The following is a 57,671-nucleotide window of genomic DNA, read 5'->3' on the forward strand; positions in this document are numbered from 1 at the left end:
GGAGGCTTCAAACCGCCTCATGCTGCGTTAGCTGATTGTGTCCTGAACGCGAAAGGGAGTTGGTCGTAGGACAGCTTCTGGAAGCGATGCTGTGCGAGAGATGAAGGAAGGCCCTTCGAAGCCGCCTTGCGGAAGGAGGCTTCAAACCCCCTCATGCCGCGTTAGCCGAAGACTGTCGTGGTGAGCGATGAGGAAAAGGCGTCCAAGAGGCGTCAGGTGGGGATCGGGAAGACGAGCGCAAGCGAATCGTTGCCGAAGCGTCGTTAAGCAGACAGATGACATCGAAACCGGGGTCTTTAGCTAACTCCGGGATGAGCATGGCGGCTATCCGCTTACTGGCCAGGTGGTGTCCGGCGTGTAGACGACGTGAGCCCGATCTGCCGCTCTCGCATGGAACAGGAGAAGGCGCGCCCCGATACTGACCTGCCCCTCAGGGGAGGCGAGAGGAAGTGTCCCAAGTGGCGGACACCACAAGGGATCGAGTACCGATGCGGGGAGCGCTGGCGGACCCGTTCGTAGTAGTGATGAAGCTCCTGTAATGGGAGTGGAGCGAAGGGGCCGGGCCATTCGTGACGTGGTTTATCTAGACAACCGGGAATCCCGGGAGGACCTACATGGACGCGTTGAAGTCATCAGGCAAGCCGTTTGATATCTCGAAGCGGGAAGTCTGGGAGGCATACGAAGGAGTGAAAGCAAACAGAGGCGCACCCGGCGTGGACAGTCGCTCCATTGAGGACTTCGAGAAGGATCTGAAGGGCAACCTTTATAGGATCTGGAACAGGATGTCGTCAGGGACGTACTTCCCTCCTCCGGTGCGTGCGGTGGAGATTCCCAAATCGTCTCCCGGAGGCGGCGTGAGGATCTTGGGCGTGCCCACGGTGGCCGACAGAATCGCCCAGACCGTCGTGGCCAGGCATCTGATGGAACGGGTCGATCCCGTATTCCATGAAGATTCCTACGGCTACCGGCCCGGTCGGTCGGCCCTGGACGCGGTGGAACGCTGCCGTCAACGCTGCTGGAAGAGGGACTGGGTTATCGATCTCGATGTCCAGAAGTTCTTCGACAGCGTCCGGTGGGACCTCATCGTCAAAGCCGTGGAGGCACACTCCGAAGCCCGTTGGGTGATTCTGTATGTGAAGCGATGGCTCCAAGCGCCGCTTCAACTACCCAACGGCACCTTGCAGGTGCGAGACCAAGGAACCCCACAGGGCTCAGCGGTCTCACCCGTGCTGGCGAACTTGTTCATGCACTACGCGTTCGACATGTGGCTCGCCCGTAAGTGGCCGGGCATCACGTTTGAGCGCTACGCCGACGACGCGGTTGTGCACTGCGTGTCGGAGCGTCAGGCCCGCGACGTGCTGGCCTCGCTGATGGACAGGATGGAGGAGGTCGGGCTGCAACTGCATCCTGACAAGACCCAGATTGTGTACTGCCGAGACGGCAAGCGCCGACGGCCCTTCGGGCAGACGGAGTTCACCTTCCTCGGGTACACATTTCGCGCACGCGAAAGCCGAAACAAGCACGGGCGACGGTCCACGTCGTTCGAGCCGGCGGTCAGCAAGGCAGCTCTGAAGAGGATGAGTGCTGAAGTCCGCAGCTGGCGGCTTCACACCCGGTCCGACCTCTCCTTCGTAGAGCTCGCGCGGCGGATCAATCCGACCGTGCGGGGCTGGATGCAGTATTTTGGCCGGTTCTACCGGTCGGCGCTGACTCCCCTCCTGATGCGCATCAATGCCTACTTGGTGCGGTGGATCCGCCAGAAATACAAGAAGCTCTCGGCGCTGCGGAAGGCGCTCCAGAAGATGTGGGAGATCGCCGACAGGTACCCCCGCATGTTCGCCCAATGGAGGTGGACCACAGTGGCGTCGGTGGCCTGGTGATCAGAGTGGCAAGAGCCGTGTAACGGGAGACTGTTACGCACGGATTCTGTGAGAGCCGGGGGATGAGATTCCCCCGGCTACTCGGCAGACTGTCGTGGTGAGCGATGAGGAAAAGGCGCCCAGGAGGCGTCAGGTGGGGACCGGGAAGACGAACGCAAGTGAATCGCTGCTGACGTGTCGAAATCATGAATCTGACATCAAAACCGGGGTGTCACAATGACTCCGGGATGAGCCTGGCGGGTGCCCGCCTATTGGCCAGGCGGTGTCCGGCATGCAGGCGACGTGAGCCCGGTCTGCGGCTTCCGCATGGAACAGGAGAAGGCCCGCCCCGATATCGCCCGCCTCTGTGGCGGCGAGAGGGAGCGCTCCGAGCAGCTGTATCTGCAAGGAGCTGAGTACCGATGCGGGGCAGGCCGGCGGACCGGCCCGTAGTAGTGCTGAAGCCCTCGTAACGAGGGTGGAGTGAAGGGGCCGGGCCGTTCGTGACCGTGTTGATCACATCAACCAGACCGCTGGTCTGGGAGGAGTGGGATGAGCTGGTTGAAGTCACCGACCAAGTCGTTTGAGATTTCCAAGTGGGAGGTCAAGGAAGCCTGGGAGGCTGTCAGAGCCAACAAAGGCGCGCCAGGAGTGGATGGGCAGTCGATCGACGACTTCGAGAAGGACCTAAGGGACAACCTTTACAAGGTCTGGAACCGCATGTCGTCGGGTTCGTACTTCCCGCCTCCGGTGCGCGCGGTGGAGATTCCCAAGCCGCACGGTGGCGGTGTGAGAGTGCTTGGCATTCCCGCAGTCGCTGACCGGGTGGCGCAGACCGTGGTGGCGCGGCATCTGATGCGTCGGGTGGAGCCTGTATTCCACCCGGACTCATTCGGATACCGGCCGGGGCGGTCGGCCTTGGACGCAGTTGGCCGGTGCCGGGAGCGTTGTTGGAAGCGGAATTGGGTCGTCGAGATCGACATCTCTCAGTTCTTCGACAGCGTGCCCTGGGACCTGCTGGTCAAGGCAGTGGAAGCGCACACCGACGCCGATTGGGTGAAGTTGTACGTGCAGCGGTGGCTCGCCGCCCCGCTTGCCATGCCCGACGGCACGCTGCTCAACAGGGAGCGGGGAACCCCACAAGGGGCCCCGGTGTCTCCAGTGCTGGCGAACCTGTTCCTGCATTATGCGTTCGACACGTGGATGGACCGGGAGTTCCCGACCGTCTGGTTCGAACGGTACGCGGATGACGCAGTGCTTCACTGCGCCACCGAGCGCCAAGCCCACCAGGTGCTGGCAGCGCTCACGGACAGGATGGCCGAGGTCGGGCTGCGCCTGCATCTGGCCAAGACCCGGATCGTGTACTGCAAGGACGAGGACAGGTCGGGGACGTATCCCCACACGTCGTTCACGTTCCTTGGCTACACATTCCGCGCCAGGACCAACCGGAACCGACGCGGGAAGCTGTTCCTGTCGTTCGAACCGGCGGTCAGCAGGGAAGCTCTGAAGAAGATGGGGCGTGAAGTGCGGTCATGGCGACTGCACTTGCGTACCGGTTCGACCTTCCAGGAGCTCGCACGGTGGGTCAACCCCGTCGTTGCGGGCTGGATCACCTACTACGGTCGCTTCAGATCGTGGGAGTTGAACCCGTTCCTGTCGCGCATCAACGCCTACCTGGTGCGTTGGATCCGCCACAAGTACAAGCGACTGGCCGCCAAGCGCAAAGCCACCGTGAAGATGCAGGAGATCGCCCAGCGATACCCCGGCATGTTTGCGCATTGGCGCTGCACCACGGCGGCCGTATGGGTCGGCTGATCAGGACGGCAAGAGCCGTGTAACGGGAGACTGTTACGCACGGTTCTGTGAGGGCCGAGGGGTGCGATTCCCCTCGGCTACTCGGCGGAACTGCGCTCCTACGAGCAGGTCATCAAGCTCGAACAGGACCGCCTCGTCTACCAAGCGCGCCTGCAGGCCCGCTACGGCCGCGGCTGGCGCCGCAAGGCCCCCGTCGAGTCGCTGATGCCGCTGCGCCTGGCCAAGTTCGGCGTGCCGCTGGCCGACACCGGCCCCGCAGGCCTCGCCGCCGCCGGCATCGAGCCGACACTGCTGCCCACGGCCCCGCCGGTCACCCCCGTGGTGAGCGCGACCCCCCAGCCCCAGCCCCAGCCCCAGCCCGAGCCGGCGCCCGCGCCGGAGCCGGAGTTCGTCCAGGAGCAGCCGGCCGAGGCCGTGCCCCTGGAGAATCCCTGGTTCGCCGCCCAGCAGTTGGACCAGGAGGCGTACGAGGGCACGTACGACCCGCAGTACGTCGAGGGTCTGGAGCCGACCCCGGTGATGGTCCCGGCGGGGCGGTTGGCCGATGCCTACGAGGCGTTCCTTGCCGAGTTCCGCCTCGAGCCGTCCGCCACGCAGTGGGCCGTGTGGCTGCGCGACGTCCTCGGTATCGCCACGGGTTCGGGCGAGCCGCTCTCCGAGCAGCAGGTGCAGCCCCTGCTCCAAGCCCTCCGTCAACGCTACACACTGCACGCCTCGCGGCGGGCAGCCTCCCGCCCACCACAGCCGAGCGGCCACTCAGGGGACAGCCTCGCCAGCGCCTGGCGTAGCAACAACCAGCAACACGCCTCCAACCCCGATGCGGCCGACGTCACGGCGGATGTGGACGAGCGGGACCTCACCGGTGAGGGGAGCGAGCCCATCAGGGAGGGAGACACCGTGGACGTCGTCGGGCGCTCCCCGGAGGGCCAGGGGGAACACAGGGAGGCGCCTGCCGGGGATGCTGCCGATGCCGGTGAGGAGGAAGCCGACGAGTCGCTGTCGCAGAGGGAGGGTGCGCGGGCGGTGCCCGTCGGTGCTGCCGCCCAGGGCGCGAGGCAGCAGCGTGGCCCCCGGGTTAATGCCCCTCTCGAGCTGCGTTCACCCCCAGGTGGGAACGGGACTGGTGTCCTGAGTGCCTCTGACCGGTACTACCTTGCGTGGAGGGAGTACCAGGAGGAAAACGGTGATGAGCCCACCGATGAGGAGTTGTCGGCCTACCTCGCGACGAAGGGGCTGTTGGGCCGTGGGGGCAAGCGCATCAGCCCGGCCAACGTGCGCCGCCACTTCGTACGGTGGCGCATCTACCAGGTGTGGGCCGAACACCGGCTACACGCCGGCACTCCCGCGCCCGTGGAGGTGGCGCGGGTGTGCGGGGAGCGGGGGATCACCGCCCAGTACAACAAGCCGGTCACCCCCGCGCTGGTCGCCGGGGAATGCGAGGACTTCGAGCGCCGCTGGCAGACACTCACCCACCAACCCACCCCAGGCATGCCATAAACCGCATCCCTGACGGAGGAGGAGCCATGCGCGCCCTGCGCGTTGACCCGGACACTACTGTCACCGAGCTCTTGCTGCCGCGGAAGGACGCGTTCTGCGTGATCGGTGAGCAGGTCGGTTCCCCCGATTGTGTCGACCAGGGCGTGTACCACCGCCGGGCGGTGCTGCACATCCATGGCAGCGGCCGCAGGTTGGGCCTCCCGCAGAACCTGGCTGCCTGGGCGTTGGCGAGTGCCTGGCGGGGCGTCGCCGTGTATCCGCTGGCCGGGACCATCGTCGTCACGGGCCGCACAGCCGACGGGGATGTGACGGCACTCGACGACGACCTGGCGGAACACGTTCAGACTGTGGCGCTCACCGTGCGGGAGACGCTGGCGCAGTGGCGTCGGCGGCCTCCGATCTCCGACGAGGCAGCCATCGGTGAACTGCTCGCCTACGCGGCCCGTGACGTGGCCTCCAGCCGGTAGCGATGACCTGCGCGGCGAGTCGGCTGGGAGGTCCGCGGCGACGTGGCATTCCAGGACCACAACCGCACGCTGAACCCGCCCTGTTGAGATCCCTCAGGCCCAAGGTGGCCGGTAGGCTCCTGGCCGCTCCGAGGGCACGGGAACGCCGGAACCTACCCCCAGATCTTTGCGCATCACCGCCTGCATCTGCGTGATCTCGTCCCACATGTGCAGCAGGAACGCACGCAGCTCCTCACCCGCGTGATCGTCGGTTGCCGACGCCTCGCCGAGCCGTCCGAACCGCTTGTAAGCGTCGGCCAGAGCGATCCGTACGCGGTTGGCGGCGTCCAGCACAGTGTCGGGGACCAGCATCTGGGCCTGCGCGAAGTCGTTCTGGAACGAGAGCCGGGCCTCCTCCGTCTCCGGGGACGGCCCTGCTTGGTGGGGGAATCGGTTCAGATCTTCCATCAGTCGTATCCGCCACAGGCGGGCGCTGGTGTTGAGGGCGATGTAGGTTGCCCGCCGACGCTCCAGGTCGGCTGCCGTCGCTTCGTGGCGCCGCAGGTCTTGGTCGGCCAGCCGTCGCAACTCGGACTCCTGCGAACGCGATCGCGCACCCACCCACGCCGTGGCCAAGGGCGCGAGCAGCGTACCCAACACCCCTATCCCGGCCACCAACACCGCAACAGTTCCCGCCCCCATAGCCCCTCCCCATCGTCGGCCCCTCCACCACGGAGTTCCCGGACGAGCCCTGACTCATCCCCGGCGACAGGAAAGTAGCCGTCGCCCGTTCATCGGACGGTCCCCACCGGACTCCAGGATCAGTGGCCGGCGGCGACCGGAGCGTCGAGCTCGCGTGCGAGATGCGCGGCGGCCGACGCTCGGCAGCTCAAGCCGCGTCGGTGCAGCGCAGGAAGGGCGGGGTCGGGCATGAGCCAGCAGTCTGGTGAGCCACCAACTGGTTCACCCGTCACCCCGACAGCTTGACCAGCGAAGAGGCCCCTCGCCTCTGGAAGTGGAGCCTCATCAGTAAGGTTTCCGCGCGCAGAGGTACGAGGAACTCCTCCGCAACGGCCCGGACCACTTCCCCGTGAGCCGTGCCGACTACGGTCACGGCCTTCTACTCCTGATCATGGGGGGGCAGGGCCGCAGCGCTGATCAGGGCGGTCACACGCCCACATCAGGAACCGCCGTCGCTCGTACTCGGTGGCCAACGATCAGGGTTCGCTGCCACGGGAGAGGGTCCGTGAGCGCGGGGCGGGGCGCCGTGATGCGATCTATACTCGAACGTATGTCCGACAGCGTGTCTCCGAGGCTCGCTGCTCTGCTCTTCCTGGAGCGTGTGCAGCTGGATGACCTGGCCCGGACGCGGCGCTGGATTGAGCGTGAGCGGCAGCGCGCCGCCGAGGAAGCGGCCCGCCGTCCGCTTCCGCCTCCACCGGACTGGGTGATCGCCTATGTATGGCGCGGCGCAGGCAAGGCCCGGCTGCCGGAAGGTGTCCATGTCGGCGGGTGTTCGATGGCGCCTGGCCAGCCCGCGGCCGTCAGCCGCGAGCAGGCCCTCGCCGCTCTCGCCGAAGGCGCCCCGGCCTGTGACTTCTGCCGGCCCGACACGGCCCTTGGTGTGCTGGAATGAGCGGCCCGGAGCATTCTGGAGGCATGGACCAAGCTCCGATAGTCGTCCACCGGCCGCGCGGTAGTGGTGGCCGGCGCGTGACCGTGCGCGGGCAGATCATCGGACTTGCCCACTCCGACCGGGACTTGGTGGAGTTCCTGCGGCAGTCGGGCCTGGATGAGACGAGTGCCGAGGACATGGTCGCGGGGAACTCCGAGCTGATCGAATGGCGGGGCGGCCGGGCGCACCATTATGAGGCGGCGTGACGAGAGCGCCTCTCCGGTCTGAAGGTCGGGGCGGGCGGTGCGCGCTGTCTGATCACGGGGCGGAGTGCGGCTGACGTGGGTGGTGCGGCGGACATGGCCGGGGGTGGCGGATCGTGACGTGCAGCCATCCGTTTCCCTGGGGGAGCGGATGGCTGCACTGTTGCGGATGGGGATGTCGCGGCGTCTGTTCGTCGCGGGTGGTGTGTGGGCGATGCGGTGGCGAGCGTGCTGCGGACGAACATCACTGTGTACGTGCCGACGGCCATGTCTGCTGCCCTCAGGCGGCAGCACAGGAAACCTTGATACCCCGGTTGGCGTGTGCGGCGATTATCCTGGCGGCGGCGATCGTGGCGAGCTGCCCGTAGATCCCGCCCAAGGTGATCCACGCCGAGGGTACGAGTCCCCAGCCGTGACCTGTCGCCTTGAGTTTCGTGCCGTCCGCCCCCTTCTGGAATGGGCGCAGTCCCCCAGCCGGCCGGTTAACTTGCGGCTGTGGCTGCCGCGTTGACGGGACGCTACCCTGCGTTGACGGCTGGAAATGGCGGAGGGGCGATTGCCTGTTCTGTGGCGAGAGCGTTCCCAGCCAGGGGCGGTGACGTCATGATCGAAATCTGCGGGATCGGGAAGGAATGGGAACTGGCCCGTGCTGAGACCGGACATCCTGCGCCCGCTGCCTCGTGCGTATCCAGAATGGTCAAGAACTTGCAAACCGCCCTAAGAATCCCAGCTCACGAAGCGTGGTCCCCGCGCAGGCGGGGGTGAACCGAAAGGGTAGGGCACCGCCGGGCGGGGTGTCAGGTGGTCCCCGCGCAGGCGGGGGTGAACCGCCGCCCCGGTTCGCGGCGGTCCCGCACACCGCGTGGTCCCCGCGCAGGCGGGGGTGAACCGACGTTCGGGGAGGGTGTCGGCAAGACCGGCAAGTGGTCCCCGCGCAGGCGGGGGTGAACCGACGCTGGACTCTAGGGGAGCACCGGGATGAGCGTGGTCCCCGCGCAGGCGGGGGTGAACCGATCCGATCGCCTATACCCACCTGACGGGCAAAGTGGTCCCCGCGCAGGCGGGGGTGAACCGTCGTCCGTAGCGGTCAAGACCTTCCCTCGCTCGTGTCCCCGCGCAGGCGGGGGTGAACCGCGCTTTTCTCCCTGGATCGAGGGGCGGTCCAGGTGGTCCCCGCGCAGGCGGGGGTGAACCGGCCTACGACTACATGAGGTCGATCTTGGTCACGTGGTCCCCGCGCAGGCGGGGGTGAACCGGCTGAGGCAAAGCGGCAGCGCGCCGTGGCCATGTGGTCCCCGCGCAGGCGGGGTGAACCGGCCCGAGGAGGCGGCTGGCCCGTACACGAGCAGTGGTCCCAGCGCAGGCGGGGGTGAACCGGCGATCGGGTAGACGCCGAGGTTGCGCCCGTTCCGCTCCCCGCGCAGGCGGGGGTGAACCGATCCACGACAGCTCCATCTGAGTCGTGGCAAACCGCTCCCCGCGCAGGCGGGGGTGAACCGGGCTTGTCGTACGCGGACGGCGGCATCCGCGACCGCTCCCCGCGCAGGTCGGGGGTGAACCGGTGGTGACGTCGATGCCCATCGGATCGGTGGGCCGCTTCCCGCGCAGGCGGGGGTGAACCGAACCGGATCGACCCCCGGGTCTACACGGCTCACCGCTCCCCGCGCAGGCGGGGGTGAAGGGGGAAGCGTACTGGTTGGTGGCGGGTGCATGGGCGTGAGGTGCTTGGGCTTGAACGGTCGGAGTATGCGCGTCAGTTGGTTTTTTCCATGTCTTGCAGCCGTTGGTGCGGAAGGCTTTGTCGGTGGCTGCGATGGTGACGGTCTCGGCTCCTTTGGATGCGTCGGCGCTGATCACGTCTTTGCCCTCGCCGCTGGTCTTGTTCAGTCGGGCCCAGGTGTAGTAGGTGATGGGGTCGCCCTGGGGGCCCTCGCTGTGGTAGGTGCCGGGCCGGATGTCCCGCCCGATGAGGGAAATGCCGTCACCCGGGATCTGCCCGGCCTTCGCGTGGCCTGCGTCCTCGGAGCGTGGCGGAGCTGCCGTCGGCGGCAGCGCGGCGGTCTCGGTGCGCGTGGCTGTCACCGTGGGGGAGGCGCCCCCGTCGGAGGAGGAGTGCCCCACCGAGCCGGCCAACGCTCCGATCAGCAGCCCCACCGCGGCCGCTGCTGTATGCGTCAGCCACGGCCGGATCCGCCTGCTCCTCGGCTGCCCGTCCTCGCCGTCGGGCCGCTGTATCGGTCCATGCGGAGGCCCTCCAGGCACTCGCCACTCCATCCCCACAGACTGAACCCGCCACCCCGCCCGCGCACGCCAACCCGCCGCAGCGCCACTACTGCTGGGTTCCTGTGAGGCAGGAAACAGCCATCCGGCGCAGCGAGGAGACGCGGGTGCGGTGACCAACATCCCGTCACAGGCTGGTGTTGAGACTGTCGAGGGGAGCAGGTATCGGTTCGGAGCCGAAAGCCTCTGCCAGGGGCAGCGCCGACACTGGCGTGAAGTCGGGGGACGGCGGGGTGCAGCATGGCTGGTGCCTGCGCGGTGAGAAGGACTTCCAGGCCACGCCCTGCATCGCGTCCGGCGGAGCTCCCGCGCCGGCTGGCCGCACGGTGTCTTCGGTACCCGCTCGGCAACGCTCCCCGGCACGGGTAGCCGTATGGACTCTTTGGCAGGTGATCCTGGCCCCCGCTGGGCCGTTCAACCGCGGGTCTTCGCCGTCGACCCTGAGGCCGGCGGGGGCTCTTCGGCGGCACGGCGGCCCCCGGCTGCGGCAGTACCGGAGCCGGGAGATGTGCATCTTGTATTTCGTTACCGTGGTGTGCACCGGGGGCGTCGTCTACAGCGAGGTCTGGTCCTCACCGTTGAAGCGTTGGTCGCGGCAGCCATCTCGCATCGATCCCGTGATCTTTTGCGCACTCTCCTGCAATACCGCCCCACTGTGAGGCACGTGCGAGCAGCTTGGTCGGGCTTGGCCCGTACGGCCGGTGGGGAGGTGTCGAGTGCTGGCGGTGCTGAGCGCCGTTGGAGCGGAGGCTGTTGGCGATGTTCTGACGTCAGCGGTGATGGGTGAGATGGTGGGAGCCGTGGAGTGAGGGGGGAGATGTTCGATCCGGGACTTGCTGGCCAAGAAACGGCAAAGCGGTCTTGATGTAGCAGCTCAGGAAGCCTGATCCCCGCGCAGGCGGGGGTGAACCGTCCGCACGGCAGTTGGCGCGGCCAGCGGGAAGCTGATCCCCGCGCAGGCGGGGGTGAACCGGAGGGGCGGATGCCCTGCGAAGACTGCTCGCCCTGATCCCCGCGCAGGCGGGGGTGAACCAAGCCCACCATGTCCGCATCAGTCAAGAGGAGCGTCTGATCCCCGCGCAGGCGGGGGTGAACCGGGCTACGTGGATCTGATGTACCGCTCGGGCCGCTGATCCCCGCGCAGGCGGGGGTGAACCGCCCAGGAAATCCACGGAATCGGTGACCAGGACCTGATCCCCGCGCAGGCGGGGTGAACCGAACGTGGCAGAGCAGGCGTTGTGGACGCGGTGCTGATCCCGGGCGCCTGGGCTGTGCTGTTGAGCTCACATTCGCCGGCACCCTCGCGCCCCTTTTGCCTCTCTACAGGTATCCGCCGTTGGTGAGCGGTCGGCTGGGCTCGCGAGACTTCCTGTCTAAAATGCTGGAGCCTCGGTGCAGTTCGTCAGTGAGTGAGGAGATTCCAGTGGTCCCTAGTGGCATGCGTCAAGAACTTGCAAAGGGTCTTCAGCGTCGCAGGTCAGGAAGCCCGCTCCCCGCGCAGGCGGGGGTGAACCAGTCGGGCAGTACCTTTCGGCGTGCCAGCAGGCCCTGCTCCCCGCGCAGGCGGGGGTGAACCGCAGTACTCGCGACGCAGGGCGTAGAGCTCGGCCTGCTCCCCGCGCAGGCGGGGGTGAACCGGCGCCCTCTGGCTCAACGGCTGCCTGTGCGCCCTGCTCCCCGTGCAGGCGGGGGTGAACCGCGTCAGCCGACCTCGCCGCGCTCCTCGAACTACTGCTCCCCGCGCAGGCGGGGGTGAACCGTTCCATCACCCCGACTCCCACCGCCTGTGCGCCTGCTCCCCGCGCAGGCGGGGGTGAACCGGCGCAGGACTCGCTGGTCACCAGCGGCCGGCCCTGCTCCCCGCGCAGGCGGGGGTGAACCGCGCCAGGAACGACGCGACGATTTCACTGCGACCTGCTCCCCGCGCAGGCGGGGGTGAACCGCACTTCACGTGGTTCCGTGAAGCCGTGCAGGCCCGCTCCCCGCGCAGGCGGGGGTGAACCGCCGGTCTGGCGAACCTGGGTCTTGAGCTGGGTCCGCTCCCCGCGCAGGCGGGGGTGAACCGGACTCCACGTGGCGGCACGACGGCTGCCCGATGTGGTCCCCGCGCAGGCGGGGGTGAACCGCTCAGGACGTGGCTCGCCTCTGCGAGATCGCCCCGCTCCCCGCGCAGGTGGGGGTGAGCCAGATCGGGCCAGGCGCGGGCGCTTTGGCGGTGTTGTGGTAGCGGCAGGCGGTAGTGGTTCGGGGCGGGATTGCGGTGAGCGGCTGTGTGGGGGGAAGTGGCTGGTGTTCTCGTCAACGTCCCTGGGGGCGGGGCGTGTTGTCGGTGGGGGGTCTGGCCTGGTGTGTTGTGGCGTTGTCTGTGGCGTGTGGTGGAGTACTGCCCTGCTGCTGGGCTCGGGGTGGGGGAGTGATGGTCGATACATGCTTATGGGGAAAGTCTGATGGGCTGCCCATGCCGTATCCGTTGGCGGGGCATCTGGTGGACACGGCGGTGGTGTGCGGGACGGTGTGGGACTCGGTGCTCTCGGCCGCCCAGCAGCGTCGCGTCGCCGAGGCGCTGAAGCTCGGGCCGCAGCAGGCCCGTGGCGTGGTGATGTTCTGGGCGGGTCTGCACGATCTGGGGAAGATCACGCCGGGTTTCCAGCGGCTCGCGGCTCGGACCAGGCCGGCTGCCTGCGGCTTCCTCGACGAGGCGGCGTATGCGGACGGGCGTGCTGTCCGGGGGCGGTTCAGGGGTTGTGCGGCATGAGTACGCCACTCACCGCGCCCTGCCGCAGCTGCTGGCACGGCTGGGATATCCGCAGTCGGGCGGGCGGCTCGCGCGGCTGCTGCTCGCGCAGGTGCCGCAGTTGCTGGGCGGGCATCACGGCCGTTACCCGCAGGGGATTGAGCTGCGTGATCTGCAGGACCCGCTGAGCGTGACACGGGAGCTGGGGGCCGGTGCCTGGGCTGAGCAGCGGTGGGAGCATGTGGCGGCGCTGCACGAGGTGCTGGGTGGGCCTGCGGTACCGGCCTGCGGGGCGCTGCCGGTGGAGGTGGCTGTGGTCATCGCCGGCATGGTGATCGTCTCGGACTGGATCGCCAGCCAGGAGCACGTCATCCTCCGGCAGTAAATACGCCTTGCTGGCCAAGCGGATGTGGGTTCCCGTGCGTCACTGGCTGGCCATGCGCGGGCTCTGATGCGTGGAGTACCGGACTTGTAGGAGGAAGCGGGTCTGGGGTGGGCGGCCCTGCGGAGCGGCACTTTCGCTGAGTTGTTCCCTGAGATCGCGCGTCCGTACGGCTTGCAGAAGAGCGTGGAGGCGGGGCTGTCCGGGGCGATTGATGGTCGGGGATCTTGGTGGTGACGGCGCCGACGGGGGAGGGGAAGACCGAGACGGCGTTCTACCGCGTCGTTACTCTGGTCCGCGCGCAGGCGGGGGTGAACCGGGCGCGGACCAGGAAACGGGCGTCCTGCACCGGTGGTCCCCGCGCAGGCGGGGGTGAACCGACGGAAGCCGCGCTGGTGCAGTGCATCGCCCTGTGGTCCCTGCGCAGGCGGGGGTGAACCGCATACGTACACGCGCCGCCTGTCTGAGGATGTCCGCTCCCCGCGCAGGCGGGGGTGAACCGGCCACGCTCACCGACTACAGGCGACAGCTGAAGTGGTCCCCGCGCAGGCGGGGGTGAACCTAGGCGTTGGGTCGACTTCGGGTGTGCGGAGAGTGGCCAGCCTGCGGGGCATCGCCGTTATGCAAAGGGGTGACGGACCCCTGGGGTCCGTCACCGTTGGCTCACAAGAGCCAGCTGACGAGTTCGTTGATCAGGACACGGAGTACCGCGCTGACCACGACGCGGGAGACCTCGAGGAGGACCTCGCGTCGCTGGACGAACTTCTGCGGGAACCTGGACACTGTTTCTCCATAGCGCCTACAGGGCCGAGGTTGCGCCACATCCCTCGAGAGGGTCGTGCGTTCATCTCGGTGTGCCGTCGGCGGGAGAGCCAATGGGATTCCGCGCACCTCCCAGGGAGACGTGCAGCAGTAAGTACTCTACGCGCAGGACCAGTTCGAGTGCCTGCGGTTGACTGAATTCCCCTCCGTCGGTCCTCGCGGGGCGCGGCAGGGCGAGGCGATGTTGCAGGCAAGGGTCGCTCTGTTGCGTTCTGCTGAGGCACACCTGCACTGAACCTGTGACAAGGAGCACTATGCCCCTGGATGCCCGCCTGTGGGGCAAACATGCCGGACTGGGCCAGAACGCTCGCGGTGCAGATCACACGCATCCTTTGATCTGTCACCTGCTGGACACGGCGGCCGTCGCCGAGCTGGTCTGGGATGAACTACTGACCGCGCACCAGCGGAGCATGGTGGTGGAGTCGCTGCAGGTTTCGCCTGGGCAGGCGCGTGCGCTCGCGGCATTCTGGGCGGGGCTGCATGACATTGGGAAGATCAGTGTGCCGTTCCAACTGCACTCGAATGGACCGAAACACGCGGACAAGAGGCTGCAAGCCCAGGAGCTGAGGGGTGAGCCGGGGTACGGGTTCGGTGCTGGTGCCGCGCAGGACAGGCAGTCGCACGAAGCGGCGGCGCACTGGTGGCTGGTGGGGGCCTTCAGGGAGAGCGGCTATCCGGACTCGAGGCGGCGTCCGCAGTCCCGGCTCAGCCATGCGGTGGCCCAGCTCCTCGGTGGGCACGGTGGCCGTTTCCACCCGGTGGTCTACGACAAGGACTCGAGGTGCCCCGTTGCGCGTCACCCCGGTATGGGCGCGGGCAGTTGGGAGGAGCAGCGCCGGCTCCACTTCAAGGAGGTACGCAGAGTGGTCGGGGCGACCTGGGTTCCGCAGGGGCGGATGACGCCGGAGGCGGCTGTTGTCCTGACGGGGTTGGTGACCTTGTCGGACTGGCTGGCCAGTATCGAAGAGGAGATCCTGACCCGGCTCAGGGACGAGGGATGGGCTGGAACTCCCGAAGACCTGGACGCCTACTGGCAGATCGCCCGCACGGCGGCTCGCCGTCTGGTGCAGCAGGCGGACCTGCTCGGGACGGGTTTCGCCCGGCCGTCAGAGTCTGCACAGGGCGTGGGGGAGACGGGTCTTGGGGTGAGCATGGCTCGCCAGTTGCCTGATCTGGTAGCCGAACATGGGCCGGGCTTGGTGGTCGTGACTGCTTCGCCGTCAGAGGACCGTACCGAAGCGGTCCTTCGCGCAGCGGCCGTCCTTGGGCATGCAGCGAATGCGCGGGGCCTCTTCTACGCCGTGCCGACCGGTTCAGCGGCCGACAGTCACATGGCGCAGGTGCACGCGTTCGCCGGGCAGGCGCTGACCGGGCCCTGGCGGTCGCTGCTGCTACACAGCTCTTCGCGATTGAAGCCGGCGGAAGCCGCGGAGCAGTGGGCGCACGCCAACGCAGCCGGGGGAGTCAGCGCGGAGCCTGGTGAGGAGTGGGCCCTGACAGCGAACAGCTGGCTCAACTCCCATCACCGCGCGCTCTTGGCTGCGCTCGGCACGGGGACGGTGGACGAGCTTCTGCAGGCTGTCATGCCGGTGAAGTTCAACGTCATGAGGCTCTTTGCCCTTTCCGGCAAGGTCGTCGTGGTGGATGAAGCCCATGCCCGTGGCGCCTGGGGGCAGAAGCTGATGCTCCGGTTCCTGGAGTGGGCTGCTGCGTTGCGGATACCGGTTGTCCTGGCCGCGACGGCTGCGGACACGTCCGTGGATGCGATGCTGGCGGCCTACCGCCGGGGCGCAGGTGGTGGTCAGGAGCCGGTGACCCAGCCTCGCCGCTCGCCGGGGTGGTCGTTCGTGGATGCCCGGTCGGGAGGCGGGCACTTGCCTCAGCAGCCTGCCGGCAGCACGCGCGGCCGCACGCTCGGCATCACAGTCGTTGACGGTTCGCCGTATGCCGAGATCCGGGCGGCTCTTGCACCGGTGGTCACAGAAGGCAGCGGACGGGCCGTCGTCTACCGGTCGACGCCGGCGGAAGCCATCCGCACGTTCCATCAGCTCACACAGGATCTGCCCGGCCTTGATGTGACCCTGATCCATGAACAGATGCGCAACAAGGACCGATGGAAGCGGCTTGCAGCCTGCCGGAACGCCTTCGCCCCCAACGGTAGAGTCTCCAGGCCCTCCGTGCTGGTGACAACGCCGATGCTGGAACATGTCCGGGGTCTGCACTTTGACCTCGTCATCTCTGGACTGGCACCGCTCGCGGCCTTGCTGGCCCGCGCGGCGCAGAGCGTGAGTGATCGGCCAAGGCTGGTGGTGCTCCGAGCGGACAACGTGTCCGCACGGGACGAGGCCGCGCTGGTGCGGCGCACTGACCTGATCCTGGGGGCCGGCAGGACCATTTCGCTGCCTGGAGAACTGCCCTTGCTGCTGGATGAGGTGTACGCCGACGAGCTCGTCGACGGGTTGGGGGAGTCCGCGGCGCGTGAGCTCCAGCAGCTCGACAACCGGCGCGCGGTGCGGGAACGCAGAGCCAGGGGTACTGCGGGTTGGCTGGCGGTGCCTGGACCGCGGGAGCTCGACGGTGACCTCGGTCTGCTCAGCCGCTGCCACCCCGGTTTGGAGCCCGAGCTGCTCTCGTCTGTGCTCGGTGAGGAGGTGGTGCATGTGGTCTGCCTCTTCCCCGGGCCCGACAAGCAGGGGCAGACGGTGTACCTGTTGGAGGACGGCGTCCTGGAGCAGAAACTTGAGCAACGCCGCCCTAAGAGGAGACCGAATCCAGGCCAGCTCGTCCCCTATCTGATACCGGTGCCGAAGCGACTTGTCGAGGGTGTGGAGGGCGATGCCAACGCCGCCTGGCGCGACATGGCCGCCCTCCAGAATGTTCTCCGACTGAACCTGAGGCGGGAAGACGGTGCATGGGTGTACGTCAGCCCGACCCACCGTTTCTGCATAAGTGAACTTGGCCTGAAAATTGATCCGTTGCCGTAACCGCCCACGCCGCCCGGGTACGTCCTTCTAGCATTCGGAGGAAGTCCGGCCACGGGGGGAGGGGCGTGTCCACGCCTGCGTCCAATCTGATCGAACAGCCATGGATTCCGGTCGCATGGCTGGATGGGAAGTCAGGCCCATCTCACGTGGGCCTCAGGAGCCTGTTCCTGCAGGCCCGAGAGATCCGCACGCTGCTGATTCCGGAGGCTCCGGCTCACTCTGCGATGCTGCGCTTGCTGTACGCGCTCACGGCCCGGATCACCGCGCTGGACGAGGCCGGTCCCGGAAGCTGGGGCGACCGGCGGGAGGAAATCCTTGAGCAGGGTCTTCCCGAGCAGAGCATCGAACTCCCCGACGGCCGCAAGGCCGGCATCGCCGGCTACTTCGACCAGTGGACTCACCGATTCGACCTGTTCGATCGCGATCGTCCCTGGCTTCAGGACCCTCGCCTTTCCGACCAGTGCGACAGGAACCGCACCGCCGGGGTCCACAAGCTGGTCATGAGCCGGTCAGCGGGCAACAACCATTCCTGGTTCGGGCACTGGAGCCATGACCAGCTCGTACTCCCCAACCTTTCGCAGGCGGCACTGTCGTTGCTGACCTGGCACTACTGGGGATCTCCCGGCGGCCTCTCGAGGCGTGCGGTCGGCCAGGTGAGCCACCACTACGCGAAGGCTTCACCACTGCGCGCTGCGCTGTCGTATCACCCGGAGTGCGACAACCTCTTCCTCACGCTCCTGGCAGGTCTGACGCCGCCGGACGGCGACGTCAGCCGAATGAGCGACCTGTGTCCCTGGGAGCGCGATGACCTCCCGGACCCGCTCCAGCCGATGCCCGAGCCACAGGGTCCCTGCTCCCGGCTCACCGCCTGTTCACAGCACGCTCTCCTGCTCGTCCCTGACGAGGATGGCCAGCACACCGCCGACGCGTACATCACCTGGGCCTACAACGCCGAACGCATCCGGCCGGAAGACGATTACCTGATCTGGGACATCGACAAGGAGGGGAAGAGCTCCCCCCGGCCCGCACGCGCCTCCCGATCTCTGTGGCGGGACATCGATGCCCTTCTGCTCAAGCAGCTGGATGACTCCAGCCCCATCCAGCCGAGGGTCATGGACCACGCTTTCGACGTCAGCGAGTACTTGCGCGTACGCGCGCTCGGCTTCGAACAGGACTCCAGCCAGGCGGCCAACCATCAATACGTCGACTCCACGACCCCGGTCCTCCTTACCCGAGTGGAGGAAGACGTGGCGAACACAGACCTGCCCGTGCGTCAGCTCCGCGAGCTCGGCGAGCTCTTCGGAGGCCGGCTGGAGCAGGCCACGAAGGAAGCCTGGCTGAAGTACACGGCTGACAAGAAGAATGATCCGGGAGCATGGCTGGACGCGGTCACGGCACGGTACTGGCCGTCGGCGGAGGACGAGTTCTGGTCACGATTTCGGCAACTGAACCGCTTGGACGGTCTCGAGGGTTCCGGCTTCGATTTCGACGCCACATGCAGGGCTTTCGGGCGACACGCGCTCGATGCCTACGAGACGGTGACCGACTCCGTGACGCGCACCCCACGAGGCGCGAAGGCCGTCGCCAGGGCGAAAGCGATCCTCCTAGCCGCCCTGAAAGACCCACACAAGGCGATGGAGCAACCGCAGACGAGACGGGCGGCCAAGAAGTCGTGACCGTCGTCCGCCGACCCGAGGACAGGCATGACCTTCCAAGCCCCTGAAGCGAACAAGCACCCAAGGAATCGTGCTGCGTTCGCCGCATTCACCGCGCACATCGAACGCCTGTGCCGCACCGACCCCGGCGCCCGCGCAGCGCTGCGCGCGGGACTGCGCCGCGATCTGAACCACCCGCGCGCCCGCGCCATGCACCGGCTGCTGACGCCGCTACTGCCGCAGGGGTGCGACGACAGATCAGCGCAGGCACATTACACAGTGGCCGCCCTGATCGCGGCCCAGCCCCGGCACGCCTTCGCGACGGACCAGGAAGACGACGAAGACACCGCCGACCAAGTGGGAGCGGTGGCGCAGCAAGTACTTCAGGAGGACGGAGAAGCGGACGAGGGAGCCGCCGCGCCCGAGCCCGCCCCTTACGGCCCCTCGTTCGGCGCCACGCTGGGCCATGCCGTCATGGCGAAGGGTGCCTCCATGCGGATGAGTGCCGCAGAGAGCCGCCTCAATCTCCTGACGCGGCAGAGCCTCCGCGGCATCCACCTTCACCTCCCTGCCGCGGTGAACCAGGTACGCACCACTGACGCCACCATCGACTGGGGCCAATTGCTGACAGACCTCGTCGACTGGCCCTACCAGTCCGGGCGCATCAGCCGCCGCTGGCTGCAGGACTTCTACCGGATCACCGCCCGCGCCGATCAGGACTGAACCCCTCACCACAGGAGATCGCGATGGACCGCAAGCCACGCTTCATCGACATCCACGTCGTCCAACCCGTGCCCTACGCCAACCTGAACCGGGACGACACCAACTCGGTGAAAACCATGCTCTACGGCGACGCCCTGCGTACCCGCATCTCCAGCCAGTCCTGGAAGCGGGCCATCCGCGAGCACTTCCAGGACACGCTCGGCGACAACGCGCTGCGCACACGCCGCATCGGCGAGCGGGTCGCCGAAGTGCTTTGCAGCCGTGGATGGGAGAAGGCCCTTGCCGAACGTGCGGGTGCGCATGTTGCGGCGGGAAGCAGCATCAAGTGGGAGGTGGCCAAGGGGAAAGACAAGCAGCCCATCACGAACAAGGTCCTGACCAACGCGCTTGTCTACCTCGCCGAGAGCGCTGTCGAGGAACTTGCTGACATCGCCGAAGCCCACAAGGACACGCTCACCACGGACTTCACCGGGAGGGGTAAGACCAAGCCCGAGAGCGCTCTGAAAGGAAAGATCGACAAGGTCCTGACCAATAGGAACGGCGTCATCAACCTCTTCGGGCGCATGCTCGCCGAGGTCGACCGGGCCGATGTCGACGGTGCCGTCCAGGTCGCGCATGCCTTCACCACGCACACCACCGAGATCGAACTCGACTACTTCGCGGCCGTTGACGACGTCACCGCGATGAGGGGCGACGAAACCGGCAGCGGTCACATGGGCACCGCCGAGTTCAGCACCGGCACCTTCTACCGGTTCGCCACCGTTGATCTCCAGGAACTCATCAAGAACCTGAGCGACGACAAAGACATGGTCCTGGAGGCGGCCCGCGAGCTCGCCGGCCAGTTCCTGCTCTCCTTCATCGAATCGCTACCGCAGGCGAAGAAGAACTCTACGGCCCCGCACACGCTCCCTCACCTGGTCCACGTGGCCGTCCGCTCCGACCGGCCCCTGTCGTTCGCCGCAGCCTTCGAAGAGCCCGTACGGTCTGCCGAACACGGCGGCTACGTCGGGCGCTCCGTGCAAAGCGTCGATGCCTACTCCAAGGCTGCCAACACACTCCTCGGCCCCGAGCGGGTCCTGCACGCGGCACACGCTTCCCTCCACTTCGACAAGCTGGAGCACCTCGGCGAGCGCCACGCGTCCTTCGAAGCACTCGTCACCACCTCCATCGGCATCGCTCTCGCCGAGGCGCCGCAGTGACCGAAAACCCCGCCCGCGGTCTGCTGCTGCGCCTGGCAGGCCCACTCCAGTCCTGGGGCACCCACAGCAAATTCCTGCGCCGCGACACAGCCCGATTCCCCACCCGGTCCGGCGTCGTGGGCTTGCTCGCCGCAGGTCTCGGACGGGAGCGCCAGGCACCCTTGGACGACCTCACGGAACTGTCGATGACGGTACGTGTCGACCGACCCGGCGTCGTGCTGTCCGACTTCCACACCGTAGGCGGTGGGCTGCCCGCCGATGAGACGGTGATCACCGTTGATGGGGAACGCAGGACCAAGGGCAAGGGCACTCTGGTCTCCAAGCGCCAGTATCTGGCCGACGCCGCTTTCACCCTCGCGCTCACGTCCGACGATGAAGAACTGCTTCACTCATGCGCCAGTGCCCTGCGCGACCCGCACTGGCCCCTCTTTCTCGGCCGCCGGTCCTGCCCGCCAGAGGGTCCGGTACTGCTGGGAACCGTGGACGATCCGCTGCAGCACCTGGTCCGGATGCCGCTGGCAGCCAAAAGACCGCGCGGCGGCCCGCAGCCGATCGAGTTCTACGGCGACAGACCGCTCGGAGTGCTCCCCGTGAACACCGACGCCCCAGACAGCGGTGACGGTGACCACCACAGCGGCGAAGTCACCGACGAGCCGATGTCGTTCGCACCGCTGGAGCGTCTGTACCGGCCCCGGCCGCTGTACCGGCGTGCCGCGTACCTTCCGGATGCAAGATACGAAGGCTTCGGCACCGGCTATTTGGAGAAGCTCCAGAGCTATATCGATACCCACATCTCCCATCCGCAGAGGAGGACTTGGTGACTGTGTGGCTGACCCGCATCTTGCCCTCACCCACTTCTGCCGAGGCCCGCCGAGATCTCAGCGGCAATGCCCAGGGCATCCGATTGCACCAACGTGTGATGCAGTTGTTCCCCGACGGAGTCGAAGGCCCGGCCCGGGCGGCATTCGGAGTGTTGTTCCGTGCTGAGGAAACCGTGCGTGGACCGCAGATCCTCCTGCAGAGTCGCCTAGAGCCGGCTCCCTCCCGCCTGCCAGCGGATTACGGAGAAGTCGAAACGCGCATCCTTGACGACTTGTTGGCGCAGCTGCACAAGGGGCAAATCGTCAACTACCGCTGCGTGGCCAATCCCGTGCGCAAACCAGGGGTCACCTCTCGGGAGGCGTACAACCTCCCTCCGGTCGTCGCCTTGAGCGGTAATGCTGCCGTTGAATGGTGGGAACGCCAATCCACCGCCGCTGGTTTGGAACCTCTGCACGTCAACGCCCAGCCGCTCGACGCGGTACGCGGTCCGCGAGGTTCCAAAGGTGCCGCCGCAAAGCAGCAAATTCAGCATTCCCGCACACAATTCGACGGGATGGCCCGAGTCCTCGACGCCGACCTACTCCGCGAGAAACTCGCGGCAGGTATCGGCCGGGGCAAGGCATACGGATGCGGTCTGCTGACACTTGCGCCCATACGGCAGCGGTCGTGAGTGATGGACCCGAAGATGACCTGAACGTCTTCCGAGAAGCCGTAGTTACGGCGGGAGGAATCCACGTACCGGCCTTCTCTGCGGGCTTGCTGGACCCCGGTCCCCGCGCAGGCGGGGGTGAACCGGATCTTGATGCGGCGGGACGGGCGGGAATGACTGATCCTCGCGCAGGCGGGGGTGAGCCGGAGATCGGCGTCGCCCCCGTGTGGCGGGGCACGTGGTCCCCGCGCAGGCGGGGGTGAACCGGACTCGCTCGGCAGCGACCGGGACGCAATGGACAGCTCCTTGCGCAAGCGGGAGTGAACCGTCGGGGTGCTGCCTTGAGCCCTTGCCCCAGAGTAGTTCTCCGGGCGTGAGACGGGCATAACGCCCTGACCTGGAAACCTTGCTCATGGAAAGGTTTGACGCTACGGTGCCTCCTCAATCTCTTGACTTTGGAAAGGGTTGGGGGTGGAATCGGAATGACGGATCGGATGGACGCGCTTCTCGCGGCTCTAGAGGCCCAGGGCTTCAAGAGCCGGCAAACCGGCAGCGGTATGTGGATGTTTTCCCGAGGCGGCACCATGATCACGGCCTACCGCACGCCGGAGACTTTCGGCGAGTGGCTGGACCTGATCAATTTGCTGAGCGGCGCAGGCTTGGTCCTTCCAGCGAAGGACTAGCCGCGCGTTAGCGGGGGTCAGGAGCCGCCCAGGCCCCCGCCTCTCTCCGTTCGTCACCGTCATGCGAGCACCCCTCAGGCAGAAGGAGAAGGGCATGGATCAGGAGTGGAGGGCGTCGGTCAACGCTGATGCAGTCGACGTCCCGGACGAAGCGCAGTACGAGGAGCTACACCGGCATATTCCAGGACTCGTCCGCTTTGAAGAAGGGAACCGACACCTCCTGTTGGTATGGAGGTTGGCAGCTCCCGACCTGGCGAGCGCTACGCGGAGGGCCCTTGCGGCCGCCTACCAGGCGTTTGAGTCTGTGCTCGGAGAGATTCCCGTTCTCACAGATCTACGCGTGGTCACGGCGGAACGAGCTGATGCTGAACGGGATCACCCAGGGCCGCAAGAGTTGATGGGGTATCGGGAAGCAGCCGCAGCACTGGGAGTGTCGAGGCAGAGGGTGGCTCAGTTGGACGGAGGTCATCCAGACTTCCCGCGTCCGATCGGGCGCATCGGTGCGGGCCCTGTGTTCACGGCGGACTCAATTAAGTCTTTCGCTCTACGGTGGGACCGCAGTCCGGGACGGCGAAGGGTTGCCTAGCATGTCCGAGAGATGGGGTGATAGCGATCGGGGGTGAACCACACGTGGGCCTGGCGTACGCGGGCACGATCCACTGCTCCCCGCGCAGGCGGGGGTGAACCGTACGAATTCCTATACATCAGGGCCGAAGACGGGTGGTCCCCGCGCAGGCGGGGGTGAACCGGCGCACGTCGACACGGTGCGCCGCGTGCCCGGGTGGTCCCCGCGGAGGCGGGGGTGAACCGACCGGTGCGTCCTCTCCCACAAGCCCTACGCCGTGGTCCCCGCGCAGGCGGGGGTGAACCGAAGCAGGCCGCAGGGGTTCCGTGGCGTCAGCGGTGGTCCCCGGGCAGGCGGGGGTGAACCGCCGCACACCGCGCACCCGGACGGCGACACCGTGTGGTCCCCGCGCAGGCGGGGGTGAACCGGGGCCCGCGCCATGCCCGACGACCTCCTCATCGTGGTCCCCGCGCAGGCGGGGGTGAACCGCTTCACCAGGTCGAGAACCGCGCGCACCGGGCGTGGTCCCCGCGCAGGCGGGGGTGAACCGCTCAACGCGTCGGGCCGGGGGACGATCTACTTGTGGTCCCCGCGCAGGCGGGGGTGAACCGACCGAGTCCGAGCGCCTGAACGACCAGCTCGCGTGGTCCCCGCGCAGGCAGGGGTGAACCGGTGGCGGTGTATTCGGAGGAGGACCGGCTGCTGTGGTCCCCGCGCAGGCGGGGGTGAACCGGAGCTGTGCCACGCGATCGGCAAGAAGGGCGAGTGGTCCCCGCACAGGCGGGGGTGAACCGCCGTACGTACGGCGGGCGGCCTGGTCATCGTGGTGGTCCTCGCGCGGGCTGGGTGGTCTGCGCCCTGTCTCCGCGACGGGCCGTGAGGTCGTGGGCCTGCTGACGGGGCGGCAGCGCGGATGAGGCCGCCTTCGCCCGGGAATGGCAGCGGATTGGTGGCTCATGATTAGTGGTCGAGGATGTTGCTCAGTTGGTCTTCTTCCGTGTTTGGCAGCTGTTGCTGCGGAAGGCTTTGTCGGTGGCGGCGATGGTGACGGTCTCGGCACCCTTGGAAGAGTCGGAACTGATCACGTCTTTGCTCTCGCCGCTGGTTCCGCTCAGTCGGGCCCAGTTGCAGTAGGTGATGGGGTCGCCCTGGGGGCCTTCGCTGCGGTAGGTGCCGGGTTCGATATCGCGGCCGATGAGGAAGACGCCGTCTCCCGGGATCTGCCCGGCTTTGACGCGTCCTGCCTGCTGGGAGCGTGCCGGAGCAGTCGCCGGCGATGGCGCCGTCGTCTGGGTGCGCGTGGCTGTCACCGTTGCCGTCGGCGTTGCGCTGTCGTGGGAGGACGAGCGGTCCACGGAGGCGGCCAGCGCTCCGATCAGCAGCCCCACCGTGGCCGCCGCCGTATGCGTCAGCCACGGTCGTATCCGTCGGCGTGCGGGCTGCTTGTTCTCGCCGCCGGGCTGCTGCATCGGGCTGTGCGGAGGTCCTCCAGGCACTCGCCACTCCAGCCCCACCACCCTGAACCCGCCACGTCATCCGCGCACGTCAACCCGCCGCTCGCCCCCCACGGTCGGGGTTTCTTCGGGAGGGAATCAGCCGTGCGGCGCAGCGGCGAGACGCTGGCGGTGAATGACTGACACACCGATCGCCTGTCGTGAGTGGTTCGCTGCTGAGGCAGTGCGCGGGCGGAGTCGGGGGCGTCGGCCGGGACAGGGCGCCGGGGGCCGTCTGACTTCTTCGCGGCTGTTGCACAGGTTGGCGGGGATGGTCTGCCCGGCTGTGCGTTCGCCCCGCCCCGAAGGCCTCCTCAGCTTCTGGTCCCTAGGGGACGGGTGAGCGGTGCGCGGGTTCTGTGTGCGTGGATGGCGTTGGAGAGGGGGCTCTCTGATGGTGGGGGCTGTGGGGGATGTGTTCTGGAGGCGTGGGATGTTCTGGTGCTGTGGGAGCGGCGTGTGTGGTGTTGGCTGCTTGTGTGAAGTGAACCGGTGGCATCGGATGGGGCGGTGGTTGCGTTCGTCTGTTCCGGGCTGCCAGTAGTCGTCGCGTGTGGTGCCATCGTGCGCGTTCAGTGTGGTGGTGTTGTCGTCTGCGTTCACCTATGCCGTGGACGCCCAGACGCTTTGCCACGTCGCTCCAGTCGGTGGTGGGCTGTTCGCAGTGGGGGCCGGGCTGGCCTGTTCCGGCGAGCGCTGCGGGAGCCAAGTGCAGGAGTTCCCCTTCGCGTTGGGTGAGGCCGAGGTGGGTGAGTGTGGTGAGTTGGCGGTAGGTGGTGGCGCGGGAGATGGAGGCGGATGCCTGGAGTTCGGTGAGGGTTTGTCCGTCGTGTTCGGCGAGTGCGGCGAGGATGGCGAGTCCGCTGGAGCTGAGCCCGCGGTGGGCGAAGGCATCCAGGCCCATCAATCGCGCGGCAGTGTGTGAGTCGAGGTCGGCGTCACCCTCGGTGTTGTGGTGTGTGTTGTGGTGGGTGTGTCTCATGGTGGGTCCACTCATGGCCCCCCCAGCCTGGGGCCGTTGGGGGGTGGACTCACCGTGGGACAGGTTGAGGGGGCCGGTGCCGGTGGGGGGCAGGAGCATCCAGCGGGCGCCTTCGGTGGGGGTGCCGTGGTCGAGCTGGCGGAGCAGCCGTGCACGGAGGAGGCGTTGGTTGGAGCGGTGGGTGGTGGTGCGGGCGCAGCCCATGCGTTCGGAGAGGTCGCGTTCGGAGACGGTGTGGTCCCAGCCTCCTGTACGGGTGCAGATGTCGAGGCGGGCGATCAGGTTGCGCAGGTCGGTTTTGGCGGCGGTGCCTGGCCAGGGTGTGCGTTCGATGCGGGTGCGGTAGGCGGCGAGGGCGGCGTGGAAGTCCTGCCGGCCACACAGCGGGTCACGGGTCTGGAGGTAGTGGCGGGCGCCGTCGAAGGCCCGGTGCAGCCAGGCGACAGCCTTGTCGTAACCACGCCGGTGCTGGAGTGCGCGGGCGGCTTGTCCGGCTGGGTAGGGGCCGTCCAGGAGGACTTGGACGAACGCGGCGCGGCTCCAGCCCGCCTGCACCGCACCCGCTGCCACAGCACGTGTGAGGGCCCAGGCGTGGTCGGAGGCCGCGCTGTTGTGGCCGCCGCGCTGGAGGGAAGCGTTGGTGTAGGTGCCGTGCCGGTCACCTTCGGTCAGGAGCTGGTGGATGCGCGGGGACAACGGGCCCAGCGGTTCGAGCAGATCAGCGGGCCTGGTACGCCGGTGAGCGTTGAGCGGTCCCCGTCGGGTGGGCGGGGGCCGCAGGCGCTGGTCCTCGCTGGTGGGGGCGGCTGTCGAGGCTTGGGGTGAAGTGGTCAGCCCGCTGCCGCGGGCAGGGGGGTGCGGGGTGGTGTTCCGGGATTTTGATGGGGTGTGGGTCCAGGTCAGCTGGCCTGTCATGGTCGGCAACGCTAGGAGCCCCGGTGGTGCTTCAGGTATGGTCCCGGTGCACCATCTGGGGTGGTTGGTCTGTCGCCTGTGCACAGGAAGCGGCGTTTTGTTTCCGCCCCTGCACCGTGCGCCGCAGGCCGGTTTCCGTTCTGCACCACGGACCCGTCTCGCTCATCTCCTCGCCGCGGCACCGGACGTCGCCCACCCGGCAGCCACAGTCATCGACGGGGGCGGCCCCCGGCTCGCCACCGGATCCGTGCTGGCCGGCCGCAGCGAGGGGGCCGACCCCTCAGGGGGCCGGCCAGGCGGTTGCGGATCCGGCTGATCGTCCGCCGACTCCTTGACGGCAGCCCAACACGCCTGTGGAGGAAGTCCCTTGAATGGATCGGCGGCAGGGTAGAGCCCGGTCAGTGAGCCAGCTGCGGCCGGTGAAGTTCGCTGCGTGCCGTCGCGGCCGGGCTGGGCGGGCGGCCGCTCCGTCTCCCGCGAGGCCGTTGCCGCCCACCGCTTCGGCCCCCGGCCAGCCGCCTGGTCTGCCGGCCTGCTGTTGGCGGACCGGTCTCGTGGTGGTGTCCGTGGTGTGGTCGTGTTCCCCCGGGACGTGGTGGTGATCAGTTGCCGAGGGTGAGGCGGATGCCGAAGCCGGCGATGACGGTGCCGCTGATCCGGTCGAGGATCCTGCGCGCTGAGGGCCGTTGAAGGCCGGCGCGGAAGGCCCGGGCGCATGCGATCAGTACACCCGACCAGAGCGAGCCGAGCAGGATGTGCACGCCGGCGGTGAGGTTGTCGAGCAGCCACGACGACTTGCGAAACTCATCGATCACGGTCAGGTCGATGTCGTCCTGCGTGTTGAGCCGGGCGTCGGCCAGCGTGATTGCGATAGGCGGATCTCCAGTCAGAAAGAAGTGGGTCAGCCGCCGAGGCGGGCGGCGATGGCGTCATGCAGGGTGGCGGGGCGCCGCTCGCCCGCTGGGGCGCCGTGGAACTCGGCGCCGCCGCGCGCCGGGCCCGTCGGGACCGCTCGGTACAGGTCGGGGTCGGCGTCGACGGCCGCCTTGATCGCAGCGGCAAGCTTGTCGCCGAATTCCTTGTCGACCAGGTCGAAGCCGGCGACCGAGGCGAGGAAAGACCGCGAGTTGAGCAGACGGTCGCCGCGCGCGCCCTGGTCGGCGGCGGCGCGGGCGACGGCGAGCTCGACGCGCGCGGTCCGCAGCTCGGACGCATGTTCGCTCAGCAGCCGGTCGCGCTCCGCAACTGCGGCGGCTAGTGCGGCGGGGTCCTGCTCGGGCTCGGCGCCGTTCGGGCTGAGCGCCTTGGTGACCGCGTCCAGGGCGGGGCGCAGCTCGTCGAGCTCGGCGGCGGCCTGCTCGGCGCGGGCTGTGGCGTCGGCGAGTTGCTGCTCGGCCGTTGGATCCGGGGCCGACGGGGTGCGCGTGGCCGGTGCGCTGGGCGGCTGGGCCTGCTCATTGGGTGACGCTGGGCCGCCCGGGTCGCCCTCTCCCCGGAACCGCCCCTGATCGGCCAGATCGGGCGGCCATCGCGCCGGAATCCGAGAGCGGTATCGCCCGTGCGAGTGTGGATCGGCAAAGAGTCGACGACGCAGGTATCTGGCATGGCGTTGAATGCCTCGTTCCGAATGGAAAAGTGACGAGAAAAGAGAGATGTAAGAGGAGTCGTGTGACTTGATTTAATGGACGAACGTTCTATGTGGCCTCCCTCTTCCGTGTCGCTGTCTGCGCGGATATGGTGGGACACGCGAGCAGGGGGCAGGAAGTTCTGCGCGGCCCGAGAATTCGGGAAGGGTGGGGAGTATGGCAGGTAGCGTCTCGCCCTCTTCGGGATCCCCTGCCCCCAACCCGCCGAGCGCTCCCACTCCTCAGCCAACCCCTGTGGTAATTCCGCCAATGGCACCCCTTGAGCGGCGCAGGTTTATTCTGGAGATAGTTCTGGCTGCCCTGGCGCTCGCCACCCTAGTCTTCGTGTCCTTTCAAACCGTGGCCACCATGAGCCAGGCGAAAGAGGCTGCAAATCAGGTCTCAGCGGCCAGGCTGGATGGGCTATATCAGCAGTCCCTCAATCAGGACGAGGTCCTACTCTCGGCGGAAAATGCAAAGCTGAATCTCTATATCAACGGGGATGTTCCGTTTGAGGATGTTAAGGATCCGGCGGAGCGGCAGCGGATGAAATCGAGCTTCAAGTGGAATCTGACTTACTGGGATTATGCGTACGCGACCCTTCCGGGTCTTGTGCGCTGTTTCCCGGATGACGGGCATTTAATCCTGCGTGGCTCTCGGGAAGATACAGAGGAATGTGATGACTGGGCCGCATGGAGTCAGTCCATCTATAATGCGTTCCGTGACGAACGGCTATGTCAGACTCTTAACTCTAAAGAGGGCGAGCTCGGAAGGAATTTCGTAGCCGCAATCCGTAAATCCGGAGCTTGTCTGAAGTGAAGCCAAAGGGTTAGTCGGTGACTTCAACCGAGGGCGGGTGGGCTGCCTTGTATCCCCGGACCCACGCGAGGCGCAGCAAGGAGTCGGCGCTGTGCGGGCAGTCGGTCAGCGGCCGGCCCGCGCGAGCGGCGGTGTATCCGGCCTGGCGGGCGCGCACGGTGTCCTCGCGGAATCCCACGATCACCCCCGGTCAGAACTTGCGGCGCTGGTTCTCGCGCGAGTGGCGGGCGGTCTCGGCCTCCTTGGTGCGCAGGCCGGATATCTGTTCGGTGAACTCGGCGAGGGTGACGCGCGGGCTCTCGTCCTCCCAGAACCTGATCAGGTCCTCGGAGGCACGGGCGTAGGCGACGTGCGCGGGCCCGGAGAACAGCGACTCGGGGTCGACACCGGTGGCCTCGGCCTGCTTGGTGAGCATGTGCCCGCGGGTGTAGTCCTCGGCGGCGAGCCACTGCAAATAGACGTGTTCGCGGTACATCTCGCGTATCTCCTCGCGGGTGTACGCAGTCTGCCCCTGGCGCTCGGCGAGCTCCTTCTCGTACGCCCAGCGTTCGGCTCGGTGCCGTCCGGGCCTTTCTCGATGTCGCGGCCGTAGGCGCCCCACTCGTCGGGATCGGCCGGCGGCGGGGCATCGAGGGCGACCGGCCGCATCGCCTGATCGAGCGCGGCCCGGTTGGCGAGCGTGTCGGCGACCGTGGCCCCGGTCGCGGCCGCCGGCGGCGGGGCGGGATAGCGGCGGTCGATTTCGGCGGTGATCCGGGCGGCGTCCTCGGGGGCGGCGTACCGCACGCCCCACACGAGCACGTCGTCGCCGATCGCGGACAGGTCGGCGGCGAGGCGCCCGGCGGGGAACAGATCGGCGAGCAGACGGCGGCGGTGCGTTTCGGCGCCGATCGCGTCGCGGTCGTCCGCCACGTGCCTGGCCCGGTCGGCGAGGTCGTGCTCGGACAGGCCGACGAGGTCGCGCCGGATGCCGGGCAGGGCTGCGTCGACGTCGCGGCGGTCCATCTCCGCCATGACCTGCAGCATGTCCTCGTCGCCCAGGTGCCCCGAGAAGCGGGCGAGCTCGTCATCGCTGAAATCCGTGAGACGCGTGGCGAGTTTGCCGTTCGGGCGGATGCGGCCGAGCAGCATCTGCCCATCGCGCCGGTCGCCCTCAGCACGTATGCGGTTAAGGTCGCGCTGATCGAGGACCCCGGGCCGGATGGCGGCGCCGAGCTGCGCCTCGCTCATCTCGGGCAGGGTGCGCGCGTCGCCGGAGCGCACGCGTGCGGCCTCGAACGGGTCCGACCCCGGGCCGATTGGCGAGCCGGTACGTCCGGCTGTGCCCCCGTTGGGAGGGAGGTTGCCGGCGCCGATCTGCTCGCGCTCGCGGCGGCGGATCAACTCGGGGTGCTGGCGCAGGCGTTCGCGCTGCTTGGCCTGCCACTGCCGCACGCGCGCCTCGGCCGCGCGTTTGGCCTCGGGGGTGACGGCGGCGGCGCTGCGGTTCTTCCATTTCCTGATGCCGCGCTCGATCGCGCGCTGCCGCTGCGATGCTTCGTAGCCGTTGGGGTCCTCGGAGTGCTCGACCGGCGCCCGGGTGACCCCGGGAGGTAGGCCGAGAGGCTGTGGCGGCAGTTGGGATGCTGGAAGCCCCGGCGGCGTGCCTCGTTGACGCTGCCGTGGATGTCCACGCGCACAAGCTTGCCGTCGATGGTGGCGTGCTCGGCCTCGACTGTGCGGTGCCCGTCGGGCCCCGACAGGCTCAGTACCTTGCCCTCGAACGGGTCGGACAACGGGCAGTTATGGGGAGCGTTGGACACGATCACGAGGTCGAGGCCGGCCGCGCGCAGCCGGTCTCCGTGTCCCTCGACGGCAGCGCGGCCGACGGCGGTGCGGGTGGACATCTCGGCGTAAGAGGTCATCTGCCACGAGCGGCCGGCCCGGTCGGTGGACGTGCGCAGCCCGCGGTCGCTGAATCTCTCCATCGCGCGTTGGGTTGCCTGTCTGCGGGTGTCGATGCCGAGGAGCGGTGTTGCGGCTACTTCGGCTATGGCCTGCCGGTATCCGTCCTCGACGCCCCGCAGGATTCCGCGGTGCGTCTGCGTGAGGAGGTCGACCGTTTCCTGTGCGAGCCGGTCGACCGCCCTCGTGTTCGGCGTCACCTCCGCGATGCGGCGCAGGTCGTCGTCGTGCAGCGCGCCGAGCTCGGCGAGACCGGAGCGGGTGCCGGTGTTGTACGCCTCGGCGACCGCGTCGAACACGTCCAGCCGCATAGCCGTGCCGAGTGCGTCGACAACCCCCTGCGCGCCCCGGCGCAGGGCCTGAACTTCGCGCAGTTTGGCTGTGGCCCAGCCCGGGGCCTCGTAGCCGTCGGCGAGCTGCCTTGCCACGAGGCCGAGCAGACGCTGCTCGGCATCCGCGTACAGGTCACGGACTCCGGCCGACAGATCCTCGACCACTCCCTGGTGAATAGGCACGCCCACCCCCCAAGGACATTTCGAGTAAATGTCGAAAAACTCGGAGATGAGTAAAAGGAATTTCGCGTGATGTGCATCACGGGAGTGCGCTGCCTGAGTGGACGGGCCCCCTTTGGGGGTACGCCGGTGATTGCGGCTCTTGGTCACCTGACCTGCGGCTATGGCGGCGTGACCCTTTTAATGTTACATAGCGAAAACGGAATAGGCAACGTTTAAGGGTTAATCCGGTGCGGGCGCCTCGGTGGAGGCTCGCGTAATCTCCTCGGCCATGAACGAATTGACGCAGGCATTCGCTGCTTCCGGGCCCTTACTCGTCGTCGTGCTTCTCCTCGCGGTGGCGCTCGCGCATCCTGACCCTGACGTCAGAGCGCGGGCGGAGCGGCTCTTTCGGCGGCTCTTCTAACCACTAGGTCGGCGGCCGTGTCAGGGGAGGGCGCCGAGCTGCATCGGGTCTGGGGCGGCTTGGCCGGTCTCGGTGAGAATGCGATCGACCTCCTCTCGCACGGCCGTGTCATCCCAGTCGGGATGCAGAGTGCGCACCTTGGTGTCGGTGCTCACGGCCTGCGCCTGTTGCAGCAGGGAGAGGGTCTGGGCGGTGCTCGCCGGGTCCTCGCTGACCGAGTCGCCGAAGCTCACCCGGGGCCGCTCGGGGACAAGGCCCGCGGAGTAACCGGCCGAGCGTACGGCCTGCTGCACGATCGCATCGGCTGTCGACTGGTGTTCGGCGACCCTGATCGCGAACTGCGACAGGGTGATCCCCGTTCCGGCCGACTCGGTCGGCGGGATGTTCAGGGTCTGCCAGATCTCCCGGTCGTCGTCGAACGTCGCGACCCGGCCGGGTCCTTGGTCGCGCAGGTACCCGGCCGGCACGATGAGCCGGCCACGGGCGAGGCGGATATCGCGAATCCAGCTTGACCATGTCTCGTCGAGCGCGTCCATGAGGTCATGGAGCGGTGCGGCGTAGTCGGAGCGGCCGAACGGCGAACCGCGGTGCCTGCGGTTGGGGCGGATGTTGGGGACGTAGGCGGCGGTCAGCTCGGGTATGCCGGTCTCGATCGCGTCGCCCTCGGGGCCAAGCGAGCCAGCCGAGACGGCAGCCTCGGGATGCTCGGTCAGGGGCACCCGGGTGCCGAGCCGGTCCGGGCTTCCCTGGTAGAGGCCGTGCAGAATGCGGCCCGGCTCGTGGCGCAGCAGTGTCACCTCGTCTGCGTAGGCGACGAACGCGGTCAGACCACGCAGCCTGCCCTCGGACCGGGCGTCACTCGCCCCGATCAGGTGCACGGTGCGCCCGTGGATGACGGCGGTGGTCGCGCCCCGGGTGTGGTGAACCTCGGCCGCCGTGCCCGCGAACAACAGCGGGTCTTGAAGCGGTTCGATGACGTTGCGCTCGATCGTCGCGAACGAGCGGCCCACGATCAACAGCAGCCCAGAGGCCGGCGTTCGGCGCACCGCGAACAGGAAGCGCAGCAAGGACGCGATGGTCTTCCCGCTGCGCACGCTGCGGTGCCAAAGGTTGATGCGAGCGGTCGTCTCGCGGATCGAGCACAGTTGCTTGTCGGATAAGGACGGGGTCGAGGTGATCACCCCCTGTCCGCATCACCTCCCGGTGGCCCGAGCAGGGCGCGGCGAGGCGGTCGAGCATTCCCCCGGCGCGGCCGGTACTGGTGGGTCGGGCGAGCTCGGCGACCTTGGCGTGCACCTCGGTGAGCGCGCGGGCGGCGGTGGCATGGTCGCGGGCCTCGCGGGCCGTCTCGGCGACGGTGGCCTTGGCGACCTGTCCTAGCGAGCCGTCGAGTGCTTCGTCGGCAAGCAGCTCGCGTCGCACGGCAGCGTCGGCTCGTCGAGCCTCCATGGCCGCGGCTACCCGGGCACCCCCGCTGAATGAGAGGCCCAGTTCGCCGGCGATTTTTGAGATGGTCGCCGCGCTGCGCTTGATCGTGCGGGCGATCTCGTTGCGTGACTTGCCCTCGGCATGCAGCTCACGGACGCGGTTGCGATCCAGTTCACGGATCGGCCCAGCCATGGCCTCACCTCCGGCGTGTCGGTCAACAGGCGAATTCGGAAGGCCGGATGCACGCTAGGTATATGGGCACAGCCAACGTGGTGTTGCAATATGTGCAAGCCGTAATTTGGCCAGCACTTATTGTTGCGGCTGTCTGGATCTTTCGAAAACAGATCGGGGGACTATTGACTCGGCTTGAATCATTCGAAGGCTTTGGCGCTCGCATGGCATTCAATCAGGCCAACAAGGGGCGCGCTGACCTTACGAGGAAAGTCAGGGAGGAACAGGAAACGCAACTTGGTGGGTCGGACTCTGGCACGAGCGGCCGGCTGCCCGAGGAACCTCATCGAGGGCGCAAGGAAGAGGAGAGTCCTCCCGACGTCTTGGCGCAGGCGCGCGAGTTGGCTGCGACGAATCCCATCGCAGGGATGGCGCTCGCGTGGTCCTATGTGCAGACAGTCGCGGCGGAGGTGCTGGGAGAAGAACTGCCGCGCCTTGCCGGTGGCGAAGTGTGGCGCCCAGAAGCAGAGTTGGTAGAACGCGGTTTGACGGGACTAAGCGCTGGCCTCTATACGGAGCTGCGGAGAATGGCCCACCTAGCAAGGGCCAAGTCCGATTTGAGCGTGTCTACCGTCGAGAGCTATGTCGAGAGCTGCGCAACCTTGGTCCAGGAGATGAGGCGACTACCCCAAGCGAATGAGTCCGACAGGCAGCCCCCGCAATCGTTAAACTAGCCTGGCGTTCGGGTTTCAACGGTGAGGCGTGCCTCGGGCGTTGACGGGATTGGCGCCCCCGCCGAGCTGTGGACGACCGGGCGTGTGTCAGGGGGCAGTTTCCGGGTGCGGCAGAGGCGCTCCCGGATTAGGTAACGAAACGATAACGGCGCAACTGTTGTGGCGCCCCAACCCCGGAGGCAGCTGCCAGGCTGTTAGAACGCTCCACTTCACGAATACCAAGGGCCGCTGTCGCGTACGTCCGGCCTTCTGTGGAGCCACAGGCAGGACCAGAGGCCAGGGGCTAGCTCCCTGTCTTGTGGCCTTGCCTGGATATGAGCGCCGCGCACCGTGGTTGGGTGCGGGTCGAGACCCGACGTGTACAACGTTGCCTCTGCGACAGGCGGTCTCGGCTTCGACCACTAGACAATGTGGTCGGGCCGAGGCTGCCCGCACTCGGTGCCGATCGCCAGGCTCGAAAGGTGACTCGGCCCGTGGAGACTGTTGGTTGGGCTACTGCGACGGTGGCAGCCCTGGGGGGTTGCGTGCTCGTCCTTGGCTACATTCTCGATCAAGTGCCGGTGCTTGCTGAAAAGGGCATTCGCGCCATCACAGCCGTGCGCCGACTCCGTAGGGAGTGGCAGCAGAAGTGAGTCGTAGCCAGTGGGCATCGCTCCACGGTCGGCGTCTGTAATCCGTCTGACTCCCGGCGCTCAGCGGCGCCCGGCCGTAAGGTGACCCGCATGACGATCAGTTGGGGCGATGCGCCCACCTGGGTCGGCGCGGCGTTCGCTGGCGCTGCTGCGGTCGGGGCGATCTGGACTCTCGCTAGTCAGCGCCAACAGATCGGTGAGCAGCGGACGTTCATTGACGAGCAGTCTCAGTTCATGGGCGAGCAAAGGGCATTCATTCAGCGACAGTCAGAGGTGCTCGGCCTCCAGGAACGGGAGCTGGTCGCCTTGGCGGAGGAAAGAGCAAAGATGCAGGCCCAGCGAGTATCGATGCTGGCTGTCATGCGTGCAGGGCCGGAAGAGCTGTACCCGGGCATCGAGAACAGCCGTTGCTGGGAAGTCTCTGTGCAGAACAACAGCGACGAGGTGATTCGCGATGTCGACGTCCGGTGCGGCCCCTACCTGGCAGACGCTGTCTGGGACATGACCCCGGGGCGCACCGAGGACGGGAACCCGCAGCGCGTTACGGCTCCCGTTGCGGTGATCGGTCCCGGACGGTCGTCCTCGTTCTTTCTTACCCCCGGCGTGGCCACCCACATTGCGAACTATCCGCCGGTACTAGCGTTCACCGATGCCAACGGCCAGAACTGGCAGTTCGACCACCATGGCGTGCGGTCGCGTGTTGATCAGCCAGTGTGGCCTGTGTAGCCACCGAGGATGGCAGCCCGGCAGCCAAGGGGCTGTCGGGCTCTCGGCGTGAAGTTAGGTTGTGTGGCACAGGTGTGTACGCACAACCTAGTTGATCTTGGTGGCCTTGGCTTTGCCGAACCCGCTCGGATGGGTAGGGGAGGTGAACCGCTGGTTCGCGAGGTCGATCTGCTTTGCCTTGTCCTTCGGGTTGCCCGCGATGGTGCTGCACACCACGTCACCTGGGGCGTCGACCGGAAGGTCGGAAACGTGGTGGCGATCCCGTCCGCACTGGCCCGGTACCAACTCAGCGGTGGCGAGTACTACTTCTGCTTTCTCTCCGGCGTCGACAACACCCGTGTCGCCGGCAACTGGCGACGAGGCTGAACACTCGGTACCCAGGGCAGCGCGCGCAGTTGGCTGGACGGCAAGCTGCCCGCCTGCAGCCTCATGTGCCTCCGCCGCCTGCGCACCTCATTCTGAAACGATCAGTTAGGCCTTGCGGGCGTTGAGGAGTTCGTTGATGAGTTCGGTTGTTTTCGTTTCTGGGGAGCAGTCGAGTGTCTGGTTGACCTGTTGCAGGCGGGTGATGGCGCTATTGAGTCCCGTACGGTTCCGGCAGGCAGCCTCCAAACGCATCCAGTCCCGGTAGAGCAGTTCGGCTGATTCGTCGGCGTTGAGGCCGGTCATGATGGCGTGGCGTGCGGCGATTGGGTCGTGGTGGGGGCCGGGGGCGGTGCGGTGGACTGCCACGGTGTGGGTGATGTCGATGATCCGGGTGAGCATTTCCTGTTGCAGGGGCTCGGCCCACGGCAGTGGCCGGCCGGCGAACGGCGTGCCCCGCACCAGCGTGAGTGCCGTCTCGAGTTCGGTGAGGCCTGCCGGGCCGCGCGGTAGGGCGTGTTGGGCGAGGTGTAGGAAGTGGCTCCAGTCGCAGCGCACGGTCGGGGCGAGTTGGTAGGGGTCGTCGCGGGTCTTGCGTCGGGGGACGTAGAGGGTGCCCAAGGGGTCGCTGCCCAGGCAGCTGCGCAGGCCCTGGAGCCGTGTGTTGAGGGTGCGCGTGGACCACGGGTGGGCGGGGTCCATGTCGGCGCACAGGACTTCCGCGCTGCGCCCGGGCCGGAAGTAGAGCAGGGCGGCGAGTTGCTTCAGCTTCGGGCCGTGGCCGGCGCTGTCCACGCCCGCCACCTCCACGGGGCCCAGGACTCGGATTTCGGGGGTGTGCAGGTCCGGTGTGTCGCCCACCGTCGGAGCATTGTCCTCCGTGCTGGAGGGTACGGGGGCGTGGCTCTCCGTGGCCTGTGGTCCGGTGCGGGGAGTCGCGGCCGCCAGGGATGCCGGGACCCGGGCATCTGCTGCTGCGGCACCGTGGTCGGCTTCGGCACCGCGTGGCGGCGCGGCGGGGGTGGCCGGTAGGCGGAGTCCGGAGGGATCGGTGGTGGCGGCGAGCAGAGCGGGGAACACCTCGCCGTTCGTCTCCGTGGCCGCCGTCGGGCGCGGACTTGGGGGAGCGGCGGCTGTGGGCACAGCGGGTTTCTGAGGGGGTGTCGGGTCGGTCTGCTGGTGTCCGCCGGGCTCGTCCGGGACCTCCTGCCAGGCTCCTTCGGCCGGGTGGGGCGGCTGTCCGGACACTCTCAGGGCGTTGGCGATCTGCTGGTAGGCAGTGTGTTCGAGGCGCTGCACGGTGATCGTGGTGCCGGTGCAGTCGAGGGGTTGGGGTTCGTCGAGGGAGGCGTTGAGCGTTTCCGCCTGGGGGAAGTGGCCGGAGGCCGTGTTCGCCGGGGCGATCAGTGTGACGGGGAGGGAGCTGGCTCTGTCGAGGAGGTCGGCGAACTGCCAAGAGGTGTCCGGGTCCAGCGCAGATGCGCACAGCAGCACATAGGGATGATGTGCTGTGTCCGGCAGTTGGTGTGTTTCCAGCAGCCATTCGCTCAAGTCGCGCAGCGCATGGGTGGCTTGGCGCAGGTGGGTGATCCGTGCGGTGGGCAGCAGCTGCGGTAGCTCGTCGCCGAACCCGACGGTGACGATCTCGGCGTCGGCGGCCCAGGGACTCATGGCTAGTTCGAGGGCGACGGAGGTACAGACCTCGGTGATGTGGAGCGGGGCGCCGTCCAGCAGCAGGGCGGGTAACTGTGTGAGGTTGAGAAGCAGCAGGTCGCCCGCGGTGGCGCTGCCGATGGTGACCAGTGCGGGATAGGGCGGTGGTATGTCCTGGGCGGCTTCCTCGTCCAGGAGGGGGGCGTCAGCGGGCAGGACCCACCAGCTGTCCTGCCCGGCGGTGAAGGGCGCGACCGGTTCCTGATCGTGGTCCTCGGGCAGTACTGCGATGGTCCGGGTCCCGATCCGGGCGGCTCGCAGCACTGGCAGCGGGGCGGTGTCGTCGTGCTGCTGGGCCAGGTGGTGGGCGAGGGTGCGCAGGGCCGTATCCAGACGGGGTGCGCCGTCGGTGTCGGCGGCTGCCGACAACTGGGCCTCGGCAGTGGATGTCTGAGGGGTGATGGCGATCGTCTCGCCAGGTTTACGGCGCCGGCGCTGCAGGGTGCGGCGCAGGCCGAGCGCGCCGGTGACAGCAGCCGCGAGCAGTGCGCCGGCGCCGAGCACGGTGCGTTGGTTCAGCGGGTTGCCGGCGGAAGCCGTCGCCGGGGTGCCCTGGCCGGGAGCGGCGGGCGGGGATGTAGGGGTGCTGGACGATTGACCTGGGGGCAGCGGCGTAGCGGTCGGGGGCGTTGTACTGGCCCGGGGCGCGGTGGAGGTGTTGGTGGGCGGCGATGCCTGCTCTTGCCCGGGCTGCGCCGGGCGAGGGGACGGCGGGCTGGCGTTCGAGGCGTGGGGAGCAGGCATGTTGGTCTGGCTCGGCGCGCGGCCGGCCCCGTCGCCTGGGCTCTGGCCCGGCTTCTGCGCACCCTCGGGTTTCTGGGTGGCTGGGGGAGCGGCCTGTCGACTGCCGGTGTCCGCGTCCCGGTCATGGTGCTGGGAAGGCTGGGCGCGTGGGGCGCTGGGCACGGTCACCTGCTGCCCCGGGTAGATGATGTCCGGGTTGGTGATCGTGGGGAGGCCGCCGGGCTGTGGTGTGCCCCGGCTGGACTCGAAGAGGCGGGGCCACTGGTTCCCGTCGCCGCGTTCCTCCGCCGCGATCTTCGACAGGGAGTCGCCCGGGTGGACCGTGACGGCGCGCTCGCCCTGGACATGAGCAGGGGTGCTATCCCCTCGGTGCGTACGGGTGCCTTCCTCGGCGCTGGTCCCGGGCATTCGGAGCTGCCAGCCGGGCTGGAGGAAGCCGTTCGTCCGGAATGGGGTGCCGTCGGCCATAGTGCGGCCCTCATTGAGCTCGGCGATCTCCCGCCACCGCTCACCGTCGCCCAACTGCTGCTCGGCGATGCCCCACAGGCTCTGGGCGGGCCGCGCCTGCCGCACGGTGTACGTCGTTCCGGCTGCCGCTGCGGGCGGCGTGCCGTGTTCGGTCTGGGTGGCCTGCGGTGGCAGGGTCTGCCCGGGCAGGCGGGCCGCCGTGGTGCTCTGCCCGGTGGGTGCGGTGGAGGCGAGGGCGGAGCTGGTGGGCAGGAGCACCACGATGCTGCCGACCAGCAGGGCTGCGGCGCGCTGAGAGGCGCCCATTCCACGCGGGACATGCCAGGCACGGCCCCGCACCTGCGCGATGAGTTCCCGCAGGGTGCAGAACGTGAACTGCCCCCACGCGGCCCAGCCGGCCGTGACGAGCAGCAGAAGGAACACTGCGCCGGTGTCCTGTCGGTCCAGCAGGTGTACGACGTCGTCGTGGGTGGCAGCCCAGATGGCCGGGGTGGCCCACGCCAGGAGGATCGGCAGCCCGATCACCGTGACCACCAGGGCCAGCAGACCCAGCACGGCCGTGAGGGCCCGCGCCAGCGTGCGGCCCGGGGATGCGGCGTGCAGGGAGCTGGTGGTGCGCATCATTCTCCTTGCCCCTCTGGGGCTTCGACGCCATGCAGGAGGGTGGCCGTTGCATGGCCGGCCACCGGCAGAGAGCCGATGCCCACCACGGTGAGGAATTTCGTGGGGCAGGAGGCGGTGATCGTGACCGTGAGCGACTTGCCATCGCTGGACAGGCTGACCGTCCCAGTGGCACCGGCGGAGCGCAGGTACGCCTGGGCTGCCGCGACCGCAGCCTGCGGATCCACGACGATGGCTCTGCCGCTGATCGCATCGGCAGGGCTCAGGGCTTGCCCGCCCGCCCGGGCGGCCTCGCCTGCGAGGTAGTCCGCGCGCTCGATGGCACGCATCGTGCTGCCGCCGTCGACAGCGACGCCGATGATGCCGATCAGCGCGATGACGCACACGGCGACGAACACGGTGACCCCTCCCCGGTCGTCCCGCCGGGCTCGGCGTACACGCCTCAAACGAGACATCCTCACTCACCCCGTCGCGCAAGAGAGGCCGGATGGGCAACGACCGCTGCTGCCGGAGCGGGTGACACATCGACGACGGCGAGAGCCCATGGCCCCGCCGGTGGGGAAGGGCATCCTTGTCTGCCCGGCCACTCCCGCTGGACGCGAAGCCGCGCTGCTCCCGTAACCTCCCGGGTATGTCCATCGGTCGCGCCGCCTGCCACTGCATCGTCTGCCAGGACATCAAGGAACGTGACCCCGGCAGTCAGTCGACCGCCGAGATCATTCATCAGCATGGGTGGCAGGTCACGATGGTCCCCGCCGACGACCAGGGACCCGGCTGGGCGTACACCATCGGCCTGTGGCACCAGCACCGGATACCCGAGCTGGCGATGTTCGGCCTGGACATCTCGCGGATGCAGACACTCCTCAACGACCTCGCCCGACGGGCTGTCGAGGGACAACGTTGGGAAGCTGACCAGGAGCTGTACGACATCGCGAATGTCCGGGTCGTCCTCAAGGGCGTCGACTACCGCTGGTACAAGGCGTTCTTCGGTACCGCAATCGGCTACTACCGCAAGCCGCCGTTCCCGTTCCTCCAAGCCGTCTGGCCCAACCGTGACGGAGCCTTCCCCTGGCAGCCTGGAGGAGAAGACCTCCTGGACTGCCAACCCCAATTGTCGCTGCGTCCCGACGAACACCCCGTCGGGGTCTGGACGCAGGATCTGTGAAGAGGCAACCGAGGCGCCATCACGGACAATGACGTCATGACGCGCTGGTTTCGCAGCCACTGGGCTGAAGAAGACACCTGGTTCTACATTGAGGTCGACGCCGACGGCTGGGTCACCCGTCAGGTTGAACTCCAAGGACCGCTCGAAAAGCCCATCGCCGCTGCCTCGTTGACCGAGTGGGAAGCCGCCCAACAGGCCGGAACCCTTGCAGATTACGAGGCGACCTTCGGTGTCACGGCGGAGGTTCCCGTCCATGAGTGGGAGCCCCACGATCCGCAGGAACTCACCGTCGGAGAGTTTGAGACCGTCTGGCTCACCGCACGGTCCGCCTGCCAGGCAAGAGCTCGAGCACGCTCGACGCGCGGAGCGTGAACCCAAGTACCCTCGCGCGCTCACCGCTCAGCACCCGCACTTCGGTTCGTACTCCACGGCACTTCAGAATTCGCGAACCCAAGAGCTCTTTGCCGGTACTGGTCCACCACCGAAGTCGCCGTCGAAGTGAGCGTTTTGGCTCCTGGCAGGCCCGGCAGCAGGAGTTCGGCCAGGGGGACCGTGCAGGTCACGGTGACCGTGACGGTGCCGACCTGACCGACCGGCACGCGCAGACCGCCGGTGTCGATGCTGACGCTGGTCGATGCGCACGCGATGCCCTGGTCCTGCAAGGACTCATCAGCCGCTGACCGCGCGGCGCTCTGGGCCGCTGCCGCTGTGCGGTGGATCGAGGCTTCGCGCGCCGCGTCCTGGGCTGCCGCGTCGAGCTTCGCGCCGGAGGTGACGATCCGGCCGCCCGCGACAGCCAGACACAAGAACATGATCAGTACCGGGAGGATGATGGCCGCCTCGATCGCTGCGCTGCCCTCATCGCCGTGTCCTTGGCGGGCCCAACGGGCCGCGCATAGACCTTGTTTCACGGTCTCGCCACCCAGCGTTCCAGGGGCCCGGACGCCGACTGCGTCACCCGGAGACCCGGCAGACCAGGCAGGATCGACAGGGCCGTGCCCGATACCCGCACCCGCACCCGCTGCCCGTTGCTGGTGGCGACGACGCTGTAGCCGCGCAGGCTGTCCCCGGCGCTGCGCCCCAGCACGCCACGCGCCCGGGCCGCTCCATCGGCGGGGGGCGATTGGTAGGCGCGGGCGGCGGTGAGGCCCTCACGGGCCGCGGTCAACGCGATCTGGCGGGCGTAGAACCACAGGGAAGCCTGGATGACGGCGAGCGTGGCGAGCAGGACGAACGGGAAGATGATCGACATCTGGATGCTGGTATCGCCGCGGTCGTTGCGCCAACGTCGTCCCTGCCACCCTTTTGTCAGCCGCGTGGGGTGTTTCATCACAGGCCGCCGAGGCTGCCGTTGTACTTGGCGATCACGACGGCGATGGTCCCGGCGACCAGGACGGCGCCGGTGACAGCGGCCAGCCAGATGATGACGGTCGTGATGGAGATGTCGCCCCGGTCCGGCCAGCCGCCACCCTCGCGAACGCCGTCCCGCACGTGCGTGGTCAGCTGGAGCACAGCACGGCGGGTGCGGGCTGCGATGTGCGTCATGGTTCCCACCTCTTTGGAGCGTTGAACGAGCTGGAGTGGTCAGAGGGCGAGCATGCGGATCACCGCGGGGAACGCCATCAGCAGCATCACCAGGACGGCGAGCAGGGCGCCCGGCGCGGTCATCTTCTCGCTGGCCGTGTTCGCCTCGGCGGCCTGTGCGGCCAGGAGTTCGGCGTTGAGGGCGGCGCTGCGGGCCCGCAGTGCCTTGTAGACGGCGGCGCCGTCGGTGGCGCTGCCGCGCATGATGTCGGCTATGTCGTCCAGGACGGGCAGGCGGTACTGGGCGGACAACTCTGTGAGTGCTTGATAGGGCGGGATCTTCTCCAGCCGGGCCCGGCGCAGCGCGCCCTGCAGGTACAGGAAAGGCCAGCCTTCGCCGACTGTGGCGGCTTTCTCCAGGGCTTGTGCGGGGCCGGCGTCGGCGGCGCGCTTGAGCGCGACCAGGTCCAGGTAGGCGGACAGAGCGTGGGCGAACTCCTCGCGCGCCCGCTTGGCCTGGTCGCGTACGGCGAGATCGGGGATCAGGAACAGCAGGGCCGCGGCGAGGAGTCCGGCACCTGCGGGGACATAGAACGGCAGGCCCACGCCCGCGATGATCCAAGGAATCGTCGCGATCGCCGGGCCGAGCAGGCCGAAGCCGGCGAGTGCGGTCTTCTTGAGCATGAACTGGCCCGGCCCCTGCCCGAGCAGGGCCAGGTCGGTGGCGGGGACCCGCACGCCCGGCAGCCGCTGCAGGCGGGCCAGCAGCCACCGGCCCCATCTCTCCTCGCGGTCCCACTGCGGCTCCGGCGCCGTCAGGTCCGCCGGGGCACTGCGTTCAAGGGCTGGTCCCAGCGCGGGCTGGGGTGTGAGGAGTTCGCGGACCAGGAGCGCGAGGCCGGCGCCGACCGTACCGCCGCTCACCACGACGGGGAGCAGGTTCACGGGGCGGCTCCTTCTGGCGTGTGGGCGGTCTCCGGTATTTCTGGTGCGGGTATCGGCAGGCGGACGGTGCTGGCTGGGTCGGTGACCAGGAAGCGGGGGATACGCCTGAAGGAGCCGAGCTGCCGCGCCGCGGCGAGCACGCCGACGAACCCGCACGTCAGGAGGGCGAGGACGAGCTGCCCCAGCAGCGTGGAGTAGGGCCTTGTGTAGGACGGCACGAAGAACCCCGCCACCACGACCCCCAGCGTGATGATCGTCATCCATCGCATGGTGGTGCGCGGTTTGGCCCGGTCCGCCTCGATGGAACGTTTCTTCGCGACGTCTTCGCGGACGGTGCCCGACAGGTCCTCCAAGGCCTGCGCCAGGCCCGGGCCACGGTCGCCCGCCGACATGATGAGCGCGGCACTCACCTTGTCCGCAGTGACATCGTCCAGGTCATCGGCGAACGCGCGCAGCGCTCCCTCAGGTCGCCAGCCCAGCCGCAGCCGGTCGGACAGGGCGACGATCTCCGGGGTGAGCTCGTCCGGCGCCCCCTGACGGCTGGTGATCATCGCCTGTTCCAGGCCCATGCCCAGCCGCAGCAGACCGGCCAGGCGCTGGGTCCACTCGCTCAGGGCTTCAAGGCGGCCGATGTGCTCCTTGGCCATCCGCGCGGGGGTGATCAGCCAGGGCACGCCGATGACGGCCGCGCCCAGCAGCGCACCGCCGACGACGTTCCCGCTGATCAGCCACACGGCCACGCAGATCAGACCCCCTGCGGCCATCAGGGTGCGCCTGCCAAGCCGGGCGTCCTCGCCTTGAGGGCGTCCGCCGCGCAGCACCGCCTGCCAGCGCTGGCGCAGCGGGGCCCGTCGAGGCGCCGTGGTGCCCGTGGCACCGGCCACAACGCCGATCAGCCCGCTGGTGGCGGCCATTCCGCTGAGCAGGGCGAACAACCAGGTCATCGGGTCGCCCCCAGCGTCAGCGCCAGTGGCTGTGCCCAGGCCCCGTGGGGCTGTTGCAGCAGGGCGGAGTCGAAGCCGGTGCGGCGCAGGTCGTCGATGCAGCCCGGGGCCATCCTCGGCACGGCCCGCAGCTCGCCCCACTCGCGGCCGGGGGAGAAGACCTCATTGGTGGCCGGGCGCCCGTTCTCACCGATTCCGGTCACCTCCAGGACATGGGAGACGTAGCGGTGACGGCGCCCGCCGATCTGCGTCTCGTCCGTCATGTCCACGTAGACGATGAAGTCGAGGCCGTTGGCGGTCTGCCGGTAGGCGAGCTGCTCGGAGAGATTGCCCTGGGCGAGCGCGTACAGCTCGGCGATCCGGTCGAAGACGACGTTGGGCCGCCGGGCGTGGATGGTGCACAAGTTGCCGCCCGACCCGTTCGTCAGCGCCTGCATCATCGCGACGACTTCGGGCCCGCGGACTTCGCCGACCACGATCCGCTCCAGCGACATCCGCAAAGCGGGATGCATCAAGTCCAGCAGCGTGACCTCACCGGCGCCGCGCCCGGCAACGTCCTTCTCCCCGTTGGACTCGCGGCCCACCAACGACACCACCTGCGAGTGGTAGCCGTTGGCGTGGGCGAACAGCTCGTCCTCGCTCTGGATGGTGGCGAACCGGCAGTGCGGGTCGAACTCCTTGAGCAGCGCCCGCAGCAGCGTGGTCTTTCCGGCCTTCTGCTTCCCCGCGATCATCAGGTTCTTCCCGGCCCGTACGGCGGCGCCGAGGAAGTCACGCAGGACCGTATCGAGGGTGCCCATGCGCACCAGGTCGTCGAGATCCGCGTGGGAGATGCGGTGGCGGCGGATGACCGCGTACGTCATCGGCCCGAGCCCCGTGATGGCCTGGAGGCGGGAGCCGTCCCCCAGGGAGAGAGCCAGCGTCGGGCTGGCGGTGGAGATGGTGCGCTCGCTGTGCCCGGAGCCGCGGGCCAGCTCCCGCAAGAGCTCCAGCAGTTCCTCCTCGGAGTCCGCGACCGGCCCCACCCGGCGCCGCTCGCCGTCGCCGTAGTCCAGCCACACCTCGCCGGGGCCCTGGATGAGGATGTCCTCGACCCGGTCATCGTCCAGGTAGGGCTGCAGCCGGCCTGCGCGGAAGAGCAGGTCGTACACGGCGCGCCGCAGCGCTTCGTCCTGCGCCGGTGCCATCGCCTGGGCGTCTGACCACAGCGCGACGGCCTCGGCGATCCACTGAAGGCAGCGCTGTTCCTCGCTGGCCCGGTCCATGTCCGGCCGGGACTTGAGGAGTTCCTCGCGGTGCTTGGCCACCTGCGACCCGATCTCCCGGACCACCCGGTAGTCGACCGTGACGGCGGGGGCCGCCGCTCCGGGCCGCCGCGTGCCCGAGGCGGAGCCCGCGGGTGCGGGTGTGCCGCTGGTCTGGCGTGTGTGTTCCTGGGGCAGTGGTGCCACGGTGGGGTCGGGGTGCAGGGGCCTAGCGTGCATGGGTTGCCTCCCCGTCCGCTGCGCGCGGGTCGCGTGGATGCAGGCGCTTCCGGCGCAGGGCGGCCTGCTGGATGAGTACCTGGCTGGTGGTGCGGGCGGCCTTCATGAGCGCCGTCCTGGTGAACCGGCGGGGCGCTTCGGTGCCGTCGGACAGCACGCGGGCCTCCACGGGCGCGTAGGGCAGCGTGGCGGTCACCGGCACCTGCAGCACGCGCCGCACTTCACCCACCGGATACGGCCCCTCGTTGATCATCAGGACGCTGACGTCACCGAGGTGGTCTCGCAGGGCGCGCACCCGGCCCTGGGCTGCCTGCAGACCGCGCAGGGTGTTGCGGGCCACCACGACCGTGGTATCGGCCTGCTCGGCTAGCACCCCGCTCGGCCCGTACGCGCCGCGTCGGCCGAGGTCGATGAGCACGTCGTGGCCGCTCATGGTGTCGATGCCCCGGAACATCTCAGACAGGACCGTCCACACCGGTCCCAGGCTCGCGGCCTGCGCGGGGTCGGTGATGCCGGGCAGCAGCAGCCGCTCGCGCGGCGACTTCCCCTGGCCGTCTGTGCGGCTCAGGTCGATGAGCTGGCGCCAGAAGGCGTCGCTGAACTCCCCTTTGCGGGCGGCCACCGAGAGGTTGCGCAGCCCGTAGCGGTCGCCGAGCGTGCCCTGCAGCAGGCCGTGTGCCACGGCGCCGCCGTCCGGGTCGCACTCCGCCAGGATCATCCGCCGCCCCGCCTGAAGCGGCCACGCCAGCAGCAGGGCCAGGCCGGTCGTGGTCACGCCGGGCGCCCCGCTGCAGCCCGCGAGGGCGATCACCGCCATCACGGACCCTCCGCAGCGGCCAACACCAGGCGCAGCGTGCCGGCCGCCTCCCACGCGGCGGCGGTGGGGCCGTCGGTCGCGGCGGTGGCCACGTCCACGACCACGATCCCCGTGCCGGGCGCGGCGCCCGAGGCCTTCACGACCCGGCCCACAAGGGTCTTCGGCGCGGCCTCCGACACTTTGCCCGCATCGGCAGTGCCCGGGGCTGGGACGTGCACCAGCTGTACCCTCTGGCCTGCCACCAACCCCGTGGCGGGGATCTGCTTGGGCTCCAAACCGATCGGCACCAGCTGTTCGCCCGGCTTGACCAGCAGGTCCTTCGTCACCTGGGTGGGGGCGAGCAGGGAGCCGGGCCTCAGTTCGACGGCGGCCCGCTGGCCCACCACCGATGCCAGGTTGTCGGCGCGCACCGCTTTGACGGCCGGGTCCAGGGCGAGAGACGCCCTGCCCAGGTCGTGCTCGCTCAGGACCTGGCCGACCTGGACGTCGCGGACCACGGTCACCACCTCCGTGCGGTGGCCGACCTGCAGCAGCAGGACCGCAACTCCGGCACCCCCGGCGGCGATCAGCGCCAGGGACAGCGCCATGACGCCGGGGCGCCGCCTGCGCGCCGAGACCCGGGGCGGAGCCACCGGTCCGCCGACAGCGCGCTGCTGGGGAATACCGTGCGCGCCAGCGGCGCCGGGATGTTGTTCGGTCTTACTCACCGTTGTCTCCTTCCGGCGGCGCTATCGGACGACTTGGACTTCGCCGACCGTGACCGGCACGGTGCTGTGGCGGACTTCCGTGAGCTGGCCGGCCTGTCCGCCGCCCTGCCAGGTGATCGCCCACGTCGACGTCGCGGTCACCAGGAACCGACTGCTGCGGGCATCAGCCGAGGTGGTGGAGTAGAGGTGCCCGCAGGTGGGAGACGGGGCCATGGCACCGGAGGAGGTGTAGGGGGTGCCGGGCCCGTTGCAGGTCACGGTGGCGCCGTCGCCCATGGCCCACACAATCCTCGATACTTTCGCGGTCGCGGTGACGGTGATCCCGCCCGCCGATGCCGACGCGAAGTTCGGCCCGTAGGTGGTGGCTCTCTGGTTGACCCACATCCACATCGGGACACCCACGGTGTAGCGTCCGCTCGCCCTTGGGCTGGCGATGTCCGGGCCCAGCAGCGTCATGGAGTCGACCGCGCGCTGGGCCAGCTCCCGCGGATCGACCTGCGGCACGGGCGGCTGCCCCTGCGGCACGACGATGAAACCGTCCGGGTTGTCCAGGCCGCCGTCCGAGCACGACATGAAATACATCTCGAACTTCGCGGGGTCCTTGCCCTCCCAGGCCGGGTGTGCGGGCGGAGGCTTCGCCTCGACCTTGGTGTACTGGCACTTCAACTTGCTGGCGCTGGCACTGCTGCCGCTTGACCCGCCCGCCTGCCCCGTAGCGCCGCCGGTCTTGCCACCGACTCCAACGCCGACACAGAACTTGACGGACTGACAGGTCCCGGCACGCACATCAGGATCAGGGTCGGCGTGCGCGACGGAAGCCGAGGCCAGGACCAGGGCCCCGGTGACGGCGGCGAGAGGTCCGGCTAACAGGACTGCTCTTGAGCGGTCAGCTTGGTGACCATCCATATTGTCCCCCACTGTTCCAGCGTTGCCGTGCTGACGTATTTGATGAGCCGCGTCGTGGGCAGCGGCGTCTTCCGCTTCGAGGCCTTGTCGACCAGCGTCCAGTTCGTCGTGTCCACACAGTCGACGACCGTCGCCGTGGGGACTCTGCCGTGGGTCACGGTGACGACCCTCGGACGGGTCACCGGCCTGCCGGTGGTCACCTGCCCGGCCCTCCGCATGGCCACCAGGTCGCTCTCGACGTCGGCCAGCGCCTTGAAGGTGGTGTTCTTCTGCAGGTCGGTGCCCGCAGAAGAGGCCTTGCCGTAGGCCTTGGTCTGCGCGTCCCAGGAGCTGGTGTATGCCGCGATGATGGTCGCGTCTGCGGCGTCAGCGGTCGAACTGGGAGAGTGAGAGACAGCCGTTGGGGCGGGGCGGGGCTTGGACGATGCGGGGGAGTTGTTGGCGCTGCATCCGGCCAGCGCCAGCAGAGTCCCGGCGAGGAGCATTGCTGCGCCCTGTCTTCGGGTGCGAGCAGCGACGGTGTGTGCAGATAAGGGGGGGTGTGGAGCTGTCACGTGGTCTCCCGTAGAACGCGGTGCGGTCGGCCGCTGTCCTTGGATTTCGGCATGCAGGGCTCAGAGCTACGGCCCGGTGGCGGGCTTGCGCCACCGCCAGGCTACGCAGATACGCCCCCATTTCCCGACTAACATTTGAGACTTTTAGGTCAAATCAGTACTTCTCTGGGTGTTCTAGGGTCGGTGTTGATCTGTAGACCTTCACTGCGCGGCGGTGCCCGGGGCGGCAAGGAGGGTGCGCGTTGCTCCGGGAGAGGGGTCTGCCCGCGCCGCCAAGTCCTCCGCAGGGGTCCACTCGCTCGCCCGCCGCTGGGGCGCAAGTGCCGGGCGGTGACTGCCGATGAACGAGTGTTTATCGCCTGTTGAGTCGCATGTGCTGGGGTGGGCGGGTCAAGTAGCGGCCAGTCCAGGGGTGCCGGATGAAAAGAAGAAGGGGCCGGATACGGCCGAGGGTGCGGTTGGTGTCCGCCGCGCTCGTCGCCGCGCTGATGGCCGGACTGCTCGGGGTGATGGGTGCCAGCGCCCCCGCTGCCCAGGCGGCGGTGTCCGGCCTTCGCACGGCAACGTTCAATATGTGGAATTCTCCCAAGTATTGGGGGGAGGTCCAGGAACTACTAGGAGAAGCTAACGCTCCACAAGCTATAGCTCTGCAAGAGGTTGAAAAAAGCGAACCGCCCGGCTATCAGTGTGCTGGCGGCGATAATCGCGATTTCATCAGCAGAGGACCGAAGGAGCAGATTCCTTATACGGTGATCAAATGCACGGCCGTCGGGAACTACTTCTACTACTTCCTCGAAACCAGGGTGGCCAAGAATCGTACGCGAAATATTGCGTTTCTGGTCGATAGGGACATCGCTCTGAACGATACGAACGTCCACGTGATCGGCCGGGTGGGTGCTATCGGTGACAGTAAGAAGAGCCCGAAGCCGATGCTGGGGATCCGGGTGGCCGGTACCTGGCTGTACAGCGCACATGCGGAGAACGGGGGCGGCGACGCGTCCAGTCTGGTTGAAGCAGCCCACGACGACGCGGGAACTGGCGACTGGGCCGTGATGGGGGACTTCAACCGGGAGTCGGACCAGTGGCCACAGGGCGAATTGGACGCGCTGGGGGCTCGTCTGATAGCCACGACCGAGCCCACCCGTGACGATAAGGTGCTGGATTACATGATCGCGGGCACGGGTACCAGTCGAGGCGTCCATCCGAAGCGCATCGACGACCTCAAGTCCGACCACTGGGCAGTGCGGTTCGGCACTGACTGCGCTCCTGTTGCCAGGTCGAGTGCTGGGCCGAAGGCGCGCGCGGTGGGTGATGCGTGTACGGGTAGGCCGTCCGCCATCGTCTCGATGGGCGACAGCTACCTCTCCGGTGAGGGCGGCCGATGGGCGGGCAACGCGCTCACCAAGGAGGAAGGTGACGTGTGGGGCACCGACCGGAAGTCGAGGTGCCAGAGCGGGCAGGACTGTGTCTACGACGCGACGTCCTATGTCGGGGGGAACCGCTGCGACCGGTCGGACGTGGCCCCCATCAAGGGAGTTGAGTTCGATGGGATTCCCGCAGAGCGCCGGTTCAACCTCGCCTGCTCGGGGGCGACGACCGAGAACATCACTTCCACAGCATTTAAGGACAAGAAGCCACAGGTTCAGCAGCTCACAGACCTGGCCCGGGAGTACGACATCCGGATGGTCGTGCTGTCCATCGGCGGAAACGACCTGAACTTCAGTGAAATCGTTCAGGCGTGTGCGAAATCCTATCTGGAGGATTCGGTCGGGAACCTCGATCCTGCCGTCCGGTGGCAGTGCTCCAGCACCCGGGAGAAGGCGTTTGCCGATGCGCTCGACGGGGTCCGGGCCAAGGTGACCAAGAACCTGATGGATATCCGCAGCGCGATGAGGGCAGCGGGCCAGTCGGATTACCGCCTGGTGCTCCAGTCGTATCCCAACGTGCTCCCGAAGAGCTCCGATTACCGCTACGGCGAAGGTGCGTTGAGCTTCCCCCGGTACACCAGTGGCGGATGCCCGTTCCGTGACACCGACTCCGACTGGGCCCGCGACTCCGTCGTACCCCGCATCAGCAGCATGCTGCGGGCTGCCGCCGGGACTGCCGGGGCGAAGTTCCTGGACGTGCAGAACGCGTTTGCCGGGCACGAGTTGTGCGCCAAGTCGGCGGAACAGGCCACCAGCGCGAACAACAACAGCAACCCCTTGCCGGCGGAGAAGGCCGAATGGGTCCGCTGGGTCCCGTATCTCGCCAGCTGGACGAAGGCGTGGTTCGAAGGGAAGGCGCAGGGGGATCAGCAGGAGGCGATCCACCCCAACGCGTTTGGACAACTGGCGCTGGCATCGTGTCTGACCGGGCTGGGTCAGGCGCTGGCGCAGAACGACGTTGCCGCCTACGAATGCGGAGCAGTGGACGGTGGCACGAAGACCAGCCCGCTGAGGGGCGAGCGTGAGGGGGTCGTCCGGTTGCGCAACGCACTCACCGGGGAGGTCCTGGACGCCGCAGGGGCGCGCAAGGACGACTACCTCATCACGTCCCCGGATAAGGCTTCGGGCAGCCAGCGGTGGCTGCTGCGCAACGCTGGCACGGGTCGCATCTCGCTGCAGGCACAGCACAACGGCCGCTACCTCGACACCTGGAACAGCTGGACCTATCTGGGCGGCAAGGAGAAAGCCTGGTTCCTGTCACGTCGTGACGACGGCCGGGTCGCACTGTCCCTGGACCAAGGCCGGGCAGCAAGCACCTGTCTGGCGCAGGATCCAGGCAAGGAGTCGAAGGGGAAGAAGTGGGTCAGCCACGACCCCTGTCCGCACGTCATGGACGACCAGTACTGGTACATCGACTACCCGGCCGATGTGGTCATCACCCCGCGTGACCCGGCTGGCGGGACGGAGCCGCGCGACGGGGGACGCATGGAGCTGAGGTCGGCTACCGGCACGGTGATGGACCTGAAGGGAAGCAGCACCGAGAGCGGCACCAGCGTGCAGGCGTACGAGCCCAACGACTCAGAGGCACAGCGCTGGGTGATGCGGTCACTGGGCGGAGAAAACTGGCGGATCACCGCGGCCGCGAAGCCAGGCATGGCGGTCGATCACGATCCTGGACCCCACCGCACGCATCTGGTCGAGACCCAGGAAGGCAACGCCAACCAGGTGTGGCAGGCCAAGGCAGCAGGCGGAGGCTGGTACACCTTGGTGAGTGGCGCTGACGGGCGCTGCCTGAGTGCTGGAGAGGCAGAGCAGCCACTGGAGTTGGCGGCCTGCGAGGCAGACAGTCCAAAGCAGCGGTGGAAGTTCCGCGAGGCAGGGACCGCCATGCCGGTCAGCACAATCAGGGGGCTTGAGGGCAAGTGCGTCGAGCCGCGCGATGGCAGCCGCGACGACCGTACGCCGATCCGTCTGGCCACCTGCGCTGGGTCGGACGGTCAGGGCTGGACGGCGGCTAGTGACGGCACGCTCCAGACACTGGCGAAGTGCCTGGACGTCGACGGCGGGCGCGCCGACAACGGCACCCCGGTCCAGCTTTATGCGTGCAACGGCAGTGCTGCCCAGCGGTGGGTGTACAGCGCTAGGCAGGAACTGCGCAACCCGAGCTCCGGCAAGTGCCTGGACGTCCCCGGATCGGACACCGCCCGGGCGCTGCAGCTCTATAACTGCAACGGCAGCGACGCGCAGAAATGGCAGATGTCGGCCCCGCCGATCGGCCAGCCCGACGGCGGCGACGCGGGCGATCCGTACGACGGCTCCCTGGACGACCGCGGTACCAAACCCGCCTTCACGGGGGACTGCCGCCCGGAGGGCATGGCGCAGACCCAGGGTGTGGCGGCGCGTTACTGCGACGCGTATGACAGCTCGGGGCGCGAGTGGGTCGGCAACAACCGCACACGGCGCCTGGTGGGCTATTTCACCGGGTGGCGTGCGGGCGTGAACGGCGACCCGAAGTACCTGGTGTCGAACATCCCATGGTCGAAGGTGACGCACATCAACTACGCGTTCGCCAAGGTCGACGGGAACCGGATCAGCATCGGAGACGAGAGCGACCCGCAAAACCCAGCGACCGGGATGACCTGGCCGGGCGAGAAGAACGCCATGGACAGCTCGCTGCCGTACAAGGGGCACTTCAACCTGCTGAACAGCTACAAGAAGAAGCATCCCGCGGTGAAGACGCTGATCTCGGTGGGCGGCTGGGCGGACACCCGCAACTTCTACGCGATGACCACGAACGCCGACGGCTCGGTGAACCAGGCCGGCATCGACACGTTCGCCGACTCGGTGACGGAGTTCCTGGACCGATACGGCTTCAACGGCGTCGACATCGACTACGAGTACCCGACCGCCCTGCCCAACACAGGCAACCCGAAGGACTGGGACGTCTCCAACCCCCGCCGCAAGGGGCTGCAGCAGGGATACAACGCGCTGATGAAGACCCTGCGCGAGAAACTGGACTGGGCCGGGGCGGACAAGGGCCGCTACTACCTGCTGACCTCCGCGGGCTCCTCCTCCGGCTACCTGGTCCGCGGCCTGGACGCCGGCCAGGCGCTGCAGTACCAGGACTATGTCAACGTGATGACGTACGACCTGCACGGCTCCTGGAACAAGTACGTCGGTCCGCAGGCCCCGCTGTACGACGACGGGAAGGACCACGAACTCGCGGACGCCGGCATCTACAACGACCAGGCAGCCGACACGAAGGACTTCCAAAAACACGGCTACTTCAACACCGACTGGGCCTACCACTACTACCGCGGTGCGCTGCCGCCCGGCCGCATCAACCTCGGCATCCCCTACTACTCACGGGGCTGGCGGGACGTCCAAGGCGGCTCGGACGGACTGTGGGGGACCGCGACAATGCCGGAACAGTCCCAGTGCCCCCTGGGCACCGGAGGCAGGGGCCCGGCGAACGCCCAGGCGTGCGGGCTCGGCGCCGTCGGCATCGACAACGTGTGGCACGACACGGAGAACGGGCGCGAGGTCGGGGCCGGGTCGAACCCGCTGTGGCACACGAAGAACCTCCAGGCGGGCATCACGCCCGGCTACCTCACGTCCTACGGCGTCGACACCGACAGGGCCGAGGGCCAGCTGAGCGGCACGTATGCCGAGAAGTACTCGGACGCGCTCCAGGCACCCTGGCTGTGGAACGCGTCCAAGCGAGTGTTCCTGTCCACCGAGAACGAGAAGTCCATCGACGCCAAGAGCAGATACATCACTGACAAGGGCATCGGCGGAGCGATGATCTGGGAACTCGCCGGCGACTACACCCAGCGCCCGGGCGGGGAGTGGGGGATGGGCTATGACCTCACCACCCGGCTGGACAACGCCCTCAAGGGCGCCGGCGCGTACGGGAACACAAAGGCGGGGGGCCAGCAGCAGCCCAGAGAGGTGATCGACGTGACGGCGCAACTGGTCGACTTCCCCACCGGAAAGGACGACTTCTACCCGATCCAGCCCAAGCTGCGGATCACCAACAACACCGGCGTCACCCTCGCCCAGGGCACCCAGATCTCCCTCGACCTGCCCACCTCCACACCGCCGGTCGTCAAGGACAACGACTACAAGGAGATCAAGGGCCTCACCCCCGGCCACACCGGCCCCAACGTGGGCGGCCTGAAGGGCGACTTCCACCGCCTGACCCTCACCCTCGGCTACTGCGAGGACCTGGCACCGGGCAAATCCCGCGACATCGACCTCAAGTACTACCTGCCCATCACCGGGCCGTCCAACGTCACCTTCACCATCGGCGGCAAGGAATACGCCTCCACCGGCGACCGGCGCCGCGACGTCTCGGCGGCCACCCCGCCCGCCCCCAGTACGGGATCCGAATGCCAGGCCGCCACCTGGAAACAAGGGCAGGTCTACCGGCCCGACGGCGGACGACTATGGCGGATGTACGACAAGGGAGACAAGGGCTGGATGTTCGAGTACGGCGACAGCCCGCCCGGAAACCCCATGATGATCGACAACAACCCCGATCAGTCCCGCGTGCACCTCGTGGAAGCCATGGAACAGAACCCCAACCAGTACTGGAAGATCCAGCTCGCCGGCGAGGGCACCTACACCGTCAGCAGCGGTGAACGCTGCATGACCGCGACCGCTGCGCGCAAGGACATCGCCTCACTCGGCTGCGACGGGCGAGCCGAGCAGAAGTGGAAACTGGTCCCCATCGCCGACAACGGCAGCGAAGGAGCACCCGGCGCGCCCAAACACAACGGCGTCTTCAAGCTGCGCTCCCTGTCCGGCGGCAACGACCTGGAGGTCGCGGGCGGCACCACCGACCAGGGCACACACATCCTCGCGGGCGACACGAAGGCCTCGACAGCGGCCTTCGTGAAGCACCAGGGCTACTACTGGTACGCCCAGTGGTACACCACCGCCGAACCCGGCACAGCCGAGGCAAACGGCGGCAAGCCGTGGAAGCGACTCAGCCCCGCCCCGTAACCCTCGGGAAAGCTACCTCGATCACACGGGCCCCGGCAGAACAACGCGCCTCTGCCGGGGCCCCGGGACGTACTCGCCCGAGCCATCCGTCCTGCGCGGCCCGGCAGCTACGCGGGCGCGGCGCGGTCACCACCCCGTTCGGCCAAGTCAGGCGCACCTGACCGAGCCGTTCGTGCAGGGCGTCGAGCCAGCCGCGCCCCGCCTCCAGCCAGACCTGGACCGAGGACAGCGATTCACCATGGTCCGCCACGGTGACGACGGGCACGGGCACCCTTGACCATCAGAGCGACGTGACGGGCGTGAAGTTCCCTGCGTCGGCGGCGAGGCCTCCGCCCCGGGCACGTCAGCGCGAGCTCGTACGGCCCTGCCCGCGTGCCGGGTCTTCGCCCGGGCAAGGGCGGGCCCCGTGCTGTCGACCGGTAGCCGCGGCCTCCTGGAGGGCGGACACCTGCTGTGCCGTGAGTGCTGTGCATGGGGCGGGGGAGAGGGAGTCCCGATCGGGATGGGGCGATGGGTGCCGGGCTGGCGAGTGCGGCATGCAGCCGGTCGATTTCCTCTGATTCCGAGGTGATTGCTACGTACCGCTGGTGCTTCGGAAGGGTAGGATCGGTCACTCTTGGTGATGCTGAGGCGTCTCGAAGGTGAGCCGCCCCATAGGACCTACGTCACCGTACGAGCGAGGATCGTAGCTCCGCAGGTCGCCGTACCGGCGCTCTAGGCGGGCTCCCACCTGCATGAATCACCTTCCGGCCGGGGCGGGGGCCTTGGTCGTGGGCTGCGAGGCTGTCTAGTAGGTGGGGTTGTTGCCAGGCCGTTGGGGCGCCGGTAGAACTGGATGAGTCGCCGAGCGGCCCGGGTGTTTCTTCCCGCCGCAGACGAATCCCTCTCCCTCGTGTGAGTGGCTCACGCATGCCTGTGGCGTGCCGCGACCGTCCTTGTCCCCGTTGGAAGGCCTGCCTGTGTCGAAGTCCGTCATCCGCCGCATCGCCGCTTCGAAGAAGACCCTCGCGGGTGCCGTCGTCGCCCTCGGTGCCGCCGGTTCCATGCTCGCCACGGTTCCCGCCCAGGCGGCCCCGTCGAGCGCCAAGGCGATCGCCCAGCAGATGATCAAGGACCCGGCGCAGTTCGCGGCCTTCAACAACATCGTTTCCCATGAGAGTGGCTGGGACCACACCGCCACGAACTCCTCCTCGGGCGCCTATGGCCTGGTCCAGGCTCTGCCGGCCTCGAAGATGGCCTCGGCCGGTGCGGACTGGAAGACCAACCCGGCCACCCAGATCAAGTGGGGCCTGGACTACATGAACGACCGCTACGGCAGCCCCGTCGGCGCCTGGAACTTCTGGCAGACCCACCACTGGTACTAAGCCACCAGCGGTAGCAGACACACCAACGACGCTCGACCGGGACTACCCGGCCGAGCGTCTTTGCGTATGCGGCGGCGTGCACGGGGCGCCATCGGGCGTCGGGGCCGCTGCCCGCGCGCTCGGGCCGGCTGTTTCGACCATGAACGGTGAGTGGGTCGTGTAAACGGTGAGTGGGTCGTGTAGATGACCTGGGCATTGGGGGAAAGGCGCTCGTTGATGAAGCGCAGGAGGGCCATCAACCGGCTCCGCGGCCACCTCACCGAGATCTTCCCCGGGCTGGAGCGTGAACTCGACCTGGGCAACCTCGGCTCCCTGGTACTTCTGACCGGCTACCAGACCCCGGCCGCCATCCGTCGCACCGGCCGACGGCGTCTGGCCGCCTGGCTGCACAACCGCAAGGTCTGCAGCGCCGCCGAACTCGCAGCCAAAGCCGTCCGGGCCGCAGAAGAGCAGCACGCCACCATCCCTGGCAAGGACATGACCGCCCACGTGGTGCACTCCCTGAGCAGGGAAGGTGATGGCCTTCAACAAGAGGATCGCGGAGACCGAGAAGCCCATAGAGGTAGTGGTGCGAAGAAGGTTTCTGGACGGAGGTCAAGCCCGCGCGCGGGCGGGTACCTCCCGGGCGAGAGTGATCGCGACAGCACCGAGAAGGCTCCCAGTGGTCCAGCGTTGCCACTTGGCCCATGCCGGGCGGCTCTTGAGCAGGCTGGCGATTGATCCAGCTGCGAGCACGATCAGCGCGTTCACGGTGAGGCCCACCGCGATCTGCACAGCGCCGAGAGTGAACCCTTGGGCCGTGGTGTGGCCGCGTGCGGGATCGATGAACTGCGGGATGAGGGCGAGGTACAAGATGGCGACCTTCGGGTTGAGCAGGTTGGTGATCAGCCCCATCCGCAGCAGCCTCCAGTGCGAGTCGCGCTGGAGGCTGCTTGGCTCGAACAACCCGCGGCCTCCCTGCCTGAGTGCCTGCCAGGCCAGGAATGCGAGGTAGGCCGCGCCGACAGCCTTAAAACCGATGTACAGCCACGGGACGGCAACGAAGATCACCGCCAACCCCACGTTGGCCAAAGTCATGTACACGAGGAAGCCCGCCGCAGTCCCGGCCAGCGAGACAAGCCCAGCCATGCGTCCCTGGCTGACGCTCCGAGACACCAGGTACACCATGTTCGGGCCCGGCGTCAGTGCCATTCCTAGTTCGACCAGGGCCATTCCGCCGGCTGCCGTCGATGAGATCATCACACACGCCACCATGTCAGACGCGGCGCACCAGGTGTCACCCGGCATCCGGTCGGCCGTGCTCCAGGTGGTGGGGCACGCACACACGGCGGCTGAGAAGCCGTATTCCTATCAGTCATGAGGGCGGTGCTGGTCGAACAGGGAACACGGGCGTGTGATCTTGCCGGGTGGGTGCATGAAGGCAGGGTCTCCGGTGCAGCACGAGGGTGAGGGAGTCAACTCGTCGGTATAGAAGATCTGTTGAGTGAGCTGTACGCCGTTTCGCCCTCAGTGTCCGTGCGCTACACGTGGCGCCCCGA

General features: G+C 67.9%; 45 protein-coding genes, 4 pseudogenes and 4 CRISPR repeat arrays. Of the genes and pseudogenes, 24 read left to right on the plus strand and 25 right to left on the minus strand.

What is annotated here, in order from left to right:
- The first annotated feature begins 614 nt into the window (after positions 1-614).
- From ltrA (OG965_RS39005) to OG965_RS39020, 4 genes and pseudogenes are all read left to right on the plus strand, one after another.
- Positions 615-1,880: a group II intron reverse transcriptase/maturase gene (gene ltrA / locus OG965_RS39005; RefSeq protein WP_371656771.1), complete on the plus strand. Its 1,266-nt coding sequence runs from the start codon at positions 615-617 to the stop codon at positions 1,878-1,880.
- A 531-nt stretch (positions 1,881-2,411) separates the two neighbouring features.
- A complete protein-coding gene (ltrA, locus tag OG965_RS39010; RefSeq protein WP_371656793.1) occupies positions 2,412-3,674 on the plus strand; it encodes a group II intron reverse transcriptase/maturase in 1,263 nt (420 codons plus the stop codon).
- An 87-nt stretch (positions 3,675-3,761) separates the two neighbouring features.
- Positions 3,762-4,208 (plus strand): annotated as a pseudogene (locus OG965_RS39015) (hypothetical protein); the annotation flags it as partial.
- A gap of 989 nt (positions 4,209-5,197) precedes the next feature.
- Complete coding sequence (locus tag OG965_RS39020) at positions 5,198-5,638, plus strand: hypothetical protein (protein WP_371656794.1); 441 nt, start codon at positions 5,198-5,200, stop codon at positions 5,636-5,638.
- Between the two features lie 93 nt (positions 5,639-5,731).
- Here the strand turns inward: OG965_RS39020 and OG965_RS39025 are convergent, their stop codons facing one another.
- A complete protein-coding gene (locus OG965_RS39025) occupies positions 5,732-6,274 on the minus strand; it encodes a hypothetical protein (protein WP_371656795.1) in 543 nt (180 codons plus the stop codon).
- A 634-nt stretch (positions 6,275-6,908) separates the two neighbouring features.
- Here OG965_RS39025 and OG965_RS39030 point away from each other — a divergent pair.
- From OG965_RS39030 to OG965_RS39080, 11 genes are all read left to right on the plus strand, one after another.
- Complete coding sequence (locus OG965_RS39030) at positions 6,909-7,253, plus strand: DUF6233 domain-containing protein (protein ID WP_371656796.1); 345 nt, start codon at positions 6,909-6,911, stop codon at positions 7,251-7,253.
- 23 nt (positions 7,254-7,276) lie between these two features.
- Positions 7,277-7,498 (plus strand): hypothetical protein, encoded by a 222-nt coding sequence (locus tag OG965_RS39035; protein WP_371656797.1) that lies wholly within the window; start codon positions 7,277-7,279, stop codon positions 7,496-7,498.
- 739 nt (positions 7,499-8,237) lie between these two features.
- Positions 8,238-9,178: a CRISPR direct-repeat array (repeat unit 22 nt; unit sequence TCCCCGCGCAGGCGGGGGTGAA).
- Positions 9,179-10,658: 1,480 nt separating this feature from the next.
- A CRISPR array of direct repeats spans positions 10,659-11,050; the repeat unit is 25 nt; unit sequence CTGATCCCCGCGCAGGCGGGGGTGA.
- 213 nt (positions 11,051-11,263) lie between these two features.
- Positions 11,264-11,961: direct repeats of the CRISPR family, unit length 26 nt; unit sequence GCTCCCCGCGCAGGCGGGGGTGAACC.
- Between the two features lie 230 nt (positions 11,962-12,191).
- The gene (locus OG965_RS39040) at positions 12,192-12,530 is read left to right on the plus strand and encodes an HD domain-containing protein (protein WP_371656808.1); all 339 of its coding nucleotides are present in this window, start codon (positions 12,192-12,194) and stop codon (positions 12,528-12,530) included.
- On the plus strand, positions 12,520-12,894 hold the full coding sequence (locus OG965_RS39045; RefSeq protein WP_371648072.1) for an HD domain-containing protein: 375 nt from the start codon (positions 12,520-12,522) through the stop codon (positions 12,892-12,894). The genes OG965_RS39040 and OG965_RS39045 overlap by 11 nt, the downstream gene beginning before the upstream one ends.
- A gap of 1,073 nt (positions 12,895-13,967) precedes the next feature.
- Positions 13,968-16,697: a CRISPR-associated endonuclease Cas3'' gene (locus tag OG965_RS39050; RefSeq protein WP_371648070.1), complete on the plus strand. Its 2,730-nt coding sequence runs from the start codon at positions 13,968-13,970 to the stop codon at positions 16,695-16,697.
- Positions 16,698-16,762: 65 nt separating this feature from the next.
- Positions 16,763-18,373: a type I-E CRISPR-associated protein Cse1/CasA gene (gene casA / locus OG965_RS39055; protein WP_371648067.1), complete on the plus strand. Its 1,611-nt coding sequence runs from the start codon at positions 16,763-16,765 to the stop codon at positions 18,371-18,373.
- Positions 18,374-18,400: 27 nt separating this feature from the next.
- Positions 18,401-19,075 (plus strand): type I-E CRISPR-associated protein Cse2/CasB, encoded by a 675-nt coding sequence (gene casB, locus OG965_RS39060; protein WP_371648063.1) that lies wholly within the window; start codon positions 18,401-18,403, stop codon positions 19,073-19,075.
- Positions 19,076-19,098: 23 nt separating this feature from the next.
- Positions 19,099-20,274, plus strand: a complete 1,176-nt coding sequence (gene cas7e, locus OG965_RS39065) for a type I-E CRISPR-associated protein Cas7/Cse4/CasC (RefSeq protein ID WP_371648061.1) — start codon at positions 19,099-19,101, stop codon at positions 20,272-20,274.
- Positions 20,271-21,095, plus strand: a complete 825-nt coding sequence (cas5e, locus tag OG965_RS39070; RefSeq protein WP_371648060.1) for a type I-E CRISPR-associated protein Cas5/CasD — start codon at positions 20,271-20,273, stop codon at positions 21,093-21,095. Before cas7e ends, cas5e begins: the two co-directional genes overlap by 4 nt.
- On the plus strand, positions 21,092-21,766 hold the full coding sequence (gene cas6e / locus OG965_RS39075; protein ID WP_371648058.1) for a type I-E CRISPR-associated protein Cas6/Cse3/CasE: 675 nt from the start codon (positions 21,092-21,094) through the stop codon (positions 21,764-21,766). The genes cas5e and cas6e overlap by 4 nt, the downstream gene beginning before the upstream one ends.
- Before the next feature lie 473 nt (positions 21,767-22,239).
- Positions 22,240-22,428, plus strand: coding sequence for a hypothetical protein (locus OG965_RS39080; RefSeq protein ID WP_371648056.1), 189 nt, complete (start codon positions 22,240-22,242; stop codon positions 22,426-22,428).
- A 598-nt stretch (positions 22,429-23,026) separates the two neighbouring features.
- Positions 23,027-23,787: a CRISPR direct-repeat array (repeat unit 29 nt; unit sequence GTGGTCCCCGCGCAGGCGGGGGTGAACCG).
- Positions 23,788-23,973: 186 nt separating this feature from the next.
- On the opposite strand, the gene OG965_RS39085 is transcribed toward OG965_RS39080, so the two are convergent.
- From OG965_RS39085 to OG965_RS39095, 3 genes are all read right to left on the minus strand, one after another.
- Positions 23,974-24,462, minus strand: a complete 489-nt coding sequence (locus OG965_RS39085; protein ID WP_371648054.1) for a hypothetical protein — start codon at positions 24,460-24,462, stop codon at positions 23,974-23,976.
- A 352-nt stretch (positions 24,463-24,814) separates the two neighbouring features.
- Positions 24,815-26,383 (minus strand): helix-turn-helix domain-containing protein, encoded by a 1,569-nt coding sequence (locus tag OG965_RS39090; protein ID WP_371648051.1) that lies wholly within the window; start codon positions 26,381-26,383, stop codon positions 24,815-24,817.
- Positions 26,384-26,985: 602 nt separating this feature from the next.
- Positions 26,986-27,198, minus strand: a complete 213-nt coding sequence (locus OG965_RS39095) for a hypothetical protein (protein WP_371648050.1) — start codon at positions 27,196-27,198, stop codon at positions 26,986-26,988.
- A 155-nt stretch (positions 27,199-27,353) separates the two neighbouring features.
- Between OG965_RS39095 and OG965_RS39100 the strand changes: the two genes are divergently transcribed.
- Together OG965_RS39100 and OG965_RS39105 are read left to right on the plus strand one after the other, a co-directional pair.
- Positions 27,354-27,641 (plus strand): hypothetical protein, encoded by a 288-nt coding sequence (locus OG965_RS39100; protein WP_371648048.1) that lies wholly within the window; start codon positions 27,354-27,356, stop codon positions 27,639-27,641.
- A 637-nt stretch (positions 27,642-28,278) separates the two neighbouring features.
- Positions 28,279-28,827 carry a hypothetical protein gene (locus OG965_RS39105; RefSeq protein WP_371648046.1) on the plus strand — a complete coding sequence of 183 codons (549 nt, stop codon included), beginning with the start codon at positions 28,279-28,281 and terminating at the stop codon, positions 28,825-28,827.
- A gap of 10 nt (positions 28,828-28,837) precedes the next feature.
- Here OG965_RS39105 and OG965_RS39110 read toward each other — a convergent pair whose 3' ends face one another.
- The 6 genes and pseudogenes from OG965_RS39110 to OG965_RS39135 all read right to left on the minus strand — a co-directional run bounded on the left by OG965_RS39110 (position 28,838) and on the right by OG965_RS39135 (position 32,870).
- Positions 28,838-29,005 carry an Rmf/CrpP fold protein gene (locus OG965_RS39110; RefSeq protein WP_371648045.1) on the minus strand — a complete coding sequence of 56 codons (168 nt, stop codon included), beginning with the start codon at positions 29,003-29,005 and terminating at the stop codon, positions 28,838-28,840.
- 12 nt (positions 29,006-29,017) lie between these two features.
- A complete protein-coding gene (locus tag OG965_RS39115) occupies positions 29,018-29,242 on the minus strand; it encodes a hypothetical protein (protein WP_371648043.1) in 225 nt (74 codons plus the stop codon).
- Complete coding sequence (locus OG965_RS39120) at positions 29,146-30,261, minus strand: hypothetical protein (protein WP_371648041.1); 1,116 nt, start codon at positions 30,259-30,261, stop codon at positions 29,146-29,148. The genes OG965_RS39115 and OG965_RS39120 overlap by 97 nt, the downstream gene beginning before the upstream one ends.
- Before the next feature lie 30 nt (positions 30,262-30,291).
- A pseudogene (locus OG965_RS39125) lies at positions 30,292-30,444 on the minus strand (phage minor capsid protein); the annotation flags it as partial.
- Between the two features lie 23 nt (positions 30,445-30,467).
- Positions 30,468-31,433: pseudogene (locus OG965_RS39130) on the minus strand (phage minor capsid protein); the annotation flags it as partial.
- 276 nt (positions 31,434-31,709) lie between these two features.
- Positions 31,710-32,870: a hypothetical protein gene (locus OG965_RS39135; protein WP_371648039.1), complete on the minus strand. Its 1,161-nt coding sequence runs from the start codon at positions 32,868-32,870 to the stop codon at positions 31,710-31,712.
- Positions 32,871-32,892: 22 nt separating this feature from the next.
- Between OG965_RS39135 and OG965_RS39140 the strand changes: the two genes are divergently transcribed.
- A complete protein-coding gene (locus OG965_RS39140; protein WP_371657181.1) occupies positions 32,893-33,069 on the plus strand; it encodes a hypothetical protein in 177 nt (58 codons plus the stop codon).
- A 135-nt stretch (positions 33,070-33,204) separates the two neighbouring features.
- Here the strand turns inward: OG965_RS39140 and OG965_RS39145 are convergent.
- Positions 33,205-33,309 (minus strand): annotated as a pseudogene (locus OG965_RS39145) (helix-turn-helix domain-containing protein); the annotation flags it as partial.
- 62 nt (positions 33,310-33,371) lie between these two features.
- On the opposite strand from OG965_RS39145, the gene OG965_RS39150 reads away from it, so the two are divergent.
- Positions 33,372-34,022 (plus strand): hypothetical protein, encoded by a 651-nt coding sequence (locus OG965_RS39150; protein WP_371648037.1) that lies wholly within the window; start codon positions 33,372-33,374, stop codon positions 34,020-34,022.
- 722 nt (positions 34,023-34,744) lie between these two features.
- Positions 34,745-35,380, plus strand: coding sequence for a hypothetical protein (locus tag OG965_RS39155; protein WP_371648035.1), 636 nt, complete (start codon positions 34,745-34,747; stop codon positions 35,378-35,380).
- A gap of 87 nt (positions 35,381-35,467) precedes the next feature.
- On the opposite strand, the gene OG965_RS39160 is transcribed toward OG965_RS39155, so the two are convergent.
- The 3 genes from OG965_RS39160 to OG965_RS39170 form a co-directional block, all read right to left on the minus strand.
- Positions 35,468-35,593 (minus strand): hypothetical protein, encoded by a 126-nt coding sequence (locus OG965_RS39160; protein WP_371648033.1) that lies wholly within the window; start codon positions 35,591-35,593, stop codon positions 35,468-35,470.
- 258 nt (positions 35,594-35,851) lie between these two features.
- Positions 35,852-39,292, minus strand: coding sequence for a hypothetical protein (locus tag OG965_RS39165; protein WP_371648031.1), 3,441 nt, complete (start codon positions 39,290-39,292; stop codon positions 35,852-35,854).
- Positions 39,289-39,744, minus strand: a complete 456-nt coding sequence (locus OG965_RS39170; RefSeq protein WP_371648029.1) for a pilus assembly protein TadG-related protein — start codon at positions 39,742-39,744, stop codon at positions 39,289-39,291. The genes OG965_RS39165 and OG965_RS39170 overlap by 4 nt, the downstream gene beginning before the upstream one ends.
- Positions 39,745-39,920: 176 nt before the next feature.
- On the opposite strand from OG965_RS39170, the gene OG965_RS39175 reads away from it, so the two are divergent.
- Both OG965_RS39175 and OG965_RS39180 read left to right on the plus strand, forming a co-directional pair.
- Complete coding sequence (locus tag OG965_RS39175) at positions 39,921-40,454, plus strand: DUF4262 domain-containing protein (RefSeq protein ID WP_371648028.1); 534 nt, start codon at positions 39,921-39,923, stop codon at positions 40,452-40,454.
- A gap of 36 nt (positions 40,455-40,490) precedes the next feature.
- Positions 40,491-40,826, plus strand: coding sequence for a hypothetical protein (locus OG965_RS39180; protein ID WP_371648027.1), 336 nt, complete (start codon positions 40,491-40,493; stop codon positions 40,824-40,826).
- A 20-nt stretch (positions 40,827-40,846) separates the two neighbouring features.
- Here the strand turns inward: OG965_RS39180 and OG965_RS39185 are convergent, their stop codons facing one another.
- From OG965_RS39185 to OG965_RS39230, 10 genes are all read right to left on the minus strand, one after another.
- On the minus strand, positions 40,847-41,365 hold the full coding sequence (locus OG965_RS39185; RefSeq protein ID WP_371648024.1) for a TadE/TadG family type IV pilus assembly protein: 519 nt from the start codon (positions 41,363-41,365) through the stop codon (positions 40,847-40,849).
- Entirely contained in the window at positions 41,362-41,706 is a 345-nt protein-coding gene (locus OG965_RS39190; RefSeq protein WP_371648022.1) for a TadE family protein, read from the minus strand. The genes OG965_RS39185 and OG965_RS39190 overlap by 4 nt, the downstream gene beginning before the upstream one ends.
- Before the next feature lie 77 nt (positions 41,707-41,783).
- Positions 41,784-41,999, minus strand: coding sequence for a hypothetical protein (locus OG965_RS39195; protein ID WP_371648020.1), 216 nt, complete (start codon positions 41,997-41,999; stop codon positions 41,784-41,786).
- A 39-nt stretch (positions 42,000-42,038) separates the two neighbouring features.
- On the minus strand, positions 42,039-42,923 hold the full coding sequence (locus OG965_RS39200) for a type II secretion system F family protein (RefSeq protein ID WP_371648018.1): 885 nt from the start codon (positions 42,921-42,923) through the stop codon (positions 42,039-42,041).
- The gene (locus tag OG965_RS39205; protein ID WP_371648016.1) at positions 42,920-43,867 is read right to left on the minus strand and encodes a type II secretion system F family protein; all 948 of its coding nucleotides are present in this window, start codon (positions 43,865-43,867) and stop codon (positions 42,920-42,922) included. The genes OG965_RS39200 and OG965_RS39205 overlap by 4 nt, the downstream gene beginning before the upstream one ends.
- Positions 43,864-45,351, minus strand: a complete 1,488-nt coding sequence (locus tag OG965_RS39210) for a CpaF family protein (protein WP_371648014.1) — start codon at positions 45,349-45,351, stop codon at positions 43,864-43,866. Before OG965_RS39210 ends, OG965_RS39205 begins: the two co-directional genes overlap by 4 nt.
- The gene (locus tag OG965_RS39215; RefSeq protein WP_371648012.1) at positions 45,341-46,168 is read right to left on the minus strand and encodes a hypothetical protein; all 828 of its coding nucleotides are present in this window, start codon (positions 46,166-46,168) and stop codon (positions 45,341-45,343) included. The genes OG965_RS39210 and OG965_RS39215 overlap by 11 nt, the downstream gene beginning before the upstream one ends.
- The gene (locus tag OG965_RS39220; protein WP_371656807.1) at positions 46,168-46,755 is read right to left on the minus strand and encodes an SAF domain-containing protein; all 588 of its coding nucleotides are present in this window, start codon (positions 46,753-46,755) and stop codon (positions 46,168-46,170) included. The genes OG965_RS39215 and OG965_RS39220 overlap by 1 nt, the downstream gene beginning before the upstream one ends.
- A 141-nt stretch (positions 46,756-46,896) precedes the next feature.
- Positions 46,897-47,541, minus strand: a complete 645-nt coding sequence (locus OG965_RS39225) for an ATP/GTP-binding protein (protein WP_371648010.1) — start codon at positions 47,539-47,541, stop codon at positions 46,897-46,899.
- Between the two features lie 197 nt (positions 47,542-47,738).
- Entirely contained in the window at positions 47,739-48,266 is a 528-nt protein-coding gene (locus OG965_RS39230) for a hypothetical protein (protein WP_371648008.1), read from the minus strand.
- A gap of 530 nt (positions 48,267-48,796) precedes the next feature.
- Between OG965_RS39230 and OG965_RS39235 the strand changes: the two genes are divergently transcribed.
- Both OG965_RS39235 and OG965_RS39240 read left to right on the plus strand, forming a co-directional pair.
- On the plus strand, positions 48,797-54,769 hold the full coding sequence (locus OG965_RS39235; RefSeq protein WP_371648006.1) for a glycosyl hydrolase family 18 protein: 5,973 nt from the start codon (positions 48,797-48,799) through the stop codon (positions 54,767-54,769).
- Between the two features lie 959 nt (positions 54,770-55,728).
- On the plus strand, positions 55,729-56,133 hold the full coding sequence (locus OG965_RS39240) for a transglycosylase SLT domain-containing protein (RefSeq protein WP_371648004.1): 405 nt from the start codon (positions 55,729-55,731) through the stop codon (positions 56,131-56,133).
- Between the two features lie 594 nt (positions 56,134-56,727).
- On the opposite strand, the gene OG965_RS39245 is transcribed toward OG965_RS39240, so the two are convergent.
- On the minus strand, positions 56,728-57,372 hold the full coding sequence (locus OG965_RS39245) for a LysE family translocator (protein WP_371648002.1): 645 nt from the start codon (positions 57,370-57,372) through the stop codon (positions 56,728-56,730).
- Positions 57,373-57,671 lie beyond the last annotated feature (299 nt).

This window comes from Streptomyces sp. NBC_00224, assembly GCF_041435195.1.
In the GTDB taxonomy this organism is placed as follows: Bacteria; Actinomycetota; Actinomycetes; order Streptomycetales; family Streptomycetaceae; genus Streptomyces.

Excerpts from the sequence above, each read along its gene's own strand:
- ltrA (WP_371656771.1), top strand. The coding sequence starts at position 615 with ATGGACGCGTTGAAGTCATCAGGCAAGCCGTTTGATATCTCGAAGCGG.
- ltrA (WP_371656793.1), top strand. The coding sequence starts at position 2,412 with ATGAGCTGGTTGAAGTCACCGACCAAGTCGTTTGAGATTTCCAAGTGG.
- OG965_RS39020 (WP_371656794.1), top strand. The coding sequence starts at position 5,198 with ATGCGCGCCCTGCGCGTTGACCCGGACACTACTGTCACCGAGCTCTTG.
- OG965_RS39030 (WP_371656796.1), top strand. The coding sequence starts at position 6,909 with ATGTCCGACAGCGTGTCTCCGAGGCTCGCTGCTCTGCTCTTCCTGGAG.
- OG965_RS39035 (WP_371656797.1), top strand. The coding sequence starts at position 7,277 with ATGGACCAAGCTCCGATAGTCGTCCACCGGCCGCGCGGTAGTGGTGGC.
- OG965_RS39040 (WP_371656808.1), top strand. The coding sequence starts at position 12,192 with ATGGTCGATACATGCTTATGGGGAAAGTCTGATGGGCTGCCCATGCCG.
- OG965_RS39050 (WP_371648070.1), top strand. The coding sequence starts at position 13,968 with ATGCCCCTGGATGCCCGCCTGTGGGGCAAACATGCCGGACTGGGCCAG.
- casB (WP_371648063.1), top strand. The coding sequence starts at position 18,401 with ATGACCTTCCAAGCCCCTGAAGCGAACAAGCACCCAAGGAATCGTGCT.
- cas7e (WP_371648061.1), top strand. The coding sequence starts at position 19,099 with ATGGACCGCAAGCCACGCTTCATCGACATCCACGTCGTCCAACCCGTG.
- OG965_RS39080 (WP_371648056.1), top strand. The coding sequence starts at position 22,240 with ATGGACGCGCTTCTCGCGGCTCTAGAGGCCCAGGGCTTCAAGAGCCGG.
- OG965_RS39085 (WP_371648054.1), bottom strand. The coding sequence starts at position 24,462 with ATGCAGCAGCCCGGCGGCGAGAACAAGCAGCCCGCACGCCGACGGATA.
- OG965_RS39090 (WP_371648051.1), bottom strand. The coding sequence starts at position 26,383 with ATGACAGGCCAGCTGACCTGGACCCACACCCCATCAAAATCCCGGAAC.
- OG965_RS39105 (WP_371648046.1), top strand. The coding sequence starts at position 28,279 with ATGGCACCCCTTGAGCGGCGCAGGTTTATTCTGGAGATAGTTCTGGCT.
- OG965_RS39115 (WP_371648043.1), bottom strand. The coding sequence starts at position 29,242 with ATGCTCACCAAGCAGGCCGAGGCCACCGGTGTCGACCCCGAGTCGCTG.
- OG965_RS39150 (WP_371648037.1), top strand. The coding sequence starts at position 33,372 with ATGGGCACAGCCAACGTGGTGTTGCAATATGTGCAAGCCGTAATTTGG.
- OG965_RS39155 (WP_371648035.1), top strand. The coding sequence starts at position 34,745 with ATGACGATCAGTTGGGGCGATGCGCCCACCTGGGTCGGCGCGGCGTTC.
- OG965_RS39165 (WP_371648031.1), bottom strand. The coding sequence starts at position 39,292 with ATGATGCGCACCACCAGCTCCCTGCACGCCGCATCCCCGGGCCGCACG.
- OG965_RS39170 (WP_371648029.1), bottom strand. The coding sequence starts at position 39,744 with ATGTCTCGTTTGAGGCGTGTACGCCGAGCCCGGCGGGACGACCGGGGA.
- OG965_RS39175 (WP_371648028.1), top strand. The coding sequence starts at position 39,921 with ATGTCCATCGGTCGCGCCGCCTGCCACTGCATCGTCTGCCAGGACATC.
- OG965_RS39180 (WP_371648027.1), top strand. The coding sequence starts at position 40,491 with ATGACGCGCTGGTTTCGCAGCCACTGGGCTGAAGAAGACACCTGGTTC.
- OG965_RS39190 (WP_371648022.1), bottom strand. The coding sequence starts at position 41,706 with ATGTCGATCATCTTCCCGTTCGTCCTGCTCGCCACGCTCGCCGTCATC.
- OG965_RS39195 (WP_371648020.1), bottom strand. The coding sequence starts at position 41,999 with ATGACGCACATCGCAGCCCGCACCCGCCGTGCTGTGCTCCAGCTGACC.
- OG965_RS39205 (WP_371648016.1), bottom strand. The coding sequence starts at position 43,867 with ATGACCTGGTTGTTCGCCCTGCTCAGCGGAATGGCCGCCACCAGCGGG.
- OG965_RS39210 (WP_371648014.1), bottom strand. The coding sequence starts at position 45,351 with ATGCACGCTAGGCCCCTGCACCCCGACCCCACCGTGGCACCACTGCCC.
- OG965_RS39215 (WP_371648012.1), bottom strand. The coding sequence starts at position 46,168 with ATGGCGGTGATCGCCCTCGCGGGCTGCAGCGGGGCGCCCGGCGTGACC.
- OG965_RS39220 (WP_371656807.1), bottom strand. The coding sequence starts at position 46,755 with ATGGCGCTGTCCCTGGCGCTGATCGCCGCCGGGGGTGCCGGAGTTGCG.
- OG965_RS39230 (WP_371648008.1), bottom strand. The coding sequence starts at position 48,266 with ATGCTCCTCGCCGGGACTCTGCTGGCGCTGGCCGGATGCAGCGCCAAC.
- OG965_RS39245 (WP_371648002.1), bottom strand. The coding sequence starts at position 57,372 with ATGATCTCATCGACGGCAGCCGGCGGAATGGCCCTGGTCGAACTAGGA.